Here is a 55,863-nt window from a genome sequence, read left to right as displayed (position 1 = left end):
GTGTCCCGTGCGCTGTCCTTATCGCGTTTCGCTTGCGTCGTCGTGGGTAGGCCGTAGCCGTGCCGGTGGTCGCCCGCGGTCTGATTCCAGCTGTCCCACTCGCCATTGCGTCGCAGCGTCGCCAGGTGTCCGCCCTCGTCATCCCAGTTCTCTGCGGCGATCTCGTCGTCGTGCTCCTTGTCGCCCATAGTGCGGACTGTACGCCGCGACCGCGGTGGCGAATAGGGGTGCATGCCCCGCGCCCGCCGGCACGAGACCGAGACGCGCCGGTGCGTCGCCCGAAAAGAGGACAGACAAACCAGTAGTCGAATGGGTATCCTCACCATTACCTACCCGCGTACCCTACGCGCACCGCTCCGATGGCGAAGCCACGCGACCGGTCCGCTCGCCCAAGGGAGTGGGAACAATGGCTCTACCGCGCACTGTCACACATGCCTACCGAATGCCCGGCGGGTGGGAGAAGCTCGCCAGACATCGACTCACCATCGATTACGCGCGCGAGCTGCGCACCGCCGGCTTCACCCTCATGCGGATACGCAGCGGATGGGGGAGCAGCCGCGAACGCTCGATCGCCACTTACCTGCAGCGGCACGAGGTGCCCGCCACCTGACACCCTGCCGCGTTGCGGTTCTCGTTCGTCGCCGGGCGATCACGAGAACAGTCGTGCGAGATCGACGACGAGGATCGCTGCCGCCACGATCGCCGACAGGCCCGCGAGCAGCGCGCCCACGATCGCGCCCCAGCGCAGGGGCCCGGGCCGCCTGCCCGCCTCCAGTGCGAACAGCAGGGCGCACAGGGCCACGGTGACCATGAGCAGGTCGCCCACCATGCCCGCCGGGGCCCAGACCGCGGTCGCGAGCGCGATCACCCCCGCCGCCAGCGCGGCCAGGTGACGCGTCTGGTGCGCCGGTGCCTCGCTCATCGCCCGCTGTCTTCCGTCAGCGCGAGCGCACGCGCAACCAGCGCACCTCGTGCGCGGCGAGCGGAAGGTCCGCGCCCAACCAGGTCGGAGCGCCCGAGACGAGGTCCAGTGCCTCGGGTCGAAGGCCCGAGAGCGTGAGCGCGTCGATGGTCACCGGGCTGTCGGCGACGTTTGCCATGACGAGAACGTCGAAGCCCGCGTCGCCGGGGCGGACGAAGGCCACGACCGACGCCACGTGCGCGTCGAAGGCGATGAGCTCGTTGCCGGCGAGCTCGGGGGTCGACCGACGAACGGCGAGCAGGCGCGCCAGTCGCGTGAAGACGCGTCCGGCCGGGGTCCCGGCATCCGCGTGATCCGTGTAGTTCTGTGCGGGGCGGAACGGGCGGTGCACCCAGCGGCTGTCGCCCGCCTCTTCGGGGCGGTCGGCGAAGCCGTAGTCGTTGAGCTGCGCGACCTCGTCGCCGAGGTACAGCAGCGGGATGCCGCCGGTCGATAGGGCGAGCGCGTGCGCGAGGACGACGCGGTCCTCACCCGCGGAGTCGCCCGCCTCGATACCGGCGAGCGAGGCGGTGGTCCCCGTCACGCGCGCGTCGCCCGTGCGCGGGTTCTCCTGGAACGGCACGCCGCGGGCGAACGTTCCCTCGGCGCGCCCGACGTAGAAATCGTTGAGGAAGCGGCGGTGCGGGTAGCCGTCGATGCCGAGCTCGGCGGCATCCTCGTCGGCGAAGGTCCACCCGATGTCGTCGTGGCTGCGCACGTAGTTGACCCACGCGGTGCCGTCGGGCAGGGCGTGGCGACGCTCGAGCGCCTGCTGCAGCAGGCGTCCGTCGCGGGTGGCGAGCGCCTCCCACGTGAGGGCCATCTGCAGCGGGTTGTACGAGATCTGGCACTCGTCGGGCGAGATGTACGAGATCACCTCGTCGGGGTGCACGATCGCCTCCGACTTGAACAGCAGGCCGGGCGCGGCCATGCGCAGCACCGCATTGAAGGCCTGGAGCAGCAGATGCGCCTCGGGCAGGGACTCGCAGGTCGTTCCGAGCCGCTTCCAGATGAAGGCCACGGCATCCATCCGCAGGATCTCGACGCCCTGGTTCGCCAGGAACAGCATCTCGCCGGCCATCGCCTCGAAGACGGCGGGGTTGGCGTAGTTGAGGTCCCACTGGAAGTGGTAGAACGTCGACCAGATCCAGCGCCCGTCGTCGAGCTGCACGAAGGACCCCGGGTGGTCGTCGGGGAAGATCTCGCGCGTGGTCCGCTCGTACGCGTCGGGCATCTCGCGGTCGGGGAAGATCAGGTAGAAATCCTCGTACGCCGGGTCGCCGGCGATGGCCTTCCGCGCCCACCGGTGCTCGTTGCTGGTGTGGTTGAAGATGAAGTCGACCACCAGCGAGATTCCGGCGCGGCGGAGGTCGGCGGCGAGCTCGGCGAGTTCCTGCATCGTGCCGAGCTTCGGGTTCACGCGGCGGTAGCTCGACACCGCGTACCCGCCGTCGCTGTTCCCCTCCGGGCTCTCGAACAGCGGCATGAGGTGCAGATAGGTCAGGCCCAGTTCCTGGAAGTAGGGGATGGCATCCCGGATGCCGCTGAGTCCTCCCGCGTAGCGATCGACGTAGCAGACGCCACCGAGCATGCGCTCGCTCTCGAACCATCCGGGCGCGCTCTCGCGCTCGCGGTCGATGGCCTTCAGCTCGGTCGGACGCAACGCCCACGAACGTCGGGCGAGATCGACGACGGATGCCAATCGCTCGCGGCCGTCGGGACGCTCGCCGTACAACTGCACGAAGAGATCGTGCAGTCGCGGCAGCTGGGCCTCCACGTGAGGGAGGAATTCGCGGTCGACGCCGTCGGCGACGAGATCGGCGATGATCTCGGAGACGTCGTCGTGATCGGTGCGCAACTGGGTCACGGGGAAAGCCTGGTGCATCGGCGCCCCTCCGGTCGACAGCGACGTGCCCGGTGCTGGCCGCGCGCGGCGGTCTGAGACAGCATGGGCAGATGACCGCCGCATCGACGACCCGTCTTCCGACCCTCATCGCGGCCCTCTCGGGCGTCGTCGCAGTGTGCGCCTACGCAGGGGTCGCGCTGCTGCAGATCCTGGTCTGGAATCCGGAGGCCGCCCGCCCGGGGCTCACCGCCGCGCAGGTCTGGGCAGAGGTCGGCGCGGCGAATCAGGGACCGCCTGGCGCGTTCGTCGTGGGCGTCATCGCCATCGGCCCGCTTTTCGCTCTGGTCCTCGCTCTGCTCTTCGTCCTCACGGGAGCGGGCGTCTGGTCCACGATCGCCGGGTACCTCGGGCTGCTCTTCGCCGGAATGCCGGGTTACTTCGTCGCCTCTTTCGGCCCCGGCATGGGCCTGGGCGACACCTACCTGATCAGCGGTGGGGATTTCTCGCCGGGGCGCCTGCCGCTCTACGCGGTGAGCGTGCTCTCGGTCGTGGCGCTGCTCGCGCTCTTCGTCGGCGCGGCGGTGCGCTCCGAGCGGGAGCGGCGCACGCTCGCCGTGGCGTGAGTTCTGCGCCGGGCGGTGCCGCCGTCCGCGACGCCGACGCCGTCGTACGATCGACGATGGCCCGACCCTCGGGCGCGAGGGGAGTGCGGTGTCGGAGCGCGGTTCGGTCGGTGTCGCCGTGGCGGGAGCGGTGCTCATCGGCGCCCTCACGGCCCTGCAGGCGAGAATCAACGGCACCCTCGGCGCCGAGATCGGTGACGGCATCGTCGCCGCCGCGATCTCGTTCAGCTCGGGACTGCTCATCCTCGTCGCGCTGTCGACGCTGCTGCCCGAGGGCCGACGCGGGTTCGGACGTTTGGTCTCCGGCATCCGATCCCGATCGATCCCGCCCTGGATGCTGCTGGGGGGTCTGGCCGGGGCGTTCACCGTCGCCAGCCAGGGCCTGACGGTCGCCACCATCGGCGTGGCGTTGTTCACCGTCGGCTTCGTCGCCGGGCAGACCACGGGCGGACTCGTGCTCGACCGGGTCGGCTACGGCCCGGCGGGGGTCGTTCCCGTCACCGTGCGCCGCCTCGTCGGCGCCGTCCTCGCCATCGCCGGTGTGATCGTGTGCCTGTCGGGCGACGCGCTGGGGGGAGTGCCGCTGTGGATGCTGGTCGTCCCCGCCATCGCCGGTGCGGGCGTGGCGTGGCAGCAGGGGACGAACGGGCGTCTGCGGGTGCGCGTCGAGAGCCCGCTGACCGCGACGCTGGTCAACTTCGTCGGCGGAACGGCGGTGCTCGTCGTGGCCGCGGTGGTGCACGTGGGGGTGGTGGGCGCCCCACGCGTCATCCCCACCGAGCCCTGGCTGTACGTGGGTGGAGCCGTCGGGGTCGTCTACATCTTCTTGTCGGCCGTGGTCGTTCGCCGCACGGGGGTGCTGCTGCTCGGCCTCGGGTCGGTCGTGGGGCTTCTGAGCACGTCGGTGCTGCTCGACGCCCTCTGGCCGGCCCCCGCCGCCCCATCGACCCCCGTCGCCCTGCTCGCGTCCGCGGTCGCGATCGTCGGTGTCATCGTCGCGGCGGTCCCGTGGCGCCGCCGCCGTCCGTGAGCCGGAGCCCGGTCAGCGGATGACGCGCGCCGCCCGCCCGTGAACGACGACGCCGCCGGGGGGACGAGCCCCACCGGCGGCGTACGACGAAGACGGATCGATCAGAGGTGCGTGTCGTCGACGGCGCGACGCTTCTTGCTCCCGGGCAGACGCGAGATGTGCTTCGCGGCATCCACGGTCTTGCGACGCACCGGGCGCGAGCGCGGCGGCTTGCCCCCGACGTAGAGCCAGCCGAGCAGCACCTCGCCCTTCGACAGGCCGTGCGCCTTGGCGAGCGCCTTGCTGCGCGTGTTGTCGTCGGTGCGCCAGAACACGCCGAAGCCGGCTTCGTCGAGCGCGAGGCTCAGCATGTGGGCGACGCCCGAGGCCACGGCCTCCTGCTCCCACGCGGGGATCTTCTTCGACTCGAGGTTCGCGACCACGGCGATGATCAGGGGAGCGCGGCGGGGCTTCGAGGAGTAGCCCTTCTTACCGTCGGCCTTGTTCAATGCGCGAGCCAACAGGTGGCGGTCGCTCCCGCGGATCTCGATGATCCGCCAGGGACGCAGCGTCTTGTGGTCGGCGACGCGACCCGCCGCCGCGACGAACGCCTCGAGCTCGGGGCCGGTGGGGGCCAGGTCGGTGACCTTCGACCACGACCGGCGGTCGCGCATCGCCTCGAGTGCGCTCACGCCGTCTCTTCCGGGGTGAAGTTCAACGACAGCGAGTTCATGCAGTACCGGTCGCCGGTGGGCGTGCCGAAACCATCGGGGAACACGTGTCCGAGGTGCGAACCGCAGTTGGCGCAGCGCACCTCGGTGCGCTGCATGCCGTGGCTGTTGTCGTCGATGAGCTCGACGGCCTCGGGACGCACCGACTCGTAGAAGCTCGGCCACCCGCAGTGCGAGTCGAACTTCGTTCCGCTCTGGAACAGCTCGGAGCCGCACGCGGCGCAGGTGTAGAAACCGGAGCGGCTCTCATCGAGCAGTTCGCCGGTCCACGCGCGTTCGGTTCCGGCCTGGCGCAGCACCGCGTACTGCTCGGGCGAAAGCTCTTCGCGCCACTGGTCGTCGGTCTTGTCGACGGCGTAAGTCATGGGATCTTCCTCTCTCCGGTCCCTATTCTCTCGTGCCTGGGGCCGGTCAGGTCGGCGCGGCATAATCTGCGGAATGCAGCAGGATGCCGTGGAAGCCGTCGTCGATCGCTATGGGCGCTTCGCCCGCGACGAGGCGCCGGGTCGTTCGGCGGTGTACGAGGGGTGGGCGCGGCGCGTCGTCGACGACACCGCGGTGGCCGAGGCTCTCGCCCGCATCGAGGAGACGCGGCGTCAGCCCCCGCTCGTCTTCGCGGTGCTGCGGCTGCTGGGCGCACCAGAGGACGATGTCGACGCGTGGGCCGCGTGGGTCGTCGCCCACGCCGATCAGGTGGTCGTCGAGTGCGGGCGTCGGAGCGTGCAGACCAACGAGCCGCTCCGGTGCGCCGCGTTGCTGCCGGCGCTCTCGCTCATCGAGGGGCCGATCGCGTTGCTCGAGGTGGGGGCGAGCGCGGGCCTGTGCCTGTACCCCGATCGGTACTCCTATCGCTACCGCCGCGGCGAGGAGGTCATCGCGCTCGACCCCGCCGACGGCCGCAGCCCGGTCGTGCTGGAGTGCGAGCTCGAGGGGCACCCCGACCTGCGGATGCCGGACGTCGTGTGGCGGGCCGGCATCGATCTGAACCCCCTCGACGCCCGAGCCGCCGACGATCGTGCGTGGCTCACGGGCCTGGTGTGGCCGGGCGAAGAGGGGAGGCGTGAGCGCATCGCCGGTGCACTCGACATCGCGGCGGCCGACCCGCCCCTTCTCGTCGCGGGCGAGGGGGCGGCGGCCCTTCCCGCCCTCGCGGCGCAGGCTCCCCGCGGAGTGACGCTGGTGGTCACGACGCCCGGCGTGCTCGCCCACATCCCGCGCGCCGGGCGCGCCCCCGTCATCGCGGCCGCGCGGGCCGCGGGGCGGTGGATCACGCTCGATGCCGCGGCACTGCACGACGGCTGGACGCACCCCCCTCGCATCCGACGGGGCGGGTTCGCGCTCGCGCTCGACGGCGACGTGCGCGCCGAGGTCGATCCGCTCGGGGCGTGGGTGGCGTGGCATCCGGAATCGACGGGCGGTGCGCAGTAGCGTCGAAGCGTGCCCCTGTCGGACCGTGATCGCGCCTTCCTCGCCTTCGAGGGTGAGTGGCGACGCCATGGGGGTGCGAAAGAGGAGGCGATCCGCGCCGAGTTCGCGCTGACGCCGGCCCGGTACTACCAGCTGCTCGGTCGCCTCATCGACACCCCCGAAGCCCTCGCGTCCGACCCCATGCTGGTGCGTCGCCTGCGCCGACGCCGCGATGACGCGGCCGCGCAGCAGCGCGCACGCCTCGGCCGCACCGCCACCCGGTGACGGGTGCGCGCGGGTCGGACCGGTAGCATCGTCCAATGGCCAGATCGACCTTCCCGCGGGATCGCTTCGACGACCTGCCGGCCGATGCGGGTCGCGTCGGCGCCCACCGCGCCGAGAATCCCCGGCTGCGCGGGTGGATCATCTTCCTGTGGGCGGCCATCGCCACCCTCGTCCTGATCATCGCCGGCATCTTCGGCTCGCTGGTGGTGTCGGGCCGCATCTCGTTCGGCTCCGGGCCCGCGCCGGTGCCCACCGTCTCGGCGGAACCCACGACGCCAGCCGTCGTCGACACGTCGTACTCGGTGGTCGTTCTCAACGGCACGGCCGACGAGGGACTCGCCGCCGCCGTGCGCGACCAGATCGTGGCGGCCGGATGGCCGGGTGAGGGCGTCGAGACCGGCGACTCCGACAGCACCGACTTCGCCGAGACGACGATCTACTACCTCCGCGACACCGACGAGGCGGCAGCCCAGGGCCTGGCCCAGACCATCGGGGGCGCGCAGATCGCGCAGAGCGACTTCCTGCAGCCGACCGACGACCCCAGCACCCCCGACGACGAGAGCGCCGTGAAGCGGCTCGTCGTCGTCATCGGCCTCGATCGCGCCGCCGGTCAGGCGTCGCCGTCGACCGCTCCCTGACCCCTCGACGGCCGCGTGTTTCCGCGGCGTAACAAGTTCGCGGCCTGCGCGTCAACAATGGGCCGAGCGGCCGGTGCGGCGGGATCACGCGTGCTTACGATGACCTCGTCATTCAGCAACGGGAGATTCGCATGACGCAGGGCACTGTCAAATGGTTCAACGCCGAGAAGGGCTTCGGCTTCATCACCGTCGCCGACGGCCAGGACGTCTTCGTCCACTACTCGAGCATCGAGATGTCGGGTTTCCGCGTTCTCGAGGAGGGCCAGGCCGTCGAGTTCACCGTCGGCACCGGGCAGAAGGGCCCCCAGGCGGAGTCGGTGCGACTCGCCTGATCACCGTTTCCCGACGCCACGGCATCCGATCCCGGATGCCGTGGCGTCGTCGTTTCCGCGCGGGTGGGCGGCTTGCACTCCCCAGGGGCGAGTGCCAGAATGAGTTAGCACTCGCTTTCGTCGAGTGCCAAAATCAGCAGTCACCCGTCCGGGAGGGACGACACACTTATGGCAAAGATCATCGCTTTCGACGAAGAGGCCCGACGCGGTCTCGAGCGTGGCCTCAACACGCTGGCCGACGCCGTCAAGGTGACCCTGGGCCCCCGCGGTCGCAACGTCGTGCTCGAGAAGAAGTGGGGCGCCCCCACGATCACGAACGACGGCGTCTCGATCGCCAAGGAGATCGAGCTCGACGACCCGTACGAGAAGATCGGCGCCGAGCTGGTCAAGGAGGTCGCCAAGAAGACCGACGACGTCGCGGGTGACGGCACCACCACCGCCACCGTTCTCGCCCAGGCGCTCGTGCGCGAGGGCCTGCGCAACGTCGCAGCCGGCGCAGACCCCATCTCGCTCAAGAAGGGCATCGAGAAGGCCGTCAAGGCCGTCACCGACGAGCTCCTGGCCTCGGCCAAAGAGGTCGAGTCGAAGGAGCAGATCGCGGCTACCGCATCGATCTCCGCCGCCGACCCGGCCATCGGCGCACTCATCGCCGAAGCCATCGACAAGGTGGGCAAGGAAGGCGTCGTCACCGTCGAGGAGAGCAACACCTTCGGCACCGAGCTCGAGCTCACCGAGGGTATGCGCTTCGACAAGGGGTACATCAACCCCTACTTCGTCACCGACCCCGAGCGTCAGGAAGCGGTCTTCGAAGACCCGTACATCCTGATCGCCAACCAGAAGATCTCCAACATCAAGGACCTTCTGCCCATCGTCGACAAGGTGATCCAGGAGGGCAAAGAGCTCCTCATCATCGCCGAAGACGTCGAGGGCGAAGCTCTCGCGACGCTGGTGCTCAACAAGATCCGCGGCATCTTCAAGTCGGTGGCCGTCAAGGCTCCCGGTTTCGGCGACCGTCGCAAGGCTCAGCTGCAGGACATCGCGATCCTCACCGGCGGACAGGTCATCACCGAAGAGGTGGGCCTCAAGCTCGAGAACGCCACGGTCGACCTGCTCGGCCGTGCGCGCAAGGTCATCATCACCAAGGATGAGACCACGATCGTCGAGGGTGCGGGCGAGTCCGAGCTGATCGAGGGTCGCGTGACCCAGATCCGTCGCGAGATCGAGAACACCGACAGCGACTACGACCGCGAGAAGCTCCAGGAGCGCCTCGCCAAGCTCGCGGGTGGCGTCGCCGTCATCAAGGCGGGCGCGGCCACCGAGGTCGAGCTCAAGGAGCGCAAGCACCGCATCGAAGACGCCGTGCGCAACGCGAAGGCCGCCGTCGAAGAGGGTGTCGTCGCCGGTGGTGGCGTCGCGCTCATCCAGGCCGGCAAGACCGCGCTCGCAACCCTCGACCTCGTCGGTGACGAGGCCACGGGTGCGAACATCGTCCGCGTCGCCATCGAGGCCCCGCTCAAGCAGATCGCGCTCAACGCCGGTCTCGAGCCCGGTGTCGTGGCGAACAAGGTCGCGGAGCTCCCCGTGGGCCACGGCCTGAACGCCGCGACGGGCGAGTACGGTGACCTGTTCGCACAGGGCATCATCGACCCCGCCAAGGTGACGCGTTCGGCTCTGCAGAACGCGGCGTCCATCGCCGGTCTGTTCCTCACGACAGAGGTCGTCGTCGCCGACAAGCCCGAGAAGTCGGCCGCTCCCGCGGGCGACCCGACCGGTGGCATGGACTTCTGATCCACGCCTAGGCATCACACAGAAGGCCCCCTCCTCCGGGAGGGGGCCTTCTGTGTTGACGGGGCGGTGACCGCGCGCTGATCCGGCGCCGGTTGGCTGCTGGTGAGTTGGTTGGCTGTTGGCTGGCTGCGGGCTGCTGGCTTGCGTGACTGCTGGCCGGCCGGTTGGCGACCATGTCCCACTTTGGGTTGCCTGCGGCGGCGCCAGGCACCCTGATGTGGGACGCGGTCTGCGTCTCTTGGGACACGGTTCGAGAACTCCGCCGAGGTTCGACGGGGGCGGGTGAGAGCCGGGGTCGGGGCCGGGGCGAAGCGTCGGGTCTACGCGTCGGGACGGTAGTCGTCGGGCAGGCGCTCGAGCGGTTGCGTCTCGATGAGCGCGTGCTCTTGCGCGTCGCGCCGGTCGGCCAGGGGGAGCGAGACGCGGAACGTCGCTCCGCCGCCGGGGGTGTCGACGACCTGCACCGTGCCGTGCAGCAGATCGACGATGGATGCCACGATCGACAGCCCGAGGCCGGAACCGCCGGTCTCGCGCGTGCGCGAGGTGTCGGCACGCCAGAAGCGCTGGAAGATCTGGTCGCGGATCTGCTCGGGAACGCCCTCACCGTGATCGATGATCTCGATCCACCCCATGTCGGCGTCGGCGTCGACCCCCACACGCAGGCCGATGGGGGAGCCGTCGGCGGTGAACCGTCGCGCATTGCCCAGCAGGTTGGCGACGACCTGGCGCACCTTGTTCTCGTCGCCGAGGACGACGGGGGCGAGCCTCGGAGGCGTGCGCACGACGCCCAGGGGCGTGGTCGGAGCGGCGGGGTCGTCGCCCGCGGTCGTGTGCGTCTCGCCCGCCTCTCGGGCGCGGCGACGCAGGCGCGACAGGGTGGCCCCGGCGATCGCCATCGCCGACGTCGGCGGCGCACCCCTGCGGCGCACGGGCGTCGACGCGGGCTCTCCTGCGGCGTCGAGGAGCGGGTCGAGCGTCATCAGCGGGACGGCGCGTTCGGTGCGCGCGGTGGTGTCGTCGACGGTCACCTCGCGCTGGGGGGAGGTCACGCGCAGATCCATCGCGGCATCTCGAGCGATCGGGCGCAGATCGAGCGAGGTGATCGTGACGTCGCGACGCTCGTCGAGTCGCGCGAGGGCCAACAGGTCTTCGACGAGGGCCCCCATGCGGATGGCTTCCTTCTCGATGCGTTCCATCGACTGCGCCACGTCTTCGTCGGAACGGATGGCGCCCATGCGATAGAGCTCGGCGTACCCGCGCATCGTGACGAGCGGGGTGCGCAGCTCGTGGCTGGCGTCGCCGATGAAGCGTCGCATCTGGCGCACGGTCGCGTCACGCTGCACGAGCGCCCCGTCGATCCGCGCGAGCATGGCGTTGATCGCCGTCTTGAGGCGTCCCACCTCGGTGTCGGGGACGATGTCGGTCAGGCGCTGGCTGAAGTCGCCGGCGGCGATGTCCATCGCGGTCGTCTCGACCTGCCGCAGGTTGCGGAACGTGAGCGTCACGAGCCAGCGGGTCAGCAGGGCGCTGGCGATGAGGATGAGCAACGCGACGAACGCGTAGATCCCCACGTACGCCGCGACGATGCGATCGGTGGGGGCCAGGGGCTGGATCACCATCTGGGTGTAGACCCCGGGATTGCCGGGGGCCTGCAGCACCCCCACGCGAGCGAGGAAGTGCTGACCGGATTCGGGGTTCTCCAGCTCGATCCGCCGGTCGATCTGGCTGTAGGTCTGCTCGACGGTGAAGGTCGCGGGCAGATCGGGCAGGGCGCGCGACGACGTGCCGTTGTAGAACGCCTCGCGCCGCCCGTCGGGCCCGTACACGACCACCATCGACCCGATCTGCGGGGCGTTGTCGACCTGGGTGAAGGTGATACGGCCGTCGGTGTCGCTCGTGGTGAAGATGCTGTTCGCGATGCTCCCGGCCGCCTGCTGCGCGAGCTGCTCGTCGAGGTTGTTGACCAGCGTCGTGCGCAGGAACACCATCGTGCCGATACCGGCGGCGAACAACCCGATCGCGAGCAGCGCGACCGTGACGCCGGTGACCTTGGCCCGAAGGCTCAGGCTGCGCCACCAGCGGGTGAGGGTGTCGTCGGAGTGCGACAGGGGGAGCCTCCGCTCAGGCGGTCTTACCCGACTTCAGCATGTAGCCGAAGCCGCGCTTGGTCTGGATGAGCGGCTCGGACGAGTGCGGATCGATCTTGCGGCGCAGGTACGAGATGTAGCTCTCGACGATGCCCGCGTCGCCGTTGAAGTCGTACTCCCACACGTGGTCGAGGATCTGCGCCTTCGACAGCACACGGTTCGGGTTGAGCATCAGGTAGCGCAGCAGTTTGAACTCGGTGGGGCTCAGGTCGATCGAGACGTCGCCGACGCTGACGTCGTGGGTGTCCTGATCCATCGTCAGCTCACCGGTGCGGATGATCGACTCCTCGTCGGCCTGCATGGTGCGGCGCAGGATCGCCTGGATGCGCGCGACGATCTCGTCGAGGCTGAACGGTTTGGTGACGTAATCGTCGCCGCCGGCGTTCAAGCCCATGATCTTGTCTTCGGTCTCGTCCTTGGCGGTGAGGAAGAGGATGGGGGCCGTGTACCCCGCGCCCCGCAGGCGCTTCGTGACGCTGAACCCGTTCATGTCGGGCAGCATCACATCGAGCACGATGAGGTCGGGTTCCTCTTCGAGCACGGCCGAGATGGTCTGCGCGCCGTTTGCCACGGCTCGCACCTGGAAACCGGCGAAGCGCAGGCTCGTGATGAGCAGGTCGCGGATGTTCGGTTCGTCGTCCACGACGAGGATGCGAGGAGCTGTCATTCCCTCATTATCGTGACTGCACCCAGCAATGCGCTGGATATGGAACGGAAAGCCGCACGCTGGTATGGGTCAGGCGGCTGCGGCGTCGATCCCGTCGGCATCCAGAATCGTGTAGGCGTAGCCCTGTTCGGCGAGGAAACGCTGCCGGTTCTGCGCGAAATCCTGGTCGACGGTGTCGCGCGCGATGAGCGTGTAGAAGCTCGCCGTGTGCTGAGACTGCTTGGGTCGCAGCAGTCGTCCGAGGCGCTGGGCCTCTTCTTGACGCGACCCGAACGAACCCGACACCTGGATCGCGACGGAGGCCTCGGGCAGATCGACCGAGAAGTTGGCCACCTTCGACACCACGAGCAGCGGGATGCTGCCGTCGCGGAAGCCCTGGAAGAGCTCCTCACGCTCCGGGATCGGGGTCGCCCCGGTGATCTGAGGGGCGTCCAGAGCCTGCGCGAGCTCGTCGATCTGATCGAGGTACTGCCCGATCACGAGTACTCGCTCGCCCGGATGCCGCTCGACCAGGCGCCGCGCGACGTCGATCTTGGCGGGGGCGGTCGCCGCCAGCCGGTAACGGTCCTCGTCGGCGGCGGCCGCGTACTCGAGACGTTCGTCGGCGGGGAGGTCGATGCGCACCTCGTAGCAGGCGGCGGGGGAGATGAAGCCCTGGGCCTCGATCTCTTTCCACGGCGCGTCGAAGCGCTTCGGGCCGATGAGGCTGAACACGTCGCCCTCACGACCGTCTTCGCGCACGAGAGTCGCGGTGAGGCCGAGTCGACGTCGGGCCTGCAGATCGGCCGTGAGCTTGAACACCGGAGCGGGCAGCAGGTGCACCTCGTCGTACAGCACGAGACCCCAGTCGAGCGCATCGAGCAGTGCGAGGTGGGCGTACTCGCCCTTCCGCTTGGCGGTCAGGATCTGGTAAGTCGCGATGGTGACGGGCTTGATCTCTTTCACCTGACCGGAGTACTCGCCGATCTCCTCGGCGGTGAGGCTCGTGCGCCGCAGCAACTCATCGCGCCACTGACGAGCACTCACGGTGTTCGTCACGAGGATGAGGGTGGTCGTGCGCGTGTCGGCCATGGCCGCGGCGCCCACGAGCGTCTTGCCGGCACCGCAGGGGAGCACGACGACGCCGGATCCCCCCTCGGAGAAGGAGTCGACGGCCTGGCGCTGGTAGGGACGCAGGCTCCAGCCGTCTTCGGCGAGGTCGATCGCGTGCGGGGTTCCGGGGGTGTACCCGGCGAGGTCCTCGGCCGGCCACCCGATCTTCAGCAGCTCCTGCTTGATGTGCCCGCGCGCCCACGCGTCGACGAGGTAGCTGTCGGGGGTGGGGTGACCGATCAGGAGCGGAGCGATGCGCTTGTTGCGCGACACCTCGCTGAGGACCGCGGGGTCGGTCGAGCGCAGCACGAGCTCTTTATCGTCGTTGCGCTCGATGACCAGGCGACCGTACCGATTGACCGTCTCGCGGATGTCGGTGCTCACCGATGCGGGCACCGGGAAGCGCGACCAGCGGTCGAGGGTCTGCAGCATCGCCTCGGCGTCGTGTCCGGCCGCGCGGGCGTTCCACAGGCCCAGACGGGTGATGCGGTAGGTGTGGATGTGCTCGGGTGCGCGCTCGAGCTCGGCAAAAACTGCGAGCTCATGCCGCGCCGTCTCTGCCTCGGGGTGTGCGACCTCGAGGAGGACGGTGCGGTCGCTCTGCACGATGAGGGGGCCGTCAGCCATAGCGTTCGAGTCTACCGGGGTCCAGGACTGGTCGGTCGACCGGGCAGGGCTCGACCGGGTGAGGCTCGACCGTCCTCACCCCACGAGCGAGACCGCGTCGATGTGCGACAGCGGCAGGGTGCGCTCGACGTCGGCGGCGCGATCGCGGCCGCGCAGGCGTCCGCCACCGAGGCCCGTGGCTTCGAGGCGGAACACGCGGGCCGAGCCGTCGGGAAGCCGCACCGTCACGTCGACCACGGCGCGGGCCCGCACGGCTTGATCGAGCTCGCGCTCGAGCCAGGCGGCATCCGAATCGTCCGCGCCGGTGCGCAAGCGCGAAACCAGCGGCGTGTACGTGTCGGCGGGATCGTGGTCGGACGCCGTCTCGGCCGCGAGCTTCGCGCGCTCGAGCGCCCGCGGGCGCCCCTCGGCGTCGACGGCCACGGCGGGGTAGTGCGCATCGGTCAACGCCCAGAACACGACGTCGGCCGACACATGCGAGACGAGCTCGTCGCCGGTGCGCGTCAGGGCGACCGACCGCAGCGACTGGTCGACGTCCATCGAGCGCCGCAGGGTCTCGTCTTCGGTCGTGACGCGCGTGAGAAGGGACGTCGGATCGGCGGCGACGCGCACTCGTCCGTGCTCGGCCGACGTGCGTTCGATGACGTAGGCGAGCGGCTGCGGCAGTCCGGTCAGCGACAGTCCCGAGAGGAACTCGCGCAGGGAGTCGGCGGTCTCGCCGGCCGTGATGGCGGCGCCGATCGTGGCCGCGCTGAAGCGGTAGCTGGAGGCCTGTGCGCGCGACTCGCGCGCGGCCATGGAGCGCAGACGCACATCGAGATGCGGCGCCAGGGGGCCCGGGGCGATGGCGGTGAGGTCGTTCTGCAGATAGACGCGGTCGACCTCGGGGGGAAGCAGGTCGCGCAGCGCCGAGACGTCGACGGAACCGCCGTCGGAGAGGTCTCGGGCCCACGCGGGGACACCGCCGGCCACGTCGAGGAGTCCCCAGCGCTCGAGCCGCTGCGCCCAGACCGCGGCGCGCTCGGGGCCGTCGGGGTCGAAGGGGGTGGCGCCGGGCCACTGCCCCCGCGGGATCCATCCGCCGGCCGCGCTGCGGAAGGCGGCGGGAAGGGCGTCGCGGAGCGCCGCGGCGGTGCGTTCCCAGCGTTCGAGCGTCGGCAGACGCAACCACTCGCGCCCGGTCGGCGACACCAGCCAGGCGCGCTCGTTCGTGCCGAGCAGGCCGACGGCGAACGCGAGACCGACGAGGAGGTCGGCTTCGGCCGGGGTCGACACCGCGCCGGCGTCGACCAGGCGTCGACGCTCGCTCGCGCCGAGCGAGCCCGACCCGATGCGTCCGAGGGGAGCATCGAGGGTGAGCAGCAGGATGTCGGCCACCGAGGCGGCACTGGTGAAGGCGGCTTCGGCGGCGGCTTCGGCGTCGACCGTCGCAGCCCCGTGGGCGGAGTGCGGATCACTCATATCGGCGATGCCGTCGGGCGCGACCTGTCGCACCGCGTCGACCACGCTGGGGAACGGGTGGCCGTCGTCGTCGACGAGTGCTCGGGATGCCAGCTCGGAGCGTTGCGGTTCGGGGGCCGGTTCACCCGCGACGGCGGCGAGGAGGGCGAGCGCTGCGGAGCGCGGGAGTGCGACGAGCCCGCGCGTGACGGAGGCGGGGTCGAGTAGGGCCTCGGCGGCGTCGAACATGTCGCGCCAGGTGCTCGAGGGGGAGACCTGGCGATCGGCGAACAGCCGAGCCAGATCGGCGTCGGGGCGCGCGCTCAACGAGACCGCCAGTGCGCGTTGTGCGGAGGTCTCGGGCACGTCAGCGGGCCTTGTTCGCCCGGGCCCTTCGCACGAAGCTCATGATGAGCACGGCCAACAGACAGGCGAAGGCCACAGGGGGTGCGAAGTAGGTGAGCAGGCCCACGGTCGGCCACACGCCGGAGCGCATGTCGGCACCCGAGCTCGATCCGATGATGACCGAGAAGAAGCACACGATCGCGAGGGCCAGCAGCCCCAGCGACATGAACGCCAGGACGCGGTCGATGCGGCGGACCGGGACGTCGTCGCCCGGCGTGCTGTCGCGGGAGGTGCGGGTGCTCATCGGGCTCAGCCTACTGCCTGGCGGCGGTGGCGTAGGCTGAGAGGCCGGCATCCGATCGGGTTCCGTGTTCCGCCGTGCGCTCCGCGCACTCATCCAGCGAGGTGTCCATGCCCACCGGCAAGGTCAGGTTCTACGACGACGAGAAGGGCTTCGGCTTCATCGTCACCGATGACGGCCAGGACGTGTTCCTGCACGCCACCGCCCTGCCCGCCGGGACACCCGGGCCCAAGGCCGGCACCCGTCTCGAGTTCGGTGTCGCTGACGGCAAGCGCGGTCTGCAGGCGCTCTCGGTGCGCGTGCTCGATGCGCCGGTGAGTCTGTCGAAGCGCTCGCGCAAGCCCGCCGACGACATGGCGATCATCGTCGAAGACCTCGTGAAGCTGCTCGACGGCATCGGTGGCGACCTGCGTCGCGGCCGCTACCCCAACGGGCCGCACGCGCAGAAGATCGCCGCGGTGCTGCGCAAGGTCGCCGATGACTTCGAAGCCTGAGCAGCCCGTCGACGAGCGCCTGATCGGCGCTCACGACCTGGCTCTCGCCGCCCTGCGCGAGATCACGCCGGCCGACGGTATCGGTCCGGCCGCGGGCTACGCGATCGAGGACGACGGTGTGGTGTCGTTGCGGTTCCACACGCGTCTCGCCGGCTACCCCGGCTGGTTCTGGACCGTGAGCGTGGCCGTCGTCGACGACGCGGAGCCCACCGTGCTCGAAGCCGAACTCATGCCCGGTGACGGCGCTCTGCTGGCCCCGGACTGGGTGCCGTGGGCGACCCGTCTCGCCGAGTACCAGGCTGCCCAGGCGGCGACGGCCGCGGCGGGCATCGGCGCGGATGCCGACGACTCCGACGTCGACGACACCGAAGACGATGACCTCGACGACGAAGACGACCTCGAAGACGACGAGGACGAGCTCGACGACGACGGGCCGAAAGCACGTTTCCACGCGGGCGACCTCGACGGTGTCGACATCGACGAGCTCGACGCGGACGGTGACGAACGCGCGGACGCGACGCGTGACGATGACGCGCAGGACGACTCGTACGACGCCGACGATGACGACGATTCGGATGAAGACGACGACTCGGACGGCAGCGTCGAGGGCGACGACTCCGACGACGAAGACGATGTGCACGGCGGCGACGACCGCAGTTNGCCCGCCCGATGTCAGGCGGTCGGCAGGTGCTCGATCGTGTAGTCGATGGCCCCGATCAGGCGGCGCACGTCGTCGGGCTCGATCGAGACGAACGTCGCGACGCGCAGCTGGTTGCGGCCCAGCTTGCGGTAGGGCTCGGTGTCGACGATCCCGTTCGCGCGCAGGCTCTTCGCGATCGCCGCGGCGTCGATGGAGTCGTCGAAGTCGATCGTGACCACGACGGGGGAGCGGTCGGCGGGAGACGAGACGAACGGCGTCGCTACGGCGCTCGCGGACGCCCACTCGTACAGGGCGGCCGAGGACTCGGCCGTGCGTGCGCCCGCCCAGCTCAGTCCGCCGTTGTCGAGGATCCATCCGAGCTGGTCGTCGAGGAGCAGCAGGGTGGCCAACGCCGGGGTGTTGAGCGTCTGCTGCAGGCGCGAGTTGTCGACCGCGTTCTTCAGGCTCAGGAACTCTGGGATGTACCGACCGGATGCGGCGATCCGCTCGATGCGCTCGATCGCGGCCGGCGACACCGCGGCGTACCAGAGGCCGCCGTCGGAACCGAGGTTCTTCTGCGGGGCGAAGTAGTACACGTCGGCCTGGGCGACGTCGAAGTCGATGCCGCCGGCGGCGCTGGTCGCGTCGATGACGGTGAGGGCGCCGGCATCGCCGTGCACGCGCTCGACCGGGGCGGCGACGCCCGTGGAGGTCTCGTTGTGCGGCCAGGCGTACACGTCGACGCCGTCGACCGGCTCGGCGACCGTGCGGGTGCCGGGCTCGGCGCGACGGACGTCGGGCGCCTGCAGCCAGGGCGCGGCGGCAGCGGCGGCGAACTTGCCGCCGAACTCGCCGAAGACCAGGTTCTGGCTGCGGTTCTCGATGAGGCCGAAGGAGGCGGCATCCCAGAAGGCGGTCGATCCACCGTTGCCGAGGATGATCTCGTACCCGTCGGGAAGGCGGAAGAGCTGGGCGAGACGCTCGCGCGTGCTCGCGACGAGGTTCTTCACCGGCGCCTGGCGGTGCGAGGTACCCAGGATCGAGGCTCCGCGGGTGACGAGCGACTCGAGCTGCGCACCGCGCACTTTCGAGGGGCCGCACCCGAAGCGACCGTCGGCGGGCAGGAGACCTGTGGGCAGTTCCACGTGCGACATGGCTCGATTCTATGGTCCCCTCCGCGGGCTTCCCGCGCTCATGACGGAGGGGGTCGGTAGGCTGGAGGTTCCAGCCGCGCGACGCCGAGGACACCCGAATGACAGATCTCATCGACACCACCGAGATGTACCTGCGCACGATCCTCGAGCTCGAGGAAGAGAAGATCGTGCCCCTGCGGGCCCGCATCTCGGAACGCCTCGGCCACTCGGGCCCGACCGTCTCGCAAACGGTCGGACGCATGGAACGCGACGGCTTGGTGGTCGTCTCGGAGGACCGCCGTCTCGAGCTGACCGGCACCGGCCGCCAGAAGGCCGTCGACGTCATGCGCAAGCACCGTCTCGCCGAGCGCCTGCTCAGCGACGTCATCGGCCTCGACTGGGCCTACGTGCACGACGAGGCCTGCCGCTGGGAGCACGTGATGAGCGAGCAGGTGGAACGCCGCCTCGTCGAACTGCTCGGCCACCCCACCGAGTCGCCGTACGGCAACCCGATTCCGGGACTCGACCAGCTGGGCGATGCGGCCAGCTCCACGTTCGACGACGGTGTCGTCGGACTCGTCCGCAAGCTCACCGACGCCGGGCATCCGATCACCGGCACGGTGCGCCGCCTGGCCGAACCCGCGCAGGTCGACCCCGAGCTGCTCCAGCAGCTCAAGGCCGCCGGGGTGCTCCCGGGGGCGCGCGGCGACTACCGCTTCAACGAGGGATACGTGCTGGTGCAGATGGAGGGCATCGAGGACGGTCTCGAGTTGCCGGTCGAGGTGGCGTCGCACATCTTCCTCGTCGCCGAGGACTGAGCCTGCCGACACCCCCGCGTTCCGCGACCGAGCATTGCCTGAACACGGTGATCGGAGCGTGACTTGTTCGTTATCTTCGGGTAGCCTTCGAGAGTCCACAGGCGAGAAGCCCGCCGTCGGACCCCTCGCGGTTTGCCTCATCGGCTCGTCGTCTGCAGAGGGTGAAGCCCGCACATCGTGCCCCATCGAGTGCTGACGAGCTAGCGTCCTGGACGCAGAGGCGCCGGAGGACTTTTGGCTGAAACCACCGATCCCGTCGGGGACCTACCCGAGGTTCCGACGACGGGTCTCACCCGTAAGAGCGCGCGCGCAGCCGTCGCTCGACCCCCGCAGCGACCCGTGGCGGTCTCGACGTCGGCGACTCCGCCGGCCTCTCGCACCGCTCCCGCACGACGTCCCTCGGGACCGCGTCGCCACGGCAAGCCCGTGCGCAGTGCCGTGATCCTGACGATGGTCGCCGGTCTCGTCGCCACCGTCGCCATCCCGGCCTACGCGGCGACCATGCCCGCGGCCGAGACGATGACCCTGCAGCAGGTGTCGGCCCCCGACAACCAGTCGCTGGTCGTGGCCTCCGACGCCGCCGCCGAGACGCTCGACCGCAGCAGCTACTCGGCCACCACCGCCGACGAGATCCAGCAGAAGAAGGACCGCGAAGCCGCTGCCGCCGCGGCGGCGGAGCGTGCCCGCCAGCTGGCATCCAATGCCGGCGCCTCGGTCTCATCGATCGACTTGAACATGACGGCCCCCGGCTCGGGCGAGGTGCGCTGGCCCCTGTCGAGCTACGTGCTCGGCCGTGGCCTGTGGGACTCCGGCTACCACCAGGGCGTCGACCTGCTCGCCCCGGGTGGGCAGCCCATCTTCGCCGCCGCCGCCGGCGTCGTGAGCACCTCCTCCGAGAGCTTCGGCGGCTACGGCGTGGGCATCGTGATCGAGCACGTCATCAACGGCCAGAAGGTGTCGACCACCTACGGCCACATGACGTACGGCAGCCGCCAGGTGCAGGCCGGTCAGACGGTCGCCGCGGGCCAGCTCATCGGCCTCGTCGGCTCGACCGGAAGCTCGACCGCGAACCACCTGCACTTCGAGGTGCACATCAACGGATCGGTCGTCGATCCCTACGCCTGGCTGCAGCAGAACGCCGGCTGATCAGACCGAACGAGAGACGGCGTGCCGGAGAACGATGTTCTCCGACACGCCGTCTCTCGTTTCCCGATCCCGCCGCCCCCGGGCGTGTCGGGGTGGGTTAGCCTGTCTCCGACGTCGGAACAACCGAAGGGAAAGCCCGATGAGCATCAGGCCTCGCATCCGCACCATGGATGCGCTCGGCCTGCTCGTTCTTCGGCATCGTGTGTTCGGATGCCGCGGTGTCGCCGCGACTTCCGAGGCGCTGTCTGTCTAGACAGCGCCTTTTTTCATGCCCTGCGCGCGGGCCGTCGTCGCAAGTCGAACATCCGAGAAGCCGTCTCGGCCATTCGAGAGGAGACGTGAATGCGCACACTGGTATTGAACGCGGGATACGAGCCCCTGGCGGTCGTGTCGTTCAAGCGGGCCCTCGTGCTCGTGATGAACGACAAGGCCACGGTCGTGGAACGCATCGACGAGGATCCGGTCTGGGCCGCGGCGGGGACCTACGATCGCCCGGCGGTCATCATCCTGACCCGCTACGTGCGGGTGCCGGGGGCGCGGCAGGTGCCGGTCACGCGGCGCGGGGTGCTGCGTCGTGACGCGCACCGCTGCGGGTACTGCGGCAAGGCGGCGTCGACGATCGACCACGTGCTGCCGCGTTCGCGCGGGGGCAAGGACACCTGGGAGAACCTCGTGGCCTGCTGCCTGCACTGCAACAACGTCAAGGGCGATCGCACCCCCCAGGAGATGCACTGGGATCTCCGTCTGGTGCCGGCGCCCCCGCGCGGATCGTCCTGGACCGTGCGCGGCGTCGACAAGAGCGATCCGCGGTGGGAGCCGTACCTGGCCCTGGCGGCGTGAGCGTCGTCGCCGTCTTTGCGGCGCTGGCGTCCCCGGCATCCGGGTGATGGGATGGGGGCATGCCTCGTGCCCTGATCGTCATCGACATGCAGCGCGGATTCGACGACCTCGACTTCTGGGGGCCGACCGCCAACCCCGATTGCGAGCGCAACGTCACCGCGCTGATCGGGGCGTGGCACCGTGAGGGCGAGCCGATCGTCGTCGTGCGGCACGATTCGGCGTCGCCCGGATCGCCCCTGCACCCGGACGAAGGCGGTAACGCGCTGGTCGATGCGGTCGCGAAGGTCTCAGCCGACCTGCGGGTGACGAAGAACGTCAACTCGGCCTTCTACGGCGACCCCGACCTGCACGCCTGGTTGGGCGAGAACGGCATCCGCGAACTGGTGATCTGCGGCATCCAGACCAACATGTGCGTCGAGACCACGGCGCGCATGGCCGGCAACCTCGGTTATGAGGTGACGGTCGTTCTGGATGCCACGCGCACCTTCGATCTGAGCGGTGAGGTCGCGGGGCTCGGAACGGTGACCCGGACGGCTGCCGAGCTGATGGCGAACACGGCCGTCGTGCTGCAGCAGGGCGGATTCGCGCGGATCGCGGCGACCGTCGACCTGGTCTGAGGCGCGCCCCCCCCCCCCCCCCCCCCCCCCCCCCCCCGGGCGTCGCGGGGGCGTCGGCACCTCGCGTCGGGGCTGGTGTCGGTCGGTGCGCGCGGCGTCGGGCTCGCGGCGTCGTGCCGTCTCGCGAGGGGACGACGGCAATGTCGGAGGTCGATCGTATCTTCGACCCACAGGGATTGAGGCACTAGAACAAATGTTCTAACCTGTGGGAGTGAGGGCGATCGTGAGAGACCAGGTACAGGCCGTACCCGACATCCACGCGCTGCGCGATCGCTTGGAGCGCATGCAGGGTCGGCGCATGGACGCACCGGTGCTGCCCACGCATCCGGCTTTCTCGTCCCTGCTTCCCGGGGGCGGTCTGCGGGCGGGGTCGGCCTATGCCCTCGCCCGATCCGCGTCGCTGCTGCTCGCCCTGCTGGCCCGGCCCTCGCAAGACGGTTCGTGGTGCGGCGTGATCGGCATGCCCGAGCTGGGAGCCGAGGCCGCCGAGAAATACGGCCTCGACCTCGATCGTCTGGTCTTCATCCCCGACCCGGGGCCGAGATGGCTGGCGGTGACGGCGACGATCGCCGAGGTGCTGCCGGTCGTGGCCGTCCGCCCGCCGTCGGGTTCCACGGCGGCCCGCGGGGGTGCCGAGACCACACGTCTGGCCGCTCGGCTGCGCGACCGTGGAGCCGTGCTGCTGGTGCAGGGCGCATGGCCACAGGCCGAAGCGGTGATCGACGTCGCCGACCCGCGATGGACGGGCCTCGGTCAGGGGCACGGGTACCTGGCGGGGCGTGAACTCACCGTCTCGGTGAGCAGTCGACGCTCGCCCCACGCCCGTCGGGCGCGCATGCTGCTGCCCGCGGCCGACGGGTCGGTCGAGCTGCTGGGTACGCCCACCGAACGCCTCGTGCCGCGCGAGCGCGACGAGTACCGTCCGAGAGCGGTCGGCTGATGCAGGCTCCCACGCGCAGCCTCGTGCTCTGGTTTCCCGATTGGCCGATCACGGCGTTCGTCGCCGAGGCCGTCACGCCTCCTCGCCCCGAGGCCCCGGTGGCGGTGTTCTCCCACAACCTCGTCGTCGCCAGCTCGTGGGCCGCCCGCGCGCAGGGGGTGCGACGAGGTCAGAAACGCCGTGACGCTCAGGCCCTGTGTCCGACCCTCCAGGTGGTCCCCGCCGACCCGGTGCGCGATGCGCGTGTGTTCGCGCCCGTCGTGGCCCGCATCGAAGAACGCGCCCCCGGGGTGCAGATCATGCGGCCGGGATTGTGCGCACTGCGGGCGCGGGGTCCGGCGCGCTACTACGGTGGCGAAGCCGAGGCGGCGCGCCTACTGATCCGCCTCCTCCACGACGACGGCTTCGGCGAGGTGCGGGCGAGCGTCGCCGACGGTGTCTTCACCGCCGAGCATGCCGCCCGCTCGGCCACCGTCGAGGAGCCCGTGCGCATCGTGCCGCCCGGTGACGCTGCGGCGTTCCTCTCTCCGCTGTCGATCGCCACCCTCGACGACGAGGAGTTCGGCAGTCTGCTCTCCCGGTTGGGCGTGCACACCCTCGGTGATCTGGCCACTCTCGCGGCCGAACGGGTGCGGGAACGCTTCGGAGAACGGGGGGTGCGCCTGCATGCGCTGGCGGGAGGACTCGACTCGCAACCCGTGCAGCCGCGCACCCCTCCACCCGAGCTGCACCGCGACGTGGCCTTCGAGCCTCCCCTCGAACTCGCCGACCAGATCGCCTTCGGCATGCGCGTGGCGGCCGAGGAGTTCATCGCCCGGTTGGGGGCCCACGACCTGGTGTGCACCGAGCTGCGTGTCGTGCTGACGGGTGAGCGGGCCGAGCGCAGCGAACGCGTGTGGCTGCATCCCGGATCGTTCGACGCCGCCGCGGTGGTCGATCGGGTGCGCTGGCAGCTCGCCGAAGACGCCCAGGGCATCTTCGGCAGCGGTGTGGCGGGCGTGCACATCGAGCCCGAGGCCGTCGACGCCGCCGCCCACCACGCCAAGGGGCTGTTCGGGGCGGGGCCCGACGAACGCGTCCACCATGCCCTCTCGCGCGTGCAGGCCATGCTCGGCCACCGCGAAGTAGTCACTCCCGTGATCGGCGGGGGACGCTGGCTGGCCGAACGGCAGGTGCTCGTGCCCTGGGGAGACCGAGCCGTGACGGCGAAGGAACGCGCGCGCCCCTGGCCCGGCAGCCTGCCCGATCCGCTGCCGGCCACCGTCTACCCCGAACCACGACCGGTCGGGGTCACCGACATCGCGGGAGCCCCGGTGACGGTGGGGGAGCGCGATGCGCTCAGCGCTCCACCGGCGGTGCTCGAGACGGCGGGACAGCGGCGACGCATCAGCGAATGGGCGGGGCCCTGGCCGATCAGCGAACGCGGATGGGATCCCCTGCGACGGCGCAGGGCGCATCGGTTCCAAGTGATCGACGCCGAGGGGGGCGCCTGGTTGCTGGTGGTCGAAGAAGGGGAGTGGCGGGCGGAGGGGCGTTATGACTGAGGTTCGGCTCCACCGCTCCTCTCGACGAACATCGGGCCGCGGCGGCAGCAGCACCGGCGATGCCCCCTCGGGCGGTGCGGGCCTCGCGCCCGCCGTCGGCTCCCCATCGATGAACAGAACCCGGGCGGAGGTGCGCCGATGGGCTGGAACAATCCGCCGGTGAAATGGTCGGAACTCGAGCGCGTGCTCAGTGACGCCCGACGCCCGACCGGTGCCCCGCCGAACGGTGACGGGGGCGACAGCCCCGCCTGGTCGCACAAGCGCGGCGCCTACGTGCCGCCGACGATCGCGCGCCCGGCCGACACCGTGCCGTACGCCGAGTTGCACGCGCACTCGTCGTACTCGTTCCTCGACGGAGCCTCGTCGCCCGAAGAACTCGTCGAAGAAGCCGAACGACTGGGCCTGCACGCCCTCGCCCTCACCGACCACGACGGGTTCTACGGCATCGTGCGCTTCGCCGAGGCCGCCGAGGCGCGCACGGTGAACACCGTCTTCGGCGCAGAACTGTCGCTGGGTCTCACCGGTCCGCAGAACGGCGAGGCCGACCCGGGCGGATCGCATCTGCTCGTGCTCGCACGCCGCGAAGAGGGCTATCACCGCCTCGCCGCCGCGATCACCCACGCGCAGCTCAGCGGTGCCGAGAAGGGGCGTCCCGTCTACGACCTCGCCGACCTGGCCGAACGCGCGGGCGGGCCCGGCGATCCGCACTGGGCGGTGCCCACCGGATGCCGCAAGGGCACGGTGCGCCAAGCTCTGGCGTTCGAAGGACCCACGGGGGCCGCGCGCGAACTCGACACCCTCGTCGACCTGTTCGGCCCCGAGGCCGTGTACGTCGAGCTGATGGATCACGGCAGTCCTCTCGACTCGAGACGCAACGACGTGCTGGCGGCGCTCGCCGCCGAGCGGGGGCTGCCGATCCTCGCGACGAACAACGTGCACTACGCCGCCCCGCAGAAAGAGCTCCTCGCCGCCGCCGTGGCCGCCGTGCGCGCCAACCGCGGTCTCGACGAACTCGACGGGTGGCTTCCCGCGCACGCCGGCGCGCACCTGCGCTCGGGGGTCGAGATGGCGGCGCGGTTCGCCCGGTATCCCGGAGCGGTGGCGCGCACCGTGACGCTCGCCGACGAGGTCGCCTTCCCGTTGCGCCGCGCCAAGCCCGCGCTTCCGCGACAAGACGTCCCCGAGGGGCACACCCCCATGTCCTGGCTGCGGCATCTGGTGTGGGAGGCCGTACCGCGCAAGTACCCCCGGCTCTCCGACGAGGATCGCAACCGCATCGAACGCGAACTCGGTGTGATCGAGATGAAGGACTTCCCGGGGTACTTCCTCATCGTCTACGGCATCGTCGCCGAGGCCCGGCGGCGCGGCATCCTGTGCCAGGGGCGCGGGTCGGCGGCGAACAGCGCGGTGTGCTTCCTGCTCGACATCACCGCGGTCGACTCGATCTTCTACAAGCTGCCCTTCGAGCGTTTCCTGTCGAGCCTGCGCGACGAAGAGCCCGACATCGACGTCGACTTCGACTCCGATCGCCGCGAAGAGATCATCCAGTGGGTCTACAAGGAGTACGGGCGCGAGCGTGCGGCGCAGGTGGCGAATGTCATCCAGTACCGTCCCAAGAACGCCGTCCGTGACATGGCTCGGGCGCTCGGGCACTCGCCGGGCCAGCAAGACGCCTGGTCGAAGCAGGTCGAACGGTGGGGAGCGACCCTCGAAACCGGAGCGGATCACGACATCCCCGACCAGGTCATCGAGTTCGCGTCGGAGCTGTTGAAAGCGCCTCGCCACCTCGGCATCCACTCCGGAGGCATGGTGCTCACCGATCGACCGGTGGGTGAGGTCGTGCCGATCGAGCATGCGCGCATGGAGAACCGCACGGTCATCCAGTGGGACAAAGACGACGCCGCGTGGATGGGGCTGGTCAAGTTCGATCTGCTGGGGCTCGGCATGCTCGCGGCGCTGCAGTACTGCTTCGACCTGATCCGCGATGCCACGGGCGAGGCGTGGGAGCTGTCCACGCTGCCCAAAGAAGAGAAGGCCGTCTACGACATGCTGTGCCGCGCCGACTCGATCGGGGTGTTCCAGGTGGAATCCCGCGCGCAGATGGGATTGCTGCCGCGTCTGCAGCCGCGGAAGTTCTACGACCTGGTCGTGCAGATCGCCCTCATCCGCCCGGGACCCATCCAGGGCGGTGCCGTGCATCCGTTCGTTCGACGCAAGCTCGGACAGGAGCCCGTCACCTACGTGCATCCTAAGCTCGAGCCGGTGCTGGAGCGGACGATGGGGGTACCGGTGTTCCAGGAGCAGCTCATGCAGATGGCCGTCGCCATCGGCAACTGCTCTGCCGAAGACGCCGACCTGCTGCGCCGGGCCATGGGGTCCAAGCGGGGGCTCGAGCGTATCGACTCCCTGCGCGAGAAGCTGTACGAGGGCATGGCGCAGAACGGTCTGGTCGGTCAGGTCGCCGACGATCTGTACGCGAAGATCCAGGCGTTCGCGAACTTCGGTTTCGCCGAATCGCATTCGCTGTCGTTCGCGCTGCTGGTGTACGCGAGCTCGTGGATCAAGCTGCATTACCCGGCGGCGTTCCTCGCCGGCCTGCTGCGCGCCCAGCCCATGGGGTTCTACTCACCCGCCACCCTCACCGCCGATGCCCGCCGACACGGGGTGACCGTACGGCGGCCCGACCTGCTGCGCTCGAGCGTCGAAGCGGGCCTCGAGCCGGTCGACGAGACGGCCGCCCGCGCCCCGACGGGTCTCGATGCCTGCGCGCACGCGGAGCAGTCTCCGACGGGGGACTTCGATGCGTCGGAGCCGGACGAGACCCTCGCCCATCGCCGAGACGGCGGGTTCGTCGTGCGCCTGGGGCTCGCCGGAGTGACCGGGATCGGCAAGAAGGCCGCCGAGCGCATCGTCGCCGAACGAGAGAGGGGCGGCCCCTATCGAGATCAACGCGACCTCGTGCGGCGCACGGGACTTGTCACGGCGCAACTCGAGGCGCTCGCCACGGCGGGGGCCTTCGAGAGCCTGGGCCATACCCGGCGCGAGGCGATCTGGCTGGCCGGGTCGGCGGCGCTCGATCGTGCCGAGTTCCTTCCCGACTCGCTCGTGGCCGTGCAGCCGCCGCTGTTCACCGACCCGTCGAGCTACGAGGTGCTCGCGGCCGATCTCTGGGCGACCGGGCTCTCGGCCGACGACCACCCGCTCACCCACTTCCGCTCGGCGCTCGACGCGCGCGGGGTGCTCACCTCGCGGGAGCTCCGCACCTTCGAGACCGATCGTCGCATCGAGGTGGCGGGGCTCGTCACCCATCGGCAGCGCCCGGCCACGGCATCCGGCATCACCTTCCTCAACCTCGAAGACGAGCACGGACTGATGAACATCATCTGCTCGGTGGGAGTGTGGAACAGGTACCGGCGGGTCGCGCGGGAATCACCCGCCCTCATCGTGCGGGGCATGCTCGAACGATCGGTCGAGGGAGTGACCAATGTGGTCGCCGACGGCTTCACCGATCTACAGGTCGGCGTCGCGCACGCGTCCCGGGACTTCCGGTGATGTCGGGCGCCGTCACTAGACTCGGGGCAATCTCGCCCGGTTCCGCACCACGACAGGGGAAACGACATGACCGACACACCCACTCCGCCCGAAGGCTGGTATCCCGACCCCGCAGGCGGCGACGGCCTGCGCCGGTGGGACGGCACCGCCTGGACCGATGAGGTGCGCCCCGTGCGCGGCGACGGGGTTCCGCAGGTGGCCGCGCAGGACTCGGGTTCCGCGTCCGAGTCGGCTCCGGTGTCCGACGACGCCGACACCGCCGCCCACGAGTCGACTTCGGCGTCTGCCGCCGCCCACGGGTTCGCCCCCGAGTCGACCCCGACGCCCGCCGCCGCCGCCGCGGAGGAGCCTGCCCTCTCCGGTGAGGCGTCGAACGACCCCGCCGCGCCCTCGTCGTCGACCGACCATGCCGCCACCGACGCTTCCGCACCGGCAGTGCACAGCGAGGTTCCCGCTCCTCCGGCACCCAGCGCGATCCCGGCGCCTCCGGCACCCAGTGCGCCGTTCGCGTCCGCACCGCCCGCGGCGTACCCCGTCACCCCGCCCTCGGCTGCTCCCGCGTACTCGTCGGCGCCGGCGTACCCCGGAACGCCCGCCCCCGCCGGGTACGGCGGTTATCCCGCCGCGCCGTCGGTCGGCGCCCAGCCCGTGCTGCGCCGCGACATCCCCACGAACACCGTCTGGGTGTGGTTGGTCGTCTTCCTGCCGCTGGTGGGCGTGCTGTCGCTGTTCCTCTTCGACTGGTCGTCGTACATCCGGGAGTCCTTCTACGCCGGCCTGTACGGCGAACCCGGCGCGATGGGCACCGACGCCATCGTCTCGACGGTCGCCACTCTGGCGAGCGTCGTCCTGGGCGCCCTCGTCGTCTTATTCTCGTTCCTCGACTGGCGCCAACTCCGAGCCCGTGGCGTCGAGAAGCCGTTCCACTGGGCGTGGAGCTTCCTGGTGCTCGTCATCGGCAGCGGCTTGGTCTACGTCATCGGTCGTGGCGTGGTGCTGCGGCGACGCACGGGCAGCGGACTCGCCCCCGTCTGGGCGTCGATCGTCGTGACGGTCGTCTCGATCGTCATCGCCGCGATCTGGTTCGTGATCATCCTGACGCAGGTCTTCACCCTCATCGAAGAAGCCCAGTACAACCTCGGTTATTGAGTGACGAGGTGGGGGCCCCGAGCGGGCCCCCACCTGAGAACCGCCTCGAGCCCCGGAGAGCCCTCGTCTGGGAGGCCCCGTTTCTGGAGGGCCCAGTGTCTGGAAGGCCCCGTGTTTGAGAGGCCCCTGTCTGGGAAGCCACGTCGGAGAGGGGCCGTCGGAGAAGGCCCGTGTTCGAGAAGTCCCGTGGCCGAGAGGGGGCGCGGGGATGAGGCGCACCCTTCGTGACGCCTCGTGACGTCGCGTCTCGTTGGATGACGAGAACAGCCCTGACCCCTGCGGGCGGACCTAGGTTTCTGGAGCCGGCGCGTGACGCCGATTCCGCCGGGAGGCGACGCATGTCCACACCGTCCATCGCGCAGCAGATCGACGGCTTCACCGCCGGGTTCGAGGCGCAGATCGGAGACCGACTGTCGGCGGTCTTCTCCGACGAGCAGGCCGCCCTTCGCAGCGCCGGCGTCCCGGCGGGAGCGCTCGACGTGGGTGACGACGCCCCGGATGCCGAGCTCGTCACCGCGGAGGGGGCGGCGACGACGTTCTCCGAGGCCCGAGCCGGAGCCGCGTCGGTCGTCGTGTTCTACCGCGGTGCGTGGTGCCCGTACTGCAACATCACTCTGCGCACCTATCAGGAGCAACTACTGCCCGCGCTGCAGGAACGCGGAGTCCAGCTCATCGCGATCTCGCCGCAGACGCCCGACGGATCGGCCCAGAGTACGACGAACGGGTCGTTGGAGTTCACCGTGCTCTCGGACCCCGCGAACACGCTCGCCGAACGCTTCGGCATCGTCACCGAGCCGAGCGTTGACGCGCGCGCGGCGCACACGGAACTCGGCTTCGACGTCGCCGACAGCAACGCCGACGAGACCGCTCGCGTCCCGTTCCCCTCGGTGTACCTGATCGACGCCGCCGGTGTGGTGCGCTTCGCCGATGTGCACGTCGATTACACGACGCGTACGGAGCCGGGCAGGATCATCGACGCGGTCGACGGCGTTCGCAGCGAATGACGCGGGGAGGACGGGCGGCGGGCCGCTCGTCCTCCTGCACCCGTGCGACACGGTCCGCCGGCGTCAGGCCTCGATCGTCGACGCCCGCGCCGCGACGATCGCATCGAGCAGGGCGTGCGCGGTGTCGTCCTTCGAACCGGATGCCGTGGCCACGGCCGCTCCATCGCGACCGACGATCGTGAGGGCATTGTCGGAGGTCTCGAACCCTCGCGACCACCCGACCGCGTTGGCGGCCAGCAGATCGACGCCCTTACGCGCGGCCTTCGTGCGAGCGCGTTCGAGCAGTTCCTCGTCGCTACCCACCGTCTCGGCGGCGAAGGCGATGATCGTCTGCCCCGGCCGACGGTGCTCGACCAGCCCGGCGACGATGTCGCGATTCTCGACGAGCTCGAGGGTCAGACCGCCGGGTGAGTCCTGCTTGCGGAGCTTGTGCTCGGCGACCGCGGCCACCGAGTAGTCGGCGACCGCCGCAGCCATGACGATCACGTCGGCGGCGGGAGCCGCGGCATCCATCGCCTGTCCGAGTTGCTCGGCGGTACCCGCAGCGATCACCTCGACGCGTGGATCGGGGCGCACGTCGGCGTCGAGGTGCGCGGCCACGAGGGTCACCCGCGCGCCACGGTCGGCGGCGGCGCGGGCGATCGCGACACCCTGGCGTCCGCTCGAACGATTGCCCAGGAAGCGCACGGGATCGATCGGCTCACGCGTGCCTCCGGCGCTCACGACGATCGACAGACCGTCGAGGTCGCGCGGGCGTTCGACGAGAGCGAGGGCCGCCGCCGCGATCTCCTCCGGCTCCGACATGCGTCCGGGTCCGGAATCGCCGCCGGTGAGGACTCCGTCGGCGGGACCCACGACGTGCACCCCGCGCGCGCGGAGCACGGTCATGTTGTGCGTCGTCGCCGGGTGCCGCCACATCTCGGTGTGCATCGCCGGGGCCACCACGACCGGCGCGGTCGTGGCGAGCAGTGTCGTCCCGAGCAGGTCGGAGGCCAAGCCCGCCGTCATCGCGGCCAGGGTGTTGGCGGTCGCGGGGGCGACGATGACGAGGTCGGCCGCTTGTCCGAGCGCGACGTGGCGCACACGGGCGACGTCATCGTGCACCGACGTCGTGACGGGGTTGCGGCTCAGGGCCTCCCACGTCGGCAGACCCACGAAGCGCAGTGCGTCGTCGGTCGGCACCACGTGCACGTCGTGTCCCGCTTTGACCAGCAGTCGCACGAGGCTGACGCTCTTGTAGGCGGCGATGCCCCCGGTCACTCCCACCACGACGAACATCGCCCCAGTCTTCCAGGTCGGCTGGGTTGGCGGGTGGCGGGCGCCGCTCAGGCGCCGAAGAAGCGCACAGCACCCCGACCGAACCCTCGCCCGGGTAGCGTGGAGCAGATGTGCACGGTCGTGATCGACGTTCCGGGGATGCCCGGCGAACCGGTGCGGCTGCTCGCCGTGCGTGACGAGGACCGCCACCGGCCGTGGCGCGGTCTGGGCCGCTGGTGGCCCGACCGGGGCGGCATCCTCGGCGTGCGCGACGACCGCGCCGGCGGTGCCTGGCTCGCCGTCGACCCCGACGCGGCCCGCCTCGCGGTGCTCCTCAATCGCGAAGACCTGTCCGACCGCGGCGACGACGAGGTCGTCACGCGCGGCGGTGTTCCCCTCGACGCGGTGGGGGACGGCATCCCGGATCGACCGCTCACGCGGGGCTTCAATCTCGTCGAGGTGGATGCCGCGGGCGCCCACCTCGTGGAGTGGGACGGCCTGGTCGCCCGCCGCACGCGCCTCGCGCCGGGCACGCACATGATCGCCCACCACGCGGTCGACGACGAGGGCACGCCGCGCATCGCACGGTGGTTGGCGGGATTCCGCCGCGTGGGCCTCGCCGCGGGCGAGGAGTGGTGGATGCCGTGGCTCGACGTCGTCGAGCAGTCCACGCGGGATCCGGACGCGGCGGTGCTGCGCCGCGACGACCATGACGGGCACGTGCTCGAGTCGCTGCTCGTCTGCGTCGCCAGCATCGGACCCGGCGGCGTCGACGTGCGCGAAGCGACACTGCAGGAGCCCGGCCGCTGGGACGACGGACTCGCCGCGCGGTTGCGCCGCGGCATCCCCTCGGCGATGGTCCCGCGCGCCGAGACCGCCGAGAGGCCGCAGTAGGCTGGATCCATCCCGCCTTCGTAGCTCAGGGGATAGAGCGCCGCACTCCTAACGCGGGCGTCGCAGGTTCGAATCCTGTCGGGGGCACCACTTCCTGATCGCGGCTGTCGGCACATCGAACGGTCGGCATGGCCGGCTGCGATCCCGCGCACACGCTCCACGGGGTCGCGCGTTCCGGCTGAGGCGCCCGCTCCGGGCCGGCAGTCGGCGGGTGTTCGCCGCGCGCACAGACGTCGCGGGTTCACGCGTTCACGCTGAGGCTCCGAGGGGACGTGGGTGTTCGGCGCGAGCGCGCAATCCCGCGCGCGTGAGGCCCTGCGCGCGTGAGATCCCGCCCGCGTGAAACCCCCGCCCGCGCACGCCCGTTGCCACTCGCACCCCCACCGTGACATGATTACTGAACGATCGGTCGGAAAACCTCGAAGTCGAGGATGAACGACCTCGCCAACGTCGGCGGGGGAGAGGATGGCGATGTCGGAGGCGTTTCTCATCGGCGGTGCGCGCACCCCGGTCGGGCGGTACGGCGGGGCTCTGGCATCCGTTCGTCCCGATGATCTGGCCGCCCTAGTCGTGGCCGAAGCCGTGACGCGCGCGGGCGTGCCCGTCGACGCGATCGACGAGGTCATCCTCGGGGCCGCGAACCAGGCCGGCGAAGACAACCGCAACGTCGCCCGCTTGGCCGTGCTGCTCGCGGGACTGCCGGATGCCATCCCCGGCCTCACCGTGAACCGACTCTGCGCGTCGGGGATGAGCGCCATCGCCCTCGCTTCGCAGGCGGTGCGGTCGGGCGATGCCGACATCGTGGTCGCCGGCGGCGTGGAGTCGATGACCCGCGCGCCTTGGGTGCAGGCCAAGCCCGAGCGCGCGTGGGCGAAGCCCGGCGCCGCCTTCGACACCTCGATCGGCTGGCGCTTCACCAACCCGCGCCTCGCCGCGCGCGACAAAGCCACCTTCTCGATGCCCGAGACGGCCGAGGAGGTCGCCCGCGTCGACGCGATCACCCGCGCCGACGCCGACGCCTTCGCCCTGCGGAGCCACGAGCGGGCCGTGGCGGCTCAGGATGCCGGGCGCTTCGCGAGCGAGATCGTCGCGGTGGACACGGGCCGAGGGGTGGTCGACGCCGACGAGGGCCCGCGCCGTGACACCTCGCTCGAGGCGCTGGCCCGACTCCGCCCGGTGGTCCAGGGCGGTGAGGTCGTCACGGCGGGCAACTCCAGCTCGCTCAACGACGGGGCCTCGGCCGTCGTCGTCGCCAGTGCCAGAGCGGTCGAACGCTACGGACTGCGACCCCGCGCGCGCCTCGTCTCGCACGCGTCGGCCGCTCTCGCGCCCGAGATCATGGGCCTCGGTCCCGTGCCCGCGACCGAGAAGGCCCTCGCGAAGGCGGGGCTCTCGGCATCCGACCTCGGCGCGGTCGAACTCAACGAGGCGTTCGCGTCGCAGTCGCTGGCGTGCATGCGACGGCTGGGACTCGACCCCGAGATCGTCAATGCCGACGGCGGTGCGATCGCCCTCGGTCATCCGCTCGGATCGAGCGGCAGCCGCCTGCTCGTGACGCTGCTCGGACGCCTCGAGCGCGAGAACGCCCGGTACGGGCTCGCGACCATGTGCGTCGGAGTCGGACAGGGGACCGCGATGATCGTGGAGCGGGTCGATGGCTGAGCCGACGCGCGGGCCCGCCGCCGGCGCGAGCCAGACCCCCGAGGTCGTCGACGTAACAGCGAGTCAGGCCTCCCGCCTGCGCGTCGACGCCTTCGACGACCGCGTCGTCGCGACCCTCGACCGCCCCGATCGCCGCAACGCGATCGATCAGGCCATGGTCGACGAGCTGCACGCGCTGTGCGCCGAGCTCGAGCAGCGACCGCGCACGCTGATCCTCACCGGCGCCGGCGGGATCTTCGCCGCGGGGGCCGACATCGCGCAGTTGCGCGAGCGCACCGGCGACGACGCCCGCCGCGGCATCAACGCCACGGTGTTCGACCGCATCCGCCACCTGCCGATGCCCGTCGTCGCGGCCGTCGACGGCTTCGCCCTCGGCGGGGGAGCGGAGCTCGCCTACGCGGCCGACATCCGCATCGGCACACCCCGCGTGCGCTTCGGCAACCCCGAGCCCGGCCTCGGCATCATCGCCGCCGCCGGCGCCGCCTGGCGCCTGCCCGAGATCGTCGGCCACGCGCGCGCCAGCGAACTGCTGCTCACCGCGCGGGTGATCGACGCCGACGAGGCGCTCGCGTGGGGCCTGCTGTCGAGCATCCACGAGCCCGGCGACCTGCGGGGCGCCGCCCACGCGATCGTCGACCGCATCGCCGCGAACTCCGTGCGGGCGACCGTGCTGACCAAGCGCGCGCTGCTCGCCCCCCGCGCCGAGCACCCCGCGATCGACGGAGAACTGCAGGCCGAGCTGTTCGACAGCGACGACAAGCGCGCCCGCATGACCGCGTTCCTCGAGAGGAAGAAGAGATGACCCTTCCCGATTCGGCCCCCGCGGCCTCGCTGCCCTCGACCATCGGCGTGCTCGGCGGGGGCCGGATGGGCGCCGGCATCGCCCACGCGTTCCTGCTCGCCGGTTCCCGCGTGCACGTCGTCGAGCGCGACGCCGACGCGGCCGATGCCGCACGCGAACGCGTCGAGACGGCCCTGCAGCGCTCGGCCGTGCGGGGCATCGAGACGCCGGATGCCACGGCCCTCACCACCGGGACCGACCCCGCCGCGTTCGCCGACGCCGGCCTCGTCGTCGAGGCCGTCCCCGAGGACCGCGCGCTGAAGATCGACGCCCTGACCCGCCTCGAGGCGGTCGTGTCGGATCGTGCGGTCGTGGCATCCAACACCTCGTCCATCTCGATCGACGCGCTCGCCGCGTCGCTCGCACGCCCCGCGCGCTTCGTCGGGCTGCACTTCTTCAACCCGGTGCCCGCCTCGGCGCTCGTCGAGGTGGTGACGGGGGCTGCGACCGACCCCGAGGTGGTCGAGGCCGCGAGGGTGTGGATCGCCGCGATCGGCAAGACCGCGGTGGTCGTCCGCGATACGCCCGGGTTCGCGTCGAGCCGCCTCGGCGTCGCCCTCGGCCTCGAGGCGATCCGGATGCTCGAGGAGGGCGTCGCCTCGGCCCACGACATCGACACGGCCATGGAGCTGGGGTACCGGCATCCGATGGGCCCCCTCCGCACGACCGACATCGTCGGACTCGACGTGCGCCTCGGCATCGCCGAAGAACTGGAGCGCGCCTTCGGCGCGCGCTTCACCCCGCCGGCGCTGCTGAAGAAGCTCGTCGACGCGGGGCACCTGGGCCGCAAGACCGGCCGCGGATTCTACGAATGGAGCGAATGATGACGTTTCTCCCGAGCTACGTGAAGGGCGCCTGGTGGACGCCCGTCGAGGATCCCGACGCCGCCGTCGTCCGCGACGCGTCGACGGGCGACGAGGTCGTCCGCGTCAGCACGAAGGGTCTCGACCTCGCGGGCGCCGTCGCCTTCGCGCGCCGGGAGGGCCAGCGGAGCCTCGGCGCCCTCACCTTCCACCAGCGCGCGATGGTGCTGAAGAACCTCGCGATCGCGCTGAACGAGCGCCGCGAAGAGCTGTACGCGCTGTCGATGCGCTCGGGGTCGACCCGCCGCGACTCGCTGAGCGACATCGACGGCGGCATCGGCGTGCTGTTCACCTTCTCGTCGAAGGCCCGCCGTGAGCTGCCCGCCGGAACGGTCGTGCTCGACGGGCCGGTCGAACCGTTGTCGAAGGACGGATCGTTCCTCGGGCGCCACGTGTACACGCGTCTCCCCGGCGTCGCGGTGCAGATCAACGCCTTCAACTTCCCGATGTGGGGATCGCTCGAGAAGTTCGCCCCCGCGTTCCTCGCCGGCCTCCCCACGATCGTCAAGCCCGCGACGCCCACGGCGTACATCGCCGAGGCCTGGGTGCGCATGGTCGTCGAGACCGGCCTGCTCCCCGAGGGCTCGCTGCAGCTGGTCAGCGGCAGCGTTCCCGGCCTCTTCGACCTGCTCGACCTCGGCGACACCGTCGGTTTCACCGGCAGCGCCTCCACCGCCGAGCGCCTGCGCGCCCAGGCGAAGACCGGCGTGCGCTTCACGAGCGAGACCGATTCGATCAACGCCTCGATCCTCGGCCCCGACGCCGTGCCCGGTACCCCCGAGTTCGACGCGTACGTGAAGCAGCTGCTGGTCGAGCTCACCACCAAGGCGGGGCAGAAGTGCACCGCGATCCGCCGCGCGATCGTGCCGGCGGGGACCACGGATGCCGTGGCCGCGGCGCTGCGCGAGAAGATCGCCCAACGCGTCGTCGTCGGCGACCCGCGCGTCGAGGGCGTGACCATGGGACCGCTCGTCTCGCGCGAGCAGCGCGACGAGGTGCTGCGGCAGGTCGCCGTGCTGCAGGACGCGGGCGGGCGTTTCGTCGTCGGGTCGGCGGAGGCCCCCGACGCGTGCGTGGCCGACGGCGCGAGCCCGGCCGACGGCGCCTTCCTCGAGCCCATGCTCCTGGCCTTCGCCGATGCCACGACCCCGGCCGTCAACGACATCGAGGCCTTCGGACCGGTCGCGAGCATCGTCGAGTACACCGACGTCGCGGAGGCGGCGACCATCGTCGGCCGGGGCGGCGGCTCGCTCGTGACGAGCGTCGCGACCCACGACCCCGGTGTCGCCACCGAGCTGCTCACGCGCATGGGCGCGATGAACGGCCGCGTGCTCTTCCTCGACCGCGACGACGCCCGCACCTCCACCGGTCACGGCGCCCCCGTGCCGCACCTCGTGCACGGCGGACCCGGCCGCGCCGGTGGCGGCGAGGAGCTCGGCGGCATCCGCTCGGTCCTGCATTCGATGCAGCGCACCGCGATCCAGGGCTCGCCGCGCATGCTGACCGCGTTGACGGGGGTGTGGCATCCGGGAGCCGAGACCGACACCGCGGGGCGGCATCCGTTCCGCAAGCCCCTCTCCGACCTGCGGATCGGCGATGCCGTGGAGTCGGCCGAGCGGGAAGTCACCCTCGACGACATCGAGGTGTTCGCCAACTTCACCGGCGACACGTTCTACGCGCACATGGACGAGGAATCCGCCGCGGCGAACCCCTTCTTCCCGGGACGCGTCGCGCACGGCTACCTGCTCGTGTCGTGGGCGGCCGGGTTGTTCGTCGATCCCGCACCGGGTCCGGTGCTGGCGAACTCGGGCCTCGAGAACCTGCGCTTCGTCACCCCCGTCTCACCCGGCGACCGCATCCGCGTCGCTCTGACGGCGAAGCAGATCACCCCGCGCGAGACCGACGAGTACGGCGAGGTGCGGTGGGATGCCGTCATCCACAACCAGGATGACGAGATCGTCGCGCAGTACGACGTGCTGACGCTCGTGGCGAAGACGTGGCAGCCCGCCGAGGTGCTGGTGTGAGCGCGCTCCGACCGATGATGCAGCGCGATCAGGCGTCGGCGATGCTCGGCATGGTCGTCGAGCACGACGCGCCGGGGGAGTCCCGCGTGTCGATGACCGTGCGCGACGACATGCTCAACGGTTTCGCCATCACCCACGGCGGGCTCGTCTTCACCCTCGCCGACACGGCGTTCGCGATCGCGTGCAACGAAGACGAGCGAGTGACCGTCGCCGGCGGCGCCGACATCACGTTCCTGAAGTCCACGACCGCGGGGCAGACGCTGACGGCGACCGCCGCCCGCCGCGCCCGGAGCGGGCGGACGGGCCTGTACGACATCCGGGTGACCGACGAGACCGGCGACCTCGTCGCCGAGGTGCGCGGGCGCAGCATCACGACGGATCGGCGTCCGCCGGCCGACTCCCGACCCGCCGCCACACCCGACCCCGAGCGCGACGCCGCGCTCTCCACCACGGAGGTGTCCCGATGACCATGACCGTTCCCTCGCGCCCCGACTTCCTGGCATCCGTCGATCCCACCGGCATCCCGCTCGAGAGCCTGCGCGCGCTGCAGCTCGAGCGCCTGCAGTGGACCGTGCGGCACGCCTACGACAACGTCGAGATGTACCGCCGCAAATTCGACGCCGCGGGCGTGCGCCCCGACGACATCCGTACCCTCGACGACATTCGGCTGTTGCCGTTCACGACCAAGGCCGACCTGCGCGAGACCTACCCCTTCGGCATGTTCGCCGTGCCGATGGCCGAGGTCCGTCGCATCCACGCCTCGTCGGGCACGACCGGGCGCCCCACCGTGGTGGGCTACACCGCGGGTGACCTGGATCGCTGGGCCGATCTCGTCGCGCGCTCGCTGAGCGCCGCGGGCATCCGCGCGGGCGATCGCGTGCACAACGCCTACGGGTACGGCCTGTTCACCGGAGGGCTGGGGGCCCACGCGGGAATCGAGCGGCTCGGGGCGACCGTCATCCCGATGTCGGGTGGGCAGACCGCGCGCCAGGCGCAGCTCATTCAGGATTTCGCGCCCGATGCGATCCTCTGCACGCCGAGCTACCTGCTCACCATCGCCGACGCGCTGGAGTCGGCCGGCGTCGACCCGCGGTCCACGTCGCTGCGCGTCGCCGTGCTCGGCGCCGAGCCCTGGACCAACGAGATGCGCCGGGAGATCGAGCGGCGCCTCGACGTCGTCGCCGTCGACATCTACGGACTTAGTGAGGTGATGGGCCCGGGGGTGGCCAGCGAGAGCGCGCTCACCAAAGACGGCCCCCACGTGTGGGAGGACCACTTCCTGCCCGAGACGATCGACGGCGAGAGCGGCGCCCCGGTGGCCGACGGAGAACTGGGCGAACTGGTGTTCACCTCGCTCACCAAAGAGGCGTTCCCGGTCATCCGCTACCGCACCCGCGACCTCACCCGCCTGAAGCCGGGCACGGCGTTCCCGTCGATGCGGCGCATCGAGAAGATCACCGGGCGCAACGACGACATGATCATCCTGCGCGGGGTGAATCTCTTCCCGACCCAGATCGAGGAGATCGTGATGGGGATCGAGACGCTCACCCCGCACTTCGTGCTCGAACTGCGTCGCGAAGGACGAATGGATGCCATGACCGTCCGCATCGAACGGCACCCCGCCCTGCAGCGAGAGGTCTGCGAGGCCGCCGGTGTCGTGCTGCAGCAGCGGATCAAGGTGCTCATCGGCACGAGCGTCGACGTGAACGTCGAGGAGCCGGGTGTCCTGCCGCGCAGCGAGGGCAAGTACAAGCGGGTGTACGACCTGCGGTGACGGGCGCCCGGGCGCCGGGCCGACGTCGAGACCGCGGACCATCGTGGGCTCGCGCCGGTCGGGCGTTCCTCGGCGCCGTCAAGACGGAGGAGGACGCCCGTTGCGGGGCGACCCGCCCCCGGTTACACTTTTACTGAACGATCGGTCTGTAAAGGGAGTCGACGATGACGACAGCACTCACGACGGACGCCGCACTCGACGGCGAGGCGATGTTCGACGCCCTCATCGAGGCCGACGGACGCATCGAGCCCCGCGACTGGATGCCGGAGGGTTACCGCCGCACGCTGATCCGTCAGATCTCGCAGCACGCGCACTCCGAGATCATCGGCATGCAGCCCGAGGGAGCGTGGATCACGCGGGCGCCGAGCTTGAAGCGCAAGGCGATCCTGCTGGCCAAGGTGCAGGACGAAGCCGGACACGGCCTCTACCTCTACTCGGCGGCGCAGACCCTCGGCATCACCCGCGACGAGATGACGCAGCAGCTCGTCGACGGCAAGGCGCGGTACTCGTCGATCTTCAACTACCCGACCCCGACGTGGGCCGACATGGGCGCCATCGGCTGGCTCGTCGACGGCGCCGCGATCTGCAACCAGGTGCCGCTGTGCCGCGCCTCGTACGGACCCTACGGTCGCGCGATGGTGCGCATCTGCAAAGAGGAGTCGTTCCACCAGCGCCAGGGATTCGAGATCCTCCTCACGCTCATGCAGGGCACCGACGCGCAGCGAGAGATGGCGCAGGATGCCGTGAACCGCTGGTACTGGCCGAGCCTGATGATGTTCGGTCCCCCCGACGACGACTCGCCCAACTCGGCGCAATCGACGGCGTGGAACATCAAGCGCTTCAGCAACGACGTGCTGCGTCAGCGGTTCGTGTCGATGCTCGTCCCGCAGGCGGCGGTACTCGGGGTGACCCTGCCCGACCCCGACCTGCGCTTCAACGACGAGACGGGCCAGTACGACATGGGTGAGATCGACTGGAGCGAGTTCCACGAGGTGCTCGCCGGCCGGGGCCCCCTGAACACCACGCGGCGTCAGCACCGTCGCGACGCGCACGACGAGGGCGCGTGGGTGCGCGAAGCCGCCGCCGCGTACGCCGCGAAGAAGAGCGCGAAGGCGGCCGCCTGATGGCGACTCCCGGGGGGAGCCCCGCCGAGACCTGGCCCCTGTGGGAGGTCTTCGTGCGCGCCAACCGCGGCCTCAGCCACGTGCACGTGGGCTCGCTGCATGCGCCCGACGCCGAACTCGCCGTCCGCAACGCCCGCGACCTCTACACGCGTCGCGGTGAGGGCGTGTCGGTCTGGGTCGTGCCCTCGGATGCCGTGACCACGAGCGATCCGGGAGCCAAGGGCGCGTTCTTCGAGTCGCCGGCGGGCAAGAACTACCGGCACGCGGTGTACTACACCGCGTCCGAGGGGGTGCCGCACCTGTGAGGACGACGACGGATGGGTCGCGGGCATCGGCGGATGAGTTCATCGACGTCACCGACGCGGGACACGGCGACGGCCCGCACGGCGTTGACCCGCACGGCGCTGACCCGCACGGCGATGACCCGCACGGCGACGTCTCGCTCGATGCCCGCGAGCTCGCCGCCGAACTGGCCGGCGGAGACGACCGCGCCACCGACCCCGACGTCGCCGCCTACGCGCTCGGTCTCGCCGACGACGCCCTGATCCTCGCGCAGAACCTCTGCGGCTGGATCGCGCGCGCCCCCGAGATCGAAGAAGATGTCGCGCTCGGCAACATCGCCCTCGACCTGCTCGGTCACGCGCGCTCCCTGCTGCGCTACGCCGGCAGCTACGACGGCCGCAGCGAAGACGATCTCGCCTACGGGCGCGACGAGGCGGAGTTCCGCTCGATGTGGCTGTTCGAGCTGCCGAACGGCGACTTCGCGCACACGATCGCCCGGCAACTGCTCGCGTCGACGTACCTTCTCGAGCTGTACCGCGACCTCACGGCATCCACCGATCCGGTGCTCGCCGCCGTCGCCGCCAAGGCCGAGAAAGAAGTCGACTACCACCGCGATCACGCCGTGCAGTGGATGCTGCGACTCGCCGGCGGAACCGAGGAGTCGCGGCGGCGGTTCCTGGTCGCCCTCGACGACACCTGGCCGTACCTCGACGAGCTGTTCCGCGACGAGCCGCTGCACGACCGGCTCGCCGGTGTCGCCGTGCGTCCCTCGAGTCTGCGGGGCCGTGTCGACGCGGTGCTCGCCACCGTGCTCGCCGACGAAGACGTGCCCGTCCCCGCGGTTCCGGGTTCGTCGGCGGGTGGGCGCCGTGGCATCCATCACCCCGCCTTCGGACCGCTGATCGCCGAGATGCAGGTGCTCGCCCGCAGGCACCCGGGAGCGACGTGGTGAGCGTCGAGCACGCCCGCGCCGTGGCCGCCGCCGTCGTCGACCCCGAGGTGCCCGTGCTCACCATCGACGACCTCGGCGTGCTCCGAGACGTGCGGGTCGACGGCGACACGGTCACCGTGACGATCACCCCCACCTACTCGGGATGCCCCGCGGTCGACGCGATCCGCGACGACATCGTGCTCGCGCTCACCTCGGCCGGTTTCGACCGCACGATCGTGAAGACGACGCTGAGCCCCGCGTGGACGACCGACTGGATGAGCGACGAGGGCCGACGCAAGCTCACCGCCTACGGCATCGCCCCGCCGTCGGGGAGGGCGCCCGCGGGTCCCATCCGCCTGCGACTGAGCGTGGCGTGCCCGCAGTGCGGCTCGCTCGACACCCGCGAACTCTCGCGATTCGGCTCCACCTCGTGCAAAGCGCTCTGGGAGTGCCGCGCCTGCCTCGAACCCTTCGACCACTTCAAGGCGCTCTGATGACGATGACGGATGCCACGACCCCGGCCGCGACGCGCGGGCCGGCAACGGGTCCCCGTGCGCGCGCCCGGTTCCACACGCTGCGTGTCGCCGATGTGCGGCCCCTCACCCCCACTGCGATCGAGGTGACCTTCGCCGTCCCCGACGATCTCGTCGATGCCTTCGACTACGCGCCCGGGCAGTACGTGGCCCTGCGCGCCACGGTCGAGGGAGAGGAACTGCGTCGCTCGTACTCGCTGTGCCGTCCGCCGACCCGGGGCGCCGTCAGCGTGGGCATCAAGCGCGACCCCGACGGCCGCTTCTCGAGCTGGGCGCACGAGGGGCTGCGCCCGGGAGATGAGGTCGAGGTGATGAGCCCGCAGGGCACGTTCGTCTCGAAGGCCTCCGTCGCCACGGGCCACGTCGTCGCGATCGCCGCCGGCTCCGGCATCACGCCGATCATGGCGCTCGCCGCCGATGTGCTCGAGCGCTCCGCCGACGCCCGCATGACGATCGTCTATGCCAACCGCTCCTCGACCGACGTCATGTTCGTCGACGAGCTGGCCGACCTGAAAGACCGCTACCCGGCCCGCCTCACGCTGCACCACGTGCTCTCGCGCGAGCAGCGTGCCGCTCCGGTCTTCTCGGGGCGCATCGACGAAGAGCGCCTGCGCCTCATCCTGTCGCGGCTCATCGACCCCGCCGCCGTCGACGAGTGGTTCCTCTGCGGACCCTTCGCGCTCGTGGAACTCTGCCGCGAGACCCTCGCCGAGGTGGGAGTGCTGCGCGAGCGCGTGCGCTTCGAGCTGTTCACCGCGGGTGACGGCGACGCCCCGGCGCAGACCGGGGGAGCGCGCCCCGTGCGCGTCCGCGCCGACGAGCCGGTGCGCTCGATCGATTTCACGCTCGACGGGCAGTCCGCCCACGTCGACAGTCCGGTCTCGGCGAACGAGACGATCCTCGCGGCAGCCCTGCGCGTGCGCCCCGACGTGCCCTTCGCCTGCGCGGGGGGCGTCTGCGGCACGTGCCGTGCGCGGGTGGTCGAGGGAGCCGTGTCGATGACCGAGAACTACGCGCTCGAACCCGACGAGATCGAGCGCGGGTACGTGCTGACGTGCCAGTCGCACCCGACGTCCGACACCGTGCGCGTCGACTACGACGGATGAGAGGGATGCCGTGATCGACGACGTCTTCGCCGATGGTGTGACCACCATCACCCTGAACGCGCCGTCGCGACGCAACGCGCTCGGCATCGACGACCTGCGTGCGCTCGCCGCGGCCTACGACCGCGCCGAGGCCGACGGTGCGCGCGCCGTGCTGCTGCGCGGGGAGGGCCCCGCGTTCTGCGCCGGCCGCGACATCGCCGGCGTCGACCCGGCGACCGACGACGTGGCGGGGTACCTCGACGACACGCTCGCACCGCTGCTGCAGCGCATGGCGTCTTTCCCGGCGCCCACGTTCGCCGCCGCCCACGGGGCGTGCCTCGGCGTGGGCCTGGGCCTGCTCATCGCGACCGATGTCGTGTTCGTCGCCGACGACGCCAAGATCGGCTCTCCTTTCGCCGCCCTGGGCGCGACCCTCGACTCGGGGGGCCACGCGCTCTTCGTCGAGCGTCTCGGCACCCACGCCACGCTCGACCTCATCTACACGGGCCGCCTGCTGACCGGCGATGAGGCCGTGCGCGCGGGACTCTTCTCGCGGGTGGTCCCGGCATCCGAGATCCAGGATGCCGTCGCCCTCGCCGCCCGTCGCGCGGCGAGGGGGCCGACGGCGGCGTTCCTCGCCAGCAAGCGGATCGTGACCGCGATCCGCGATGAGCGACGGGGACTGTGGGAGGCCCTGGCGCTCGAGAACCGCGCGCAGGCCTCCCTCGCTCGAACGGACGATTATCGCGAGGGTTTCGCGGCGTTCCGAGAGAAGCGTGCGCCGGAATTCGTCGGCCACTGATCCGACGGCGACCGACGAGGTCACCGTGCGAGGGGCTATCGCTGGGCGACGCACCGTGAGGGGGAGCGGTGATCGCGGTGCGTTTCTCGGCCGGACGCGATGCGCAGCACGTCGCTGCACGCCGGGATTGATTGAATCGGCTCATGTCGACCGATGAAGACGACGAACTCGCCCGCCTGCGCCGCCGCGCGTACTCGCCGACGGCGGACATCGCCTCCGACCCGGTGGCGCTCGCGCGGCTCGCGGAGCTCGAGCGGCGCGCCGCCGAACCCGCCGACACTTCCTCTGCCGAGACCGATGAGGGCGGGGGCGCCTCGACCGACGACGTCGCCGAGGCGGCGCCGTCCGACGCCGACTCGTCGGGCGCCCGCCGGATCACGTGGTCGCGCCCGAGTCGGTCGACGATTCTCCTGGCGATCGTCAGCGCCCTCGTGATCGTCGTGGCGGTGGTGGCGCTCGTGCTGGTGCAGCGGGTGCAGACGCACCCCCTGCAGGCCGATGCCGTCCAGGTGGCCCGCCTGAGCCCTGACCCGTCGTACGTCACGCCGGACTTCTTCACGGCGGGAGCCCCCGGGGGGACCGTGGCGTACACCGAGTTCCAGGGCTTCCGCGTCGTCGTCGCCGACCCGGCTCGCACCGACGGCCGCGGCGTGGCCTGCATCACGGTGTACCAGCCCGACCTGCTCACGGTCGAAGGGGGCGGGGCGTTCTCGTACGACGGCCAGTACGTTCCCCAGGCCTGCGCCGCCGGCACGTTCCCCGCGGCGACCACCATCCGCCTCTTCGACGACGCACCCGAGCGGGAGCGCACCGAGTACCCGGCGGACACGGCGCTGCAGTTCGTATACGACGAGCAGACCGATGAGGTCGTGGTCTTCCGGGGCTGATTCCGGCCGCGCCCGCGCGCACACGACGATGCCCCGGCACGCGGCCGGGGCATCGATCGCGGGGCAGGACGTCAGGCGGCGGTGGTCACCGCGAACTGCACCGAGCCCTGCGGGTCGATCTGCGCGTCGAGCACGCGGTCGTCGAGGACGGCTGCGGCGTCGGCGTCGAGGAAGACGCGCGCTCCGGCGTTCTCGACCACGGCGTCGTTCGCTTCGGGGGCGTCGACCACCGACAGCGCGAACTGCGACTCGGGGGATCCCGCGCCCTCGATGCGGACGCCACCCTGCGGCGCGTCCGGGAACTGGGCGGTGATGGTCTTGACGGCGGTCGTGGCCTCATCGGTGAGTGTCAGCATGGGTGACTCTCCTTCTTTGTCGACGACAGGAGCCAGCCACGATGCCGAGAATCGACGGCGTCCTCAACCTGGCGAAGTCATTTCCAGGCAATTCCCACCGGGCCGCCGGGGGTCAGGGGAGCAGCCCCGCGCGCCGCGCGCGGGTGACGGCGGCGTGGCGCGTCGAGGCGTCGAGCTTCGACATCGCCGAGGCGAGGTACGACTTCACGGTGGTCTCGCGGAGCTGCAGAGAGGCGGCGATCTCGCTGTTCGTCGAGCCCACGGCCGCGCACGCGAGCACGTCGATCTCGCGGGGCGAGAGATGCACGTCGGGGTCTTCGCATCTCGCGGGAGCGTCGCCGGTCAGGGCGGCCAAGCGTGCCTCGAGGTCTTCGAGGCGCCGGCGCACGTCATCGTCGCCGACGGTCGCCGCGATGCTCCGCAGTTGCGCGTAGCTCTCGCGGATCTCTTCGCGCGCGCCCGTGCTGAGGCCGCTCTCGGAGGCGGGGGAGGTGGCGAGGCGACGTTCGACCTCGGCGCGCACGCGCAGTTCGGTTCCGAGCTCGCCGGCGACGTCGAACGCGGGCCGCGCCTCGACCTCGCCGACCTGCGACTGGGCCCATGATCCGCAGTAGAGCACCCCGCGCGCGGTGCCGCCGACCAGCACGGGGACGGCGAACAGGGTGGCGATGCCCTCGCCGAGGATGGCGCGGTCGTAGTCGTGCGTGATCGTCCGCGACGTGCGGTAGTCGAGGGTCATGCGTGGCCGACGCTCGACGAGGGCGCGTCCGCCGAGGCCGCGGGACGCGTGGACCACGAGGCCCTCGATGCTGCGCGTGCGGGCTCCGACGATGGTCGAGACGTGCACGGCGCCGTCGTGCTCGAGCCCGCCGAAGGCGACGGGGAAGTGGGTGCGCCGGGCGAGTTCGGCCACGGCATGCGACACGAGCGTCGCATCGTCTCGAAGAGGGGACGGTGCTTTCACGCACTACCTACTTCCGGGGGTGACGGCTTCGTCGCCGCGTTTCGTAGCGTCGACAGTATCACCGGGAGCGTTTCCACGACCCCGGTCGTATCCCCCATCGGCGCAACGCTGCGCCGGTCCCATGAGGCAAGGAGGCCACATGACGGACAGAAGGATCGACCCTGCCCCCGGGGGCGGAGTCGACTACATCGCGGTCGAAGAATCGGCACCGTTCCAGGACCTGAAGAGGCGTCAACGCCGCTTCGTGTTCCCTCTCGCGGTGGCGTTCCTCGTCTGGTACTTCGCCTACGTCCTGCTGTCGTCGTTCGCTCCGGCGTTCATGGCGCAGCCGGTGTCGGGGGCGATCACGGTCGGACTCGTGCTCGGGCTGGGACAGTTCGTCACGACGTTCGCCATCACGATGGGCTACGTCGCCTACGCCAACCGTCGGCTCGACCCGCGCGCCGAGGCCCTGCGCGCTGAGCTCGAGCGCACGGAACGGGGGGAGTCGTGAACGACGTCGTCGCCACCGTCACCGCCGCGGTCGACACCGTGGAGAACAACCCGGTCCTGAACATCTCGATCTTCGGCGCGTTCGTCGCCGTGACGCTGTTCATCGTCATCCGGGCCAGCCGCAACAGCAAGACCGCGGCCGACTACTACGCGGCCGGCCGCTCGTTCACCGGCCCGCAGAACGGCTTCGCCATCGCCGGCGACTACCTGTCGGCGGCGTCGTTCCTCGGCATCGTGGGCGCGATCGCCATCAACGGCTACGACGGCTTCCTCTACTCGATCGGCTTCCTCGTCGCGTGGTTGGTCGCGCTGCTGCTGGTGGCCGAGCTCATGCGCAACACCGGCAAGTTCACGATGGCCGACGTGCTGTCGTTCCGCCTCAAGGAGCGCCCCGTCCGCATGGCCGCGGCCCTCACCACCCTCGCGGTCTGCTTCTTCTACCTGCTGGCCCAGATGGCGGGCGCCGGTGGTCTGGTCTCGCTGCTGCTCGGCATCACCGAGCGCGTCGGGCAGTCGATCGTCGTCGCGGTCGTCGGCCTGCTCATGATCGTCTACGTGCTCATCGGCGGCATGAAGGGCACCACGTGGGTGCAGATCGTGAAGGCGTTCCTGCTCATCGGCGGGGCGCTGGTCATGACGATCTGGGTACTCGCGATCAACGGCTTCAGCCTGAACACCCTGCTCGAAAGCGCGGTGGCCGCCTCGCCCAAGGGGGAGGCGATCCTCGGACCCGGCCTGCAGTACGGCGCGAACCCGTGGGACTTCATCTCGCTCGCCCTCGCCCTCGTGCTGGGCACCGCGGGGCTTCCGCACGTGCTCATGCGCTTCTACACCGTGCCGACCGCCAAAGAGGCGCGTCGTTCGGTGGTGTGGGCCATCTGGCTGATCGGGATGTTCTACCTCCTCACGCTGGTCCTGGGGTACGGCGCGGGCGCGCTCGTGGGCTCCGAGGCGATCCTCGCCGCTCCCGGCGGCGTGAACGCTGCGGCACCGCTGCTCGCTCTGGCGCTGGGCGGACCGCTGCTGCTGGGCTTCATCTCGGCGGTGGCGTTCGCGACCATCCTCGCGGTCGTGGCCGGTCTCACGATCACCGCGGCGGCCTCGTTCGCGCACGACATCTACGCCAACGTCGTGAAGAAGGGCGACGTGCCGCCCGACGGCGAGGTCAAGGTGGCCCGGCGCACGGTGATCGTCATCGGCGTGCTGGCGATCGTCGGCGGCATCGGCGTGCAGGGGCAGAACGTGGCGTTCCTGGTGGCGCTCGCTTTCGCCGTCGCCGCCTCGGCCAACCTGCCCACGATCCTGTTCTCGCTCTTCTGGCGTCGCTTCACCACGCGCGGCGCCGTGTGGAGCATGTACGGCGGTCTGGCATCGGCTCTGCTGTTGATCTTCCTCTCGCCGGTGTTCTGGGGTGGGCCCACCAGCGTGTTCGCGAACACCGGGGTGGCGATCTGGCCGCTGAACAACCCGGGTGTCGTCTCGATCCCGCTCGGGTTCTTCCTGGGGTGGCTCGGCTCGGTCACTTCGCGCACGGCCGAGGATCGAGGCAAGGCCGCCGAGATGGAGGTGCGTTCGCTCACCGGTTTCGGGGCCGAGAAGGCCTCCGACCACTGACCGCTTCGACGCCCGGTTCCGCTCCGGCGGGCCGGGCGTCGTCGCGTCCGTCGTCAGACGGGTTCGCTCAACGACTCCGAGGCCACCGCCGCGCTCTCGAGCGAGAGCAGGTATTGCTTCACCTCGGGGTGACCGCCGTACTCGCCGATCGAGCCGTCGGCGCGCACCACGCGATGCACCGGGACCACGATCGAGAACGGGCTCGCCGCGCAGGCGGTACCCACCGCACGCGCGGCGCGGGCGACGCCGGCCATCATCGCCACCTCGCCGTAGGCGGCGACCTCGCCGTAGGGGATCTCGCGCGTCGCCTCGAGCGCGGCCCGCGTGAAGCCGCGCACGAAACGCCAGTCGAGGTCGACGTCGAACTCCCGACGGCGCCCGTCGAAGTACTCGTCGAGTTGAGCGACGAGGTCGGCGCCGGGGCCGGGATCGGGGTCGGGCACCACGCCCAGTCTCTGGGAGATGTCGGCTCGGGCCCGCTCGATGCCGCCGTGCGCCACGTCGAGTCGCACGAGGGCGTCGTCGACGAACGTCAGGAGGACGGGACCGATCGGACCGTCGTACTCGGTGCTGGTGACTGTGTTCATGCGCCCATCTTCACGAGGCGGAGGTGGCGGTGCAGCGGCGTTCCCGCGAATGGTGGACGCCGCCGCCACGTCGCCACCTGGGGAGGAACCGCCGGTGGTGCGGCGTGTCGCCGATTACGGCGAAACTCGGCCCCACTACAGGAGATCCTCGGATGCCCGGCTTAGTCTGGCAGGTGTGTGGCGAGCTGAGGAGGGTACCGTGATCGGTGCCGACGAAGACGGTCCGGCAGCGACCGTCGACCCGGCGGAGCTGCGGCTGTCGGAGCCCGGGATCGTGGTGCGGCACGTCGCCGACCCGGAACGCGATCGCATCCGCGCGGAAGCTGCCGCCCTGGGTGGGCGTTCGACTCTGCTGCGCTTCGACGACGCGCTCGACGCGGGCATCGACATCACCAAGGCGCACCCCGGTTCGCTCCCGCAGTTCATCACCGGGCGCGCCACCATGCTCTCGAACCTCTTCCGCGACGAGGTGGCGCTGCGCACCGCCCGCATGGCCGCGGAGCGCATCACCGCCAAGAACGTCGAGCTGCGCACCGCCCGCGGCCTCGAGCCCGTCCACCTGGCCGTCGGTCTCGCCGCCTGGAAGATCGGGGGAGTGGAGTGGTCGGCCCCCGTGCTGCTGCGTCCGCTCGCCATCCGTCGTCACCACGGCGACTTCGAGCTCAAGCTCCACGGCGCCTTCGTGATGAACCCCGAGCTCGCGCGCGCCTTCCGCACGCACCTCGGCATCCAGATCGACAGCGCGGCCCTCGCCGGGCTCGCGTACGACCAGGGCGTGTTCAAGCCGCAGCCGGTCATCGACCACATCCGCCGGCTCACCACGCACGTGCCCACCTTCGTCGTCCACCCGCGCCTGGTGATCTCGTCGTTCGCCGATGTCAGCTCGGGCATGGTGCGCGACACGCAGCAGCTCGACGACACCCTGCTGAACGCGCTCGCCGGTCACCCCGACGACCGGGCCCGCGTCACCGTCCGCCGCGACGAGCCGGTGATCGTCAGCCCCGACGAGCGCACCCCCGCGGCCGACACCCTGCTGCTCGACGCCGACGCCGAGCAGGAGCGCGTGCTCGCGCGCATCGCCGCGGGGCACTCGCTCGCGGTGCACACGCTGCCGGGCACCGGCGGCACGCAGACCGTCATCAACGCCATCGGGCAGCTCGTGCACGACAACAAGCGCGTGCTCGTGGTGAGCGCTCGGCGCTCGACCCTCGACGGCATCCGTCACCGCCTCGCCGGTGTCGGCCTGGCCGGTCTCGCCGTCTCACCCCACCACGTACGCCGCGATCTCATCCGCGCGATCGGTCGCAACGAGAAGGCCGAGCAGCCCAAGGTCGCCGAGATCGACGACGCCCTCGTGCGCCTTCGCACGGTGCTGCGCGACTACCGCTCGGCCGTGACCGAGCCGCACCTGGCGCTGGGCGTCTCGGCGCTCGATGTGCTGCGCGCGCTCACCTCGCTGGCATCCCAGTCCCCGGCGCCCTCGACCGAGGCGCGTTTCGACCTCACGACGCTCGAGCGTCTCGCCGGTCGTCGCGACGCCGCCGCGCGTGCCCTCGCGATGGCCGCCCGCCTGGGTGAGTTCCGCTTCGGTCCCGACGATTCGCCCTGGTACGGCGTGAGTTTCACGCGTACCGAAGACGCGCGCGCCGCGCACGAGCTGGCCGGCAAGCTCCACGCGCAGGACGTTCCCCGTCTGCTGGAGCGCGGCTACGAACTCATCGCCCAGACGCGCATGCGGCCGTTCCAGACGGTCTCCGAGCTCGGCGCCTACCTCAAGCTGCTGCACGGCATCCGCGAGTCGCTCGACCGCTTCAGCCCCAGCGTGTTCGAGCGCCCCCTCGGCGAGCTCATCGACGCGCACTCGCCGCGCCGTGACGCCTCGGCCATGAGCGGACCGAACCGCCGTCGGCTCAAGCGCCTGTCGAAGGAGTACGTGCGCCCCGGGGTGCACGTCACCGACATGTACGAGGCGCTCGTGCGCATCCAGCAGCAGCGCACCGAGTGGCAGCGCGTCGTCGAAGCGGGCGTCACCCCCGAGGTGCCGCTGGGCCTGGCCGACGTGCACGTCGCCTGGCAGCGCACCGACGCTCTGCTCGGCGAGCTCGACCAGATCCTCGGCCGTCAAGGTTCCGACCGCCTCGCGACCCTGCCGGTGCAGCGTCTCGTGCGGACGCTGGCGGGCCTCGCGGCCGAGTCCACCTTCTTCGACAACCTCGTCGAGCGCGCACAGCTGCGCTCCGAGCTGGCCCGTCTGGGCCTGGAGCAGCTGCTCGTCGAGCTGTCGGTGCGCCATGTTCCCGAGGAGCGCGTGGGCGCCGAACTCGAATTCGCCTGGTGGCAGTCGGCGCTCGAGCACCTCCTGCGTACCGATCGCGCGCTGCTGGGGGCGAATACGAGCGTCGTCGACCGCCTCGAGCGCGACTTCCGCCTGGTCGACGAGGCGCACGCCGCCGCCGCCGGTCCGCTCCTGGCCGCCCAGCTCGCCACGCAGTGGCGCATCGGCATCGTCGATCACGCCGACGAGGCCGCCGCGCTGAAGCGTTCGCTGAAAGACGGTCTGCACACCGCTCAAGAGATCTCGGATGCCGCTCCCACCCTGCTGCGCACGCTCGCGCCGGTGTGGCTGGCGTCGCCGTACGAGGTGCCCGACGTGCCGTGGGACCTCGCGTTCGACGTCGTGATCGTGGCGGATGCCGCCGCACTCTGCCTCACCGAGGCCACGCCGGCCCTGCGCCGGGCGCGCCAGGTCGTGCTCTTCGGCGACCCCGTGGTGCAGAAGCCCACGCCGTTCCGCGTCAGCGCGTCGGTGGCTCCCGCCACCGAGGAGGCCGACGAGGTGCCGTTCGATGAGATCTCGATCTTCGAGCGCATCGCCGAGCTCTTCCCCGTCGAGACCCTCACGCGCAGCTACCGCGCGGGCGGCGAAGACCTCTCGCAGTTGGTGAACGACGCGTTCTACGGCGGCGAGATCGTGTCGCTGCCCTGGGCCGGTTCGTATCTCGGCCGCGGAAGCCTCAGCGTCGACTACGTCGAGGGCGGTGTCGGCGCCCCCGACCCCATCAGTGGTGCCGTCGAGAGCCCCGATGCCGAGGTCGCCCGCGTGGTGACCCTCGTGGTCGAGCACGCCGTCAACCGCGCGTCCGAGTCGCTCATGGTCGTCACGGCCAGCCGCACGCACGCCGAGCGCGTGCGCGCGTCGGTGGTGGCCGCTCTGGCCGGTCGCTCCGACGTCGCCGAGTTCGTCTCGCGCGACGCCGCAGAGCCCTTCTCGGTGCTGACCCTCGAAGAGTCGGTGGCCGAGAGTCGCGACCGCGTGATCTTCTCGCTGGGCTTCGGCCTGACCCGTCACGGTCGCGTGCTGAGCGATTTCGGCGACCTGTCGACCCCCGACGGCGAGCGTCTGCTCACGGTCGGCATGACGCGCGCGCGGCGTTCAATGGTGATCGTGTCGTCGATCCGCCCGTCGTCGTTCGATGACGGACGCCTCGAGCACGGGGCGGCGACGCTCATGGGCATTCTCGGCAACCTCGCGGCGCGTGGTCGCGAGAGCCGGCTCGAAGACCTCGCCGACCCGCTCACGCGGGCCCTCGCGCGCGAACTCCGCCGCTTCGGTGTCGAGGTCGACGTCGACTACCACGGACTCCTGCCGCTCGTGGCGCGATATCAGGGCAAGGCCGTCGTCGCCGAGAGCGATCCCGAGACGATCGGGGAGTCCCTGCGCGAGACACTGCGTCTGCGCCCGCAGATCCTGCGACGCCTGGGCTGGCATTACGTGCGCGTGCACGCGTTCGACCTGTACAGCGACCCCGCCGGTGTGGCGTCGCGCATCGCCGAGCTGCTGGGGGCCGCCCCCGCAGACGCCGCCGCACCCGACACGACCACCGAGCCACTCGATCTTCCCGGTTGAGCCGGCGATGAGTACGACCCCGGATGCCGCCGGGCCTGGCCCCCTCGTCGGATCGGACGACTCGTCGGCATCGATCGAGACCGCGGACGGGTCGGTGGAACCGGTCGCCGTCGACGTCGCTCCCGCGTCCGGGACGCCCACCCCGCACGCCGTTCGGCAGCCCGTGGTGCGCGTGCGCGGGTCGCGCCGCGCCCGGCTCATGCCGGCACCCGGAACGACCGCAGAACCCACGCCCGCCGACGACCCCGCGCGGGGCGCGTCGGCCGGGCCCGTGGCATCCGGTCCCAACGACGAGCGCATGCTGCGCGACGTTCCCCCGCACTACTGAATGGGCCCGGCCCCTGCCGAGACGCGCACCGCGCCGGAAGTCCCTCGGTGGGGTCTCACGGCGCGGTGCGCGGCTATCGCAGAGTTGCGGTCACCGCGTGCTGTTCTGGCGCTCCAGCAGGTCGCGGATCTGAACGAGCAGCTCCTGCTCGGTGGGCAGCTTGGGCTCGTCCGAGGCCGCGTCGGCCGCACCGGCGCGCGCCGCGGCGCGGGCCTTCCAGTGGTTCATGGGGTAGACGAAGACGAAGTACACCACCAGTGCCACGGCGAGGAAGCTGATGATCGCCGTCAGCAGGCCGCCGAGGGGGAACACCACCTGCTGGCCGTAGATGCCCGTGATCGACGGTCCGAACTCGCCGTTGTCGTTCGGCTGGTAGAACACCTGGACCAGCGGATTGATGAGCGACGCGACGATCGCGTTGACGACCGCCGTGAAGGCCGCACCGATGACGACGGCGACGGCGAGGTCGATGACGTTTCCGCGGAGAATGAACTCCTTGAATCCCTTGATCATGCGCTGGTTCCCCTCTGGCCGCGCCGACTCGGATTCAGGATGCCGAGGACGGGGCGGACGGCTTCGATTGCGCCTTCGATGATGTCGAAGAACTCGACGTGCCGCCAGCGCTTGCGCCGGACGACGATCCACTGGACGACGAGCCGCTCGACGACGAGCTGCTCGATGACGAGTTGCGGGAGTCGGTGCGGTAGAAGCCCGAGCCGTTGAAGGTGACGCCGATGGAGCCGTACTGCTTGCGCACCTCGCCGCCGCACTCGGGGCATTCGGTGAGGGCGGCATCCGAGAAGGACTGCACGGTCTCGAAACGGTGACCGCACTGCTTGCAGGCGTAGGCGTAGGTGGGCATCGTGCTGTTCCTTCGGGTGATCAGGCGGTGTGTGCGGCGAGCGGCAGCGTGCGCGTGGGGGTGACCACGCCCGTGACGGGCTGGTCGTGCACGTCGCGCGGTACGTCGTCGATGAGTTCGGAGTCGAAGATGACCGCGTAGACCGGCGGGCACTTCTCCATCGAACCGAGGGTCTTGTCGAAGTATCCGCGCCCCCATCCCAGGCGCATTCCGTGCGCGTCGACCGCGGCGGCCGGGATGATGAGCAGGTCGACGTCGTTGACGGCGATGGGACCCAGAACCTCGCCGACGGGTTCGGGAAGACCGAACAGGCCCTCGGCGATCTCGGCGTCGGGTGTGGCGATGGTCCAATCGAGCAGACCGTCTTCGCGTGTGAGGGGAAGGAGCACCCGGATGCCGCGCGCCACGGCGCCGGCGACGAAGGCGTGGGTGCCGGGTTCGGTGGGCGTCGACAGGAAGCACGAGATGCTGCGCGCGCCGAGGCGGGCCACGAGCTCGTCGAGCTGACGGGTGATCCCGGCCTCGGCCTCTTCGCGTGCGTGAGCGGAGATGCCCTGGCGGCGTTCGCGCAGGTCGGCGCGCAGTGCGCGCTTGGCCTGCTCGATGCGATCCGGCATGCGGTCAGTCTACGTGCGAGCGTCCTACCGGCGGTGTCCGCAGACCCCGGTAGGGTATGCCCATGCCTCATAAGCCCTTCAAGGCCGTGATTCCGGCCGCTGGACTCGGTACGCGCTTCCTCCCCGCCACCAAGGCGATGCCGAAGGAGATGCTTCCGGTCGTCGACAAACCGGCCATTCAGTACGTCGTCGAAGAGGCCACCGCGGCCGGGATCGACGATGTCCTCATCATCATCGGCCGCAACAAGAACAACATCGCCAACCACTTCGACTCGATGCCCGAGCTCGAGGCCAAGCTGCGCGAGAAGGGCGACAGCGACAAGCTCGCCAAGGTCGAGCACTCCTCCGACCTCGCCGACGTGCACATGGTGCGCCAGGGTGAGCCGAAGGGCCTCGGCCACGCCGTGCTGCGTGCGCGCGCCCACGTGGGGGACCACCCCTTCGCCGTCCTGCTGGGCGACGACCTCATCGACGAGCGCGACCCCCTGCTCACCACGATGATGCAGGAGTACGACAAGCGCAACGCCACCATCATCGCCCTGATGGAGGTCGACCCCGAGCACATCCACCTCTACGGCGTCGCCGCCGTCGAGGCCACCGACGACGAGGGCGTGGTCAAGGTCACCCAGCTCGTCGAGAAGCCCAAGGCCGAGGACGCCCCCTCGAACCTCGCGATCATCGGTCGCTACGTGCTCGGCCCCGACGTGTTCGGCATCCTCGAGCACACCGAGCCCGGCAAGGGCGGCGAGATCCAGCTGACCGACGCGCTCGAGGAGCTCGCCACCGGTGGCGGTGACGGCGGCGGCGTGTACGGCGTCGTCTTCCGTGGCCGCCGTTACGACACCGGCGACCGCGTCGACTACATCAAGGCCATCGTGCAGCTCGCCGCCGACCGCGACGACCTCGGCCCGGCCCTGCGCCCCTGGTTCAAGGAGTTCGCAGCGGGTCTCTGACCCGGCGAGAAGCCATGGATCTGTCGGTTCCGAGACGGCACGACGAGGTCTCGATCCGTCTCATCCGCAACCGTGATGCGCGGGTCCTCCAGCAGCAGCTGATCGACA

56 protein-coding genes, 1 tRNA gene and 1 pseudogene (2 of these 58 running past the window's edge) are annotated in these 55,863 nt (G+C 70.7%); 40 read left to right on the top strand and 18 right to left on the bottom strand.

The features are described from left to right. Positions 1-188, bottom strand: partial view of a hypothetical protein gene (locus tag IFU19_RS11945; protein ID WP_192014015.1) — the 5' portion only. Its footprint begins 133 nt before the window's first position; the window shows 188 of its 321 coding nt (coding positions 1-188); it begins with the start codon at positions 186-188; its stop codon lies off the left edge, out of view. 254 nt (positions 189-442) lie between these two features. On the opposite strand from IFU19_RS11945, the gene IFU19_RS11940 reads away from it, so the two are divergent. Next, complete coding sequence (locus tag IFU19_RS11940; RefSeq protein WP_249405447.1) at positions 443-610, top strand: alternative tryptophan synthase beta-subunit; 168 nt, start codon at positions 443-445, stop codon at positions 608-610. A gap of 39 nt (positions 611-649) precedes the next feature. Here the strand turns inward: IFU19_RS11940 and IFU19_RS11935 are convergent, their stop codons facing one another. Further along, positions 650-922, bottom strand: coding sequence for a hypothetical protein (locus tag IFU19_RS11935; RefSeq protein ID WP_192014012.1), 273 nt, complete (start codon positions 920-922; stop codon positions 650-652). A gap of 16 nt (positions 923-938) precedes the next feature. Further along, positions 939-2,828 carry an alpha-amylase family protein gene (locus tag IFU19_RS11930; RefSeq protein ID WP_342343413.1) on the bottom strand — a complete coding sequence of 630 codons (1,890 nt, stop codon included), beginning with the start codon at positions 2,826-2,828 and terminating at the stop codon, positions 939-941. Between the two features lie 89 nt (positions 2,829-2,917). Between IFU19_RS11930 and IFU19_RS11925 the strand changes: the two genes are divergently transcribed. Together IFU19_RS11925 and IFU19_RS11920 are read left to right on the top strand one after the other, a co-directional pair. After that, positions 2,918-3,430: a hypothetical protein gene (locus tag IFU19_RS11925; protein ID WP_192014008.1), complete on the top strand. Its 513-nt coding sequence runs from the start codon at positions 2,918-2,920 to the stop codon at positions 3,428-3,430. Positions 3,431-3,518: 88 nt separating this feature from the next. Next, on the top strand, positions 3,519-4,460 hold the full coding sequence (locus IFU19_RS11920) for a DMT family transporter (protein ID WP_192014006.1): 942 nt from the start codon (positions 3,519-3,521) through the stop codon (positions 4,458-4,460). 101 nt (positions 4,461-4,561) lie between these two features. Here IFU19_RS11920 and IFU19_RS11915 read toward each other — a convergent pair whose 3' ends face one another. After that, on the bottom strand, positions 4,562-5,113 hold the full coding sequence (locus tag IFU19_RS11915) for a nitroreductase family protein (protein ID WP_192211967.1): 552 nt from the start codon (positions 5,111-5,113) through the stop codon (positions 4,562-4,564). 14 nt (positions 5,114-5,127) lie between these two features. Continuing rightward, positions 5,128-5,535 (bottom strand): peptide-methionine (R)-S-oxide reductase MsrB, encoded by a 408-nt coding sequence (msrB, locus tag IFU19_RS11910; RefSeq protein WP_055838235.1) that lies wholly within the window; start codon positions 5,533-5,535, stop codon positions 5,128-5,130. A gap of 73 nt (positions 5,536-5,608) precedes the next feature. Between msrB and IFU19_RS11905 the strand changes: the two genes are divergently transcribed. The 5 genes from IFU19_RS11905 (at position 5,609) to groL (ending at position 9,620) form a co-directional block, all read left to right on the top strand. Continuing rightward, on the top strand, positions 5,609-6,598 hold the full coding sequence (locus IFU19_RS11905; RefSeq protein ID WP_192014004.1) for a DUF2332 domain-containing protein: 990 nt from the start codon (positions 5,609-5,611) through the stop codon (positions 6,596-6,598). Between the two features lie 9 nt (positions 6,599-6,607). Continuing rightward, positions 6,608-6,862, top strand: coding sequence for a DUF3263 domain-containing protein (locus IFU19_RS11900; RefSeq protein ID WP_055838229.1), 255 nt, complete (start codon positions 6,608-6,610; stop codon positions 6,860-6,862). Between the two features lie 35 nt (positions 6,863-6,897). Then, positions 6,898-7,500, top strand: coding sequence for a LytR C-terminal domain-containing protein (locus IFU19_RS11895; protein ID WP_055838227.1), 603 nt, complete (start codon positions 6,898-6,900; stop codon positions 7,498-7,500). A gap of 131 nt (positions 7,501-7,631) precedes the next feature. Then, positions 7,632-7,832 (top strand): cold-shock protein, encoded by a 201-nt coding sequence (locus IFU19_RS11890; protein ID WP_055838224.1) that lies wholly within the window; start codon positions 7,632-7,634, stop codon positions 7,830-7,832. A 168-nt stretch (positions 7,833-8,000) separates the two neighbouring features. Continuing rightward, positions 8,001-9,620: a chaperonin GroEL gene (groL, locus tag IFU19_RS11885; protein ID WP_055838221.1), complete on the top strand. Its 1,620-nt coding sequence runs from the start codon at positions 8,001-8,003 to the stop codon at positions 9,618-9,620. A gap of 320 nt (positions 9,621-9,940) precedes the next feature. Here the strand turns inward: groL and IFU19_RS11880 are convergent, their stop codons facing one another. The 5 genes from IFU19_RS11880 to IFU19_RS11860 all read right to left on the bottom strand — a co-directional run bounded on the left by IFU19_RS11880 (position 9,941) and on the right by IFU19_RS11860 (position 16,242). Beyond that, a complete protein-coding gene (locus IFU19_RS11880) occupies positions 9,941-11,608 on the bottom strand; it encodes a sensor histidine kinase (protein ID WP_192211966.1) in 1,668 nt (555 codons plus the stop codon). 133 nt (positions 11,609-11,741) lie between these two features. Further along, positions 11,742-12,434: a response regulator transcription factor gene (locus IFU19_RS11875; RefSeq protein ID WP_055838218.1), complete on the bottom strand. Its 693-nt coding sequence runs from the start codon at positions 12,432-12,434 to the stop codon at positions 11,742-11,744. Between the two features lie 69 nt (positions 12,435-12,503). Continuing rightward, entirely contained in the window at positions 12,504-14,153 is a 1,650-nt protein-coding gene (locus IFU19_RS11870) for a DNA repair helicase XPB (protein ID WP_055838215.1), read from the bottom strand. Positions 14,154-14,228: 75 nt separating this feature from the next. Then, positions 14,229-15,959: a helicase-associated domain-containing protein gene (locus IFU19_RS11865; protein ID WP_192014002.1), complete on the bottom strand. Its 1,731-nt coding sequence runs from the start codon at positions 15,957-15,959 to the stop codon at positions 14,229-14,231. A 1-nt stretch (position 15,960) separates the two neighbouring features. Continuing rightward, positions 15,961-16,242, bottom strand: a complete 282-nt coding sequence (locus IFU19_RS11860) for a hypothetical protein (protein WP_055838209.1) — start codon at positions 16,240-16,242, stop codon at positions 15,961-15,963. 107 nt (positions 16,243-16,349) lie between these two features. On the opposite strand from IFU19_RS11860, the gene IFU19_RS11855 reads away from it, so the two are divergent. Together IFU19_RS11855 and IFU19_RS11850 are read left to right on the top strand one after the other, a co-directional pair. Further along, positions 16,350-16,733: a cold-shock protein gene (locus tag IFU19_RS11855; protein ID WP_055838206.1), complete on the top strand. Its 384-nt coding sequence runs from the start codon at positions 16,350-16,352 to the stop codon at positions 16,731-16,733. Further along, a pseudogene (locus tag IFU19_RS11850) lies at positions 16,717-17,392 on the top strand (DUF3027 domain-containing protein); the annotation flags it as partial. The gene IFU19_RS11855 and the pseudogene IFU19_RS11850, both read left to right, overlap by 17 nt. Before the next feature lie 13 nt (positions 17,393-17,405). Here the strand turns inward: IFU19_RS11850 and serC are convergent. Next, complete coding sequence (gene serC / locus IFU19_RS11845) at positions 17,406-18,527, bottom strand: phosphoserine transaminase (protein WP_191915637.1); 1,122 nt, start codon at positions 18,525-18,527, stop codon at positions 17,406-17,408. 98 nt (positions 18,528-18,625) lie between these two features. Here serC and IFU19_RS11840 point away from each other — a divergent pair, with 98 nt between their 5' ends. The 9 genes from IFU19_RS11840 (at position 18,626) to IFU19_RS11800 (ending at position 30,116) form a co-directional block, all read left to right on the top strand. Further along, a complete protein-coding gene (locus tag IFU19_RS11840) occupies positions 18,626-19,324 on the top strand; it encodes a metal-dependent transcriptional regulator (protein WP_055838197.1) in 699 nt (232 codons plus the stop codon). 426 nt (positions 19,325-19,750) lie between these two features. Further along, a complete protein-coding gene (locus tag IFU19_RS11835) occupies positions 19,751-20,470 on the top strand; it encodes a M23 family metallopeptidase (RefSeq protein ID WP_235560563.1) in 720 nt (239 codons plus the stop codon). 342 nt (positions 20,471-20,812) lie between these two features. Then, entirely contained in the window at positions 20,813-21,310 is a 498-nt protein-coding gene (locus tag IFU19_RS11830) for an HNH endonuclease (RefSeq protein ID WP_055838194.1), read from the top strand. A gap of 59 nt (positions 21,311-21,369) precedes the next feature. Beyond that, a complete protein-coding gene (locus tag IFU19_RS11825; protein ID WP_192014000.1) occupies positions 21,370-21,927 on the top strand; it encodes a cysteine hydrolase family protein in 558 nt (185 codons plus the stop codon). A 211-nt stretch (positions 21,928-22,138) separates the two neighbouring features. After that, on the top strand, positions 22,139-22,867 hold the full coding sequence (locus IFU19_RS11820; RefSeq protein WP_441004774.1) for a hypothetical protein: 729 nt from the start codon (positions 22,139-22,141) through the stop codon (positions 22,865-22,867). After that, positions 22,867-24,411, top strand: coding sequence for a DNA polymerase Y family protein (locus tag IFU19_RS11815; protein ID WP_055938180.1), 1,545 nt, complete (start codon positions 22,867-22,869; stop codon positions 24,409-24,411). Before IFU19_RS11820 ends, IFU19_RS11815 begins: the two co-directional genes overlap by 1 nt. Positions 24,412-24,549: 138 nt before the next feature. Continuing rightward, complete coding sequence (locus tag IFU19_RS11810; RefSeq protein ID WP_192013998.1) at positions 24,550-27,963, top strand: error-prone DNA polymerase; 3,414 nt, start codon at positions 24,550-24,552, stop codon at positions 27,961-27,963. 66 nt (positions 27,964-28,029) lie between these two features. Beyond that, a complete protein-coding gene (locus tag IFU19_RS11805; protein WP_192013996.1) occupies positions 28,030-29,112 on the top strand; it encodes a DUF2510 domain-containing protein in 1,083 nt (360 codons plus the stop codon). Between the two features lie 338 nt (positions 29,113-29,450). Continuing rightward, a complete protein-coding gene (locus IFU19_RS11800; RefSeq protein ID WP_191915641.1) occupies positions 29,451-30,116 on the top strand; it encodes a peroxiredoxin-like family protein in 666 nt (221 codons plus the stop codon). Positions 30,117-30,179: 63 nt separating this feature from the next. Here IFU19_RS11800 and coaBC read toward each other — a convergent pair whose 3' ends face one another. After that, positions 30,180-31,394, bottom strand: a complete 1,215-nt coding sequence (gene coaBC, locus IFU19_RS11795; protein ID WP_192013994.1) for a bifunctional phosphopantothenoylcysteine decarboxylase/phosphopantothenate--cysteine ligase CoaBC — start codon at positions 31,392-31,394, stop codon at positions 30,180-30,182. A 108-nt stretch (positions 31,395-31,502) separates the two neighbouring features. Between coaBC and IFU19_RS11790 the strand changes: the two genes are divergently transcribed. From IFU19_RS11790 to IFU19_RS11720, 15 genes are all read left to right on the top strand, one after another. Continuing rightward, a complete protein-coding gene (locus IFU19_RS11790) occupies positions 31,503-32,267 on the top strand; it encodes an NRDE family protein (RefSeq protein ID WP_192013983.1) in 765 nt (254 codons plus the stop codon). Between the two features lie 14 nt (positions 32,268-32,281). Next, a tRNA-Arg gene (locus tag IFU19_RS11785) sits at positions 32,282-32,357 on the top strand. 381 nt (positions 32,358-32,738) lie between these two features. Further along, complete coding sequence (locus tag IFU19_RS11780; RefSeq protein ID WP_192013979.1) at positions 32,739-33,929, top strand: thiolase family protein; 1,191 nt, start codon at positions 32,739-32,741, stop codon at positions 33,927-33,929. Then, complete coding sequence (locus IFU19_RS11775) at positions 33,922-34,731, top strand: enoyl-CoA hydratase/isomerase family protein (RefSeq protein ID WP_249405446.1); 810 nt, start codon at positions 33,922-33,924, stop codon at positions 34,729-34,731. Before IFU19_RS11780 ends, IFU19_RS11775 begins: the two co-directional genes overlap by 8 nt. Next, a complete protein-coding gene (locus IFU19_RS11770; protein WP_055938161.1) occupies positions 34,728-35,594 on the top strand; it encodes a 3-hydroxyacyl-CoA dehydrogenase family protein in 867 nt (288 codons plus the stop codon). Before IFU19_RS11775 ends, IFU19_RS11770 begins: the two co-directional genes overlap by 4 nt. Further along, on the top strand, positions 35,591-37,657 hold the full coding sequence (gene paaZ, locus IFU19_RS11765) for a phenylacetic acid degradation bifunctional protein PaaZ (RefSeq protein ID WP_192013977.1): 2,067 nt from the start codon (positions 35,591-35,593) through the stop codon (positions 37,655-37,657). The genes IFU19_RS11770 and paaZ overlap by 4 nt, the downstream gene beginning before the upstream one ends. Continuing rightward, positions 37,654-38,124 carry a hydroxyphenylacetyl-CoA thioesterase PaaI gene (gene paaI / locus IFU19_RS11760; protein ID WP_342343412.1) on the top strand — a complete coding sequence of 157 codons (471 nt, stop codon included), beginning with the start codon at positions 37,654-37,656 and terminating at the stop codon, positions 38,122-38,124. The genes paaZ and paaI overlap by 4 nt, the downstream gene beginning before the upstream one ends. Continuing rightward, a complete protein-coding gene (gene paaK / locus IFU19_RS11755; RefSeq protein ID WP_192013974.1) occupies positions 38,121-39,431 on the top strand; it encodes a phenylacetate--CoA ligase PaaK in 1,311 nt (436 codons plus the stop codon). Before paaI ends, paaK begins: the two co-directional genes overlap by 4 nt. Before the next feature lie 164 nt (positions 39,432-39,595). Next, the gene (paaA, locus tag IFU19_RS11750) at positions 39,596-40,555 is read left to right on the top strand and encodes a 1,2-phenylacetyl-CoA epoxidase subunit PaaA (RefSeq protein ID WP_192013972.1); all 960 of its coding nucleotides are present in this window, start codon (positions 39,596-39,598) and stop codon (positions 40,553-40,555) included. Then, positions 40,555-40,860, top strand: a complete 306-nt coding sequence (gene paaB, locus IFU19_RS11745) for a 1,2-phenylacetyl-CoA epoxidase subunit PaaB (protein ID WP_055838158.1) — start codon at positions 40,555-40,557, stop codon at positions 40,858-40,860. The genes paaA and paaB overlap by 1 nt, the downstream gene beginning before the upstream one ends. After that, entirely contained in the window at positions 40,857-41,789 is a 933-nt protein-coding gene (paaC, locus tag IFU19_RS11740) for a 1,2-phenylacetyl-CoA epoxidase subunit PaaC (RefSeq protein ID WP_342343411.1), read from the top strand. Before paaB ends, paaC begins: the two co-directional genes overlap by 4 nt. Next, on the top strand, positions 41,783-42,262 hold the full coding sequence (paaD, locus tag IFU19_RS11735; protein WP_055838153.1) for a 1,2-phenylacetyl-CoA epoxidase subunit PaaD: 480 nt from the start codon (positions 41,783-41,785) through the stop codon (positions 42,260-42,262). Before paaC ends, paaD begins: the two co-directional genes overlap by 7 nt. Next, positions 42,262-43,407: a 1,2-phenylacetyl-CoA epoxidase subunit PaaE gene (gene paaE, locus IFU19_RS11730; RefSeq protein WP_191915648.1), complete on the top strand. Its 1,146-nt coding sequence runs from the start codon at positions 42,262-42,264 to the stop codon at positions 43,405-43,407. Before paaD ends, paaE begins: the two co-directional genes overlap by 1 nt. A 10-nt stretch (positions 43,408-43,417) precedes the next feature. Beyond that, entirely contained in the window at positions 43,418-44,188 is a 771-nt protein-coding gene (locus IFU19_RS11725) for an enoyl-CoA hydratase-related protein (protein ID WP_191915649.1), read from the top strand. A gap of 143 nt (positions 44,189-44,331) precedes the next feature. Further along, positions 44,332-45,075, top strand: coding sequence for a hypothetical protein (locus IFU19_RS11720; protein WP_192013970.1), 744 nt, complete (start codon positions 44,332-44,334; stop codon positions 45,073-45,075). A gap of 71 nt (positions 45,076-45,146) precedes the next feature. Here IFU19_RS11720 and IFU19_RS11715 read toward each other — a convergent pair whose 3' ends face one another. Together IFU19_RS11715 and IFU19_RS11710 are read right to left on the bottom strand one after the other, a co-directional pair. Then, a complete protein-coding gene (locus tag IFU19_RS11715) occupies positions 45,147-45,431 on the bottom strand; it encodes a hypothetical protein (protein ID WP_055838140.1) in 285 nt (94 codons plus the stop codon). A 112-nt stretch (positions 45,432-45,543) separates the two neighbouring features. Further along, the gene (locus IFU19_RS11710; protein WP_055838134.1) at positions 45,544-46,395 is read right to left on the bottom strand and encodes a helix-turn-helix transcriptional regulator; all 852 of its coding nucleotides are present in this window, start codon (positions 46,393-46,395) and stop codon (positions 45,544-45,546) included. A gap of 139 nt (positions 46,396-46,534) precedes the next feature. On the opposite strand from IFU19_RS11710, the gene IFU19_RS11705 reads away from it, so the two are divergent. Next, a complete protein-coding gene (locus IFU19_RS11705) occupies positions 46,535-46,888 on the top strand; it encodes a DUF485 domain-containing protein (protein WP_055838132.1) in 354 nt (117 codons plus the stop codon). After that, complete coding sequence (locus IFU19_RS11700) at positions 46,885-48,501, top strand: solute symporter family protein (protein ID WP_055838129.1); 1,617 nt, start codon at positions 46,885-46,887, stop codon at positions 48,499-48,501. Before IFU19_RS11705 ends, IFU19_RS11700 begins: the two co-directional genes overlap by 4 nt. Positions 48,502-48,554: 53 nt before the next feature. Here the strand turns inward: IFU19_RS11700 and IFU19_RS11695 are convergent, their stop codons facing one another. Further along, positions 48,555-49,088, bottom strand: coding sequence for a methylated-DNA--[protein]-cysteine S-methyltransferase (locus IFU19_RS11695; protein ID WP_192013968.1), 534 nt, complete (start codon positions 49,086-49,088; stop codon positions 48,555-48,557). A gap of 199 nt (positions 49,089-49,287) precedes the next feature. Here IFU19_RS11695 and IFU19_RS11690 point away from each other — a divergent pair, with 199 nt between their 5' ends. Beyond that, on the top strand, positions 49,288-52,995 hold the full coding sequence (locus tag IFU19_RS11690) for an AAA family ATPase (protein ID WP_192013966.1): 3,708 nt from the start codon (positions 49,288-49,290) through the stop codon (positions 52,993-52,995). Positions 52,996-53,002: 7 nt separating this feature from the next. Then, complete coding sequence (locus IFU19_RS11685; RefSeq protein WP_192211993.1) at positions 53,003-53,323, top strand: hypothetical protein; 321 nt, start codon at positions 53,003-53,005, stop codon at positions 53,321-53,323. A gap of 90 nt (positions 53,324-53,413) precedes the next feature. Here the strand turns inward: IFU19_RS11685 and mscL are convergent, their stop codons facing one another. Genes mscL through IFU19_RS11670 form a run of 3 tightly spaced genes read right to left on the bottom strand, consistent with a single transcriptional unit; the run spans position 53,414 to position 54,802 of the window. Beyond that, positions 53,414-53,836, bottom strand: a complete 423-nt coding sequence (gene mscL, locus IFU19_RS11680) for a large conductance mechanosensitive channel protein MscL (protein WP_192013964.1) — start codon at positions 53,834-53,836, stop codon at positions 53,414-53,416. Positions 53,837-53,870: 34 nt separating this feature from the next. Then, positions 53,871-54,185: an FmdB family zinc ribbon protein gene (locus IFU19_RS11675; RefSeq protein WP_192013962.1), complete on the bottom strand. Its 315-nt coding sequence runs from the start codon at positions 54,183-54,185 to the stop codon at positions 53,871-53,873. Between the two features lie 20 nt (positions 54,186-54,205). Further along, the gene (locus IFU19_RS11670; RefSeq protein ID WP_191915655.1) at positions 54,206-54,802 is read right to left on the bottom strand and encodes a 5-formyltetrahydrofolate cyclo-ligase; all 597 of its coding nucleotides are present in this window, start codon (positions 54,800-54,802) and stop codon (positions 54,206-54,208) included. A 62-nt stretch (positions 54,803-54,864) separates the two neighbouring features. Here IFU19_RS11670 and galU point away from each other — a divergent pair, with 62 nt between their 5' ends. Both galU and IFU19_RS11660 read left to right on the top strand, forming a co-directional pair. Then, a complete protein-coding gene (galU, locus tag IFU19_RS11665; RefSeq protein ID WP_055939342.1) occupies positions 54,865-55,755 on the top strand; it encodes a UTP--glucose-1-phosphate uridylyltransferase GalU in 891 nt (296 codons plus the stop codon). A gap of 14 nt (positions 55,756-55,769) precedes the next feature. Further along, positions 55,770-55,863: the start of a GNAT family N-acetyltransferase gene (locus IFU19_RS11660; RefSeq protein WP_055938123.1), read on the top strand. It continues 530 nt past the right edge of the window; the window shows 94 of its 624 coding nt (coding positions 1-94); its start codon is at positions 55,770-55,772; the stop codon falls past the right edge of the window.

Source organism: Microbacterium sp. CFBP 8794 (assembly GCF_014841235.1).
Taxonomy (GTDB): Bacteria; Actinomycetota; Actinomycetes; order Actinomycetales; family Microbacteriaceae; genus Microbacterium.
The sequence above is the reverse complement of the archived record's forward strand: the minus strand, read 5'-3'. Positions and strand labels throughout refer to the sequence as shown.

Coding starts and splice junctions, on each gene's coding strand:
- IFU19_RS11890 (WP_055838224.1), top strand. CDS start 7,632: ATGACGCAGGGCACTGTCAAATGGTTCAACGCCGAGAAGGGCTTCGGC.
- IFU19_RS11905 (WP_192014004.1), top strand. CDS start 5,609: ATGCAGCAGGATGCCGTGGAAGCCGTCGTCGATCGCTATGGGCGCTTC.
- IFU19_RS11675 (WP_192013962.1), bottom strand. CDS start 54,185: ATGCCCACCTACGCCTACGCCTGCAAGCAGTGCGGTCACCGTTTCGAG.
- paaK (WP_192013974.1), top strand. CDS start 38,121: ATGACCATGACCGTTCCCTCGCGCCCCGACTTCCTGGCATCCGTCGAT.
- IFU19_RS11810 (WP_192013998.1), top strand. CDS start 24,550: ATGGGCTGGAACAATCCGCCGGTGAAATGGTCGGAACTCGAGCGCGTG.
- paaZ (WP_192013977.1), top strand. CDS start 35,591: ATGATGACGTTTCTCCCGAGCTACGTGAAGGGCGCCTGGTGGACGCCC.
- IFU19_RS11860 (WP_055838209.1), bottom strand. CDS start 16,242: ATGAGCACCCGCACCTCCCGCGACAGCACGCCGGGCGACGACGTCCCG.
- IFU19_RS11715 (WP_055838140.1), bottom strand. CDS start 45,431: ATGCTGACACTCACCGATGAGGCCACGACCGCCGTCAAGACCATCACC.
- IFU19_RS11790 (WP_192013983.1), top strand. CDS start 31,503: ATGTGCACGGTCGTGATCGACGTTCCGGGGATGCCCGGCGAACCGGTG.
- serC (WP_191915637.1), bottom strand. CDS start 18,527: ATGTCGCACGTGGAACTGCCCACAGGTCTCCTGCCCGCCGACGGTCGC.
- msrB (WP_055838235.1), bottom strand. CDS start 5,535: ATGACTTACGCCGTCGACAAGACCGACGACCAGTGGCGCGAAGAGCTT.
- IFU19_RS11870 (WP_055838215.1), bottom strand. CDS start 14,153: ATGGCTGACGGCCCCCTCATCGTGCAGAGCGACCGCACCGTCCTCCTC.
- paaA (WP_192013972.1), top strand. CDS start 39,596: ATGACGACAGCACTCACGACGGACGCCGCACTCGACGGCGAGGCGATG.
- IFU19_RS11695 (WP_192013968.1), bottom strand. CDS start 49,088: ATGAACACAGTCACCAGCACCGAGTACGACGGTCCGATCGGTCCCGTC.
- IFU19_RS11685 (WP_192211993.1), top strand. CDS start 53,003: ATGAGTACGACCCCGGATGCCGCCGGGCCTGGCCCCCTCGTCGGATCG.
- IFU19_RS11935 (WP_192014012.1), bottom strand. CDS start 922: ATGAGCGAGGCACCGGCGCACCAGACGCGTCACCTGGCCGCGCTGGCG.
- galU (WP_055939342.1), top strand. CDS start 54,865: ATGCCTCATAAGCCCTTCAAGGCCGTGATTCCGGCCGCTGGACTCGGT.
- IFU19_RS11855 (WP_055838206.1), top strand. CDS start 16,350: ATGCCCACCGGCAAGGTCAGGTTCTACGACGACGAGAAGGGCTTCGGC.
- mscL (WP_192013964.1), bottom strand. CDS start 53,836: ATGATCAAGGGATTCAAGGAGTTCATTCTCCGCGGAAACGTCATCGAC.
- IFU19_RS11915 (WP_192211967.1), bottom strand. CDS start 5,113: ATGCGCGACCGCCGGTCGTGGTCGAAGGTCACCGACCTGGCCCCCACC.
- IFU19_RS11830 (WP_055838194.1), top strand. CDS start 20,813: ATGCGCACACTGGTATTGAACGCGGGATACGAGCCCCTGGCGGTCGTG.
- IFU19_RS11805 (WP_192013996.1), top strand. CDS start 28,030: ATGACCGACACACCCACTCCGCCCGAAGGCTGGTATCCCGACCCCGCA.
- IFU19_RS11880 (WP_192211966.1), bottom strand. CDS start 11,608: ATGGTGTTCCTGCGCACGACGCTGGTCAACAACCTCGACGAGCAGCTC.
- IFU19_RS11780 (WP_192013979.1), top strand. CDS start 32,739: ATGTCGGAGGCGTTTCTCATCGGCGGTGCGCGCACCCCGGTCGGGCGG.
- paaE (WP_191915648.1), top strand. CDS start 42,262: ATGACGATGACGGATGCCACGACCCCGGCCGCGACGCGCGGGCCGGCA.
- IFU19_RS11895 (WP_055838227.1), top strand. CDS start 6,898: ATGGCCAGATCGACCTTCCCGCGGGATCGCTTCGACGACCTGCCGGCC.
- IFU19_RS11940 (WP_249405447.1), top strand. CDS start 443: ATGCCCGGCGGGTGGGAGAAGCTCGCCAGACATCGACTCACCATCGAT.
- IFU19_RS11770 (WP_055938161.1), top strand. CDS start 34,728: ATGACCCTTCCCGATTCGGCCCCCGCGGCCTCGCTGCCCTCGACCATC.
- IFU19_RS11875 (WP_055838218.1), bottom strand. CDS start 12,434: ATGACAGCTCCTCGCATCCTCGTCGTGGACGACGAACCGAACATCCGC.
- IFU19_RS11840 (WP_055838197.1), top strand. CDS start 18,626: ATGACAGATCTCATCGACACCACCGAGATGTACCTGCGCACGATCCTC.
- groL (WP_055838221.1), top strand. CDS start 8,001: ATGGCAAAGATCATCGCTTTCGACGAAGAGGCCCGACGCGGTCTCGAG.
- paaB (WP_055838158.1), top strand. CDS start 40,555: ATGGCGACTCCCGGGGGGAGCCCCGCCGAGACCTGGCCCCTGTGGGAG.
- IFU19_RS11705 (WP_055838132.1), top strand. CDS start 46,535: ATGACGGACAGAAGGATCGACCCTGCCCCCGGGGGCGGAGTCGACTAC.
- coaBC (WP_192013994.1), bottom strand. CDS start 31,394: ATGTTCGTCGTGGTGGGAGTGACCGGGGGCATCGCCGCCTACAAGAGC.
- IFU19_RS11825 (WP_192014000.1), top strand. CDS start 21,370: ATGCCTCGTGCCCTGATCGTCATCGACATGCAGCGCGGATTCGACGAC.
- IFU19_RS11800 (WP_191915641.1), top strand. CDS start 29,451: ATGTCCACACCGTCCATCGCGCAGCAGATCGACGGCTTCACCGCCGGG.
- IFU19_RS11670 (WP_191915655.1), bottom strand. CDS start 54,802: ATGCCGGATCGCATCGAGCAGGCCAAGCGCGCACTGCGCGCCGACCTG.
- IFU19_RS11815 (WP_055938180.1), top strand. CDS start 22,867: ATGCAGGCTCCCACGCGCAGCCTCGTGCTCTGGTTTCCCGATTGGCCG.
- IFU19_RS11775 (WP_249405446.1), top strand. CDS start 33,922: ATGGCTGAGCCGACGCGCGGGCCCGCCGCCGGCGCGAGCCAGACCCCC.
- IFU19_RS11925 (WP_192014008.1), top strand. CDS start 2,918: ATGACCGCCGCATCGACGACCCGTCTTCCGACCCTCATCGCGGCCCTC.
- IFU19_RS11720 (WP_192013970.1), top strand. CDS start 44,332: ATGTCGACCGATGAAGACGACGAACTCGCCCGCCTGCGCCGCCGCGCG.